Source organism: Rhodovulum strictum, assembly GCF_009649175.1.
GTDB classification, from domain to species: Bacteria; Pseudomonadota; Alphaproteobacteria; order Rhodobacterales; family Rhodobacteraceae; genus Rhodovulum; species Rhodovulum strictum.
In genome coordinates, this window is the sequence record NZ_WJPO01000010.1 from 1 (window position 1) to 56,341 (window position 56,341).

At 66.5% G+C, this 56,341-nt stretch carries 53 protein-coding genes (1 of these 53 cut by a window edge); 20 read left to right on the forward strand and 33 right to left on the reverse strand.

Annotation, left to right across the window (positions count from 1 at the left end; translation table 11 throughout):
• Window positions 1–184: 184 nt before the first annotated feature.
• The 3 genes from GH815_RS08155 to GH815_RS08165 form a co-directional block, all read right to left on the reverse strand.
• Complete coding sequence (locus GH815_RS08155) at window positions 185–463, reverse strand: hypothetical protein (RefSeq protein ID WP_153748276.1); 279 nt, start codon at window positions 461–463, stop codon at window positions 185–187.
• Window positions 460–1,791 (reverse strand): tyrosine-type recombinase/integrase, encoded by a 1,332-nt coding sequence (locus GH815_RS08160; RefSeq protein ID WP_170290320.1) that lies wholly within the window; start codon window positions 1,789–1,791, stop codon window positions 460–462. The genes GH815_RS08155 and GH815_RS08160 overlap by 4 nt, the downstream gene beginning before the upstream one ends.
• Window positions 1,792–2,585: 794 nt before the next feature.
• Window positions 2,586–3,074 carry a peroxiredoxin gene (locus tag GH815_RS08165; RefSeq protein WP_153748278.1) on the reverse strand — a complete coding sequence of 163 codons (489 nt, stop codon included), beginning with the start codon at window positions 3,072–3,074 and terminating at the stop codon, window positions 2,586–2,588.
• Window positions 3,075–3,154: 80 nt separating this feature from the next.
• Between GH815_RS08165 and GH815_RS08170 the strand changes: the two genes are divergently transcribed.
• The 4 genes from GH815_RS08170 (at window position 3,155) to GH815_RS08185 (ending at window position 7,396) form a co-directional block, all read left to right on the forward strand.
• The gene (locus tag GH815_RS08170) at window positions 3,155–4,363 is read left to right on the forward strand and encodes an NAD(P)/FAD-dependent oxidoreductase (RefSeq protein WP_153748279.1); all 1,209 of its coding nucleotides are present in this window, start codon (window positions 3,155–3,157) and stop codon (window positions 4,361–4,363) included.
• Complete coding sequence (rsmD, locus tag GH815_RS08175; protein WP_343030725.1) at window positions 4,360–4,920, forward strand: 16S rRNA (guanine(966)-N(2))-methyltransferase RsmD; 561 nt, start codon at window positions 4,360–4,362, stop codon at window positions 4,918–4,920. The genes GH815_RS08170 and rsmD overlap by 4 nt, the downstream gene beginning before the upstream one ends.
• A 98-nt stretch (window positions 4,921–5,018) precedes the next feature.
• Window positions 5,019–6,257, forward strand: a complete 1,239-nt coding sequence (locus tag GH815_RS08180) for a PAS domain-containing protein (RefSeq protein WP_153748280.1) — start codon at window positions 5,019–5,021, stop codon at window positions 6,255–6,257.
• 134 nt (window positions 6,258–6,391) lie between these two features.
• Complete coding sequence (locus tag GH815_RS08185) at window positions 6,392–7,396, forward strand: DUF6635 family protein (RefSeq protein WP_246176363.1); 1,005 nt, start codon at window positions 6,392–6,394, stop codon at window positions 7,394–7,396.
• A gap of 30 nt (window positions 7,397–7,426) precedes the next feature.
• Here the strand turns inward: GH815_RS08185 and GH815_RS08190 are convergent, their stop codons facing one another.
• Window positions 7,427–8,980, reverse strand: coding sequence for a dienelactone hydrolase family protein (locus tag GH815_RS08190; protein ID WP_153748281.1), 1,554 nt, complete (start codon window positions 8,978–8,980; stop codon window positions 7,427–7,429).
• A gap of 72 nt (window positions 8,981–9,052) precedes the next feature.
• Complete coding sequence (gene map, locus GH815_RS08195; protein WP_153748282.1) at window positions 9,053–9,925, reverse strand: type I methionyl aminopeptidase; 873 nt, start codon at window positions 9,923–9,925, stop codon at window positions 9,053–9,055.
• A gap of 170 nt (window positions 9,926–10,095) precedes the next feature.
• Here map and GH815_RS08200 point away from each other — a divergent pair, with 170 nt between their 5' ends.
• Genes GH815_RS08200 through GH815_RS08215 form a run of 4 tightly spaced genes read left to right on the forward strand, consistent with a single transcriptional unit; the run spans window position 10,096 to window position 13,050 of the window.
• A complete protein-coding gene (locus tag GH815_RS08200; RefSeq protein ID WP_153748283.1) occupies window positions 10,096–10,827 on the forward strand; it encodes a competence/damage-inducible protein A in 732 nt (243 codons plus the stop codon).
• Window positions 10,824–11,555, forward strand: a complete 732-nt coding sequence (locus tag GH815_RS08205; RefSeq protein WP_343030727.1) for a GNAT family N-acetyltransferase — start codon at window positions 10,824–10,826, stop codon at window positions 11,553–11,555. Before GH815_RS08200 ends, GH815_RS08205 begins: the two co-directional genes overlap by 4 nt.
• Window positions 11,552–12,127 (forward strand): peroxidase-related enzyme, encoded by a 576-nt coding sequence (locus GH815_RS08210; protein ID WP_343030728.1) that lies wholly within the window; start codon window positions 11,552–11,554, stop codon window positions 12,125–12,127. Before GH815_RS08205 ends, GH815_RS08210 begins: the two co-directional genes overlap by 4 nt.
• Window positions 12,124–13,050, forward strand: a complete 927-nt coding sequence (locus GH815_RS08215; protein ID WP_153748284.1) for an OmpA family protein — start codon at window positions 12,124–12,126, stop codon at window positions 13,048–13,050. The genes GH815_RS08210 and GH815_RS08215 overlap by 4 nt, the downstream gene beginning before the upstream one ends.
• Window positions 13,051–13,068: 18 nt before the next feature.
• Here GH815_RS08215 and GH815_RS08220 read toward each other — a convergent pair whose 3' ends face one another.
• The 5 genes from GH815_RS08220 to ilvD all read right to left on the reverse strand — a co-directional run bounded on the left by GH815_RS08220 (window position 13,069) and on the right by ilvD (window position 19,284).
• Window positions 13,069–13,971, reverse strand: coding sequence for a LysR family transcriptional regulator (locus GH815_RS08220; RefSeq protein WP_153748285.1), 903 nt, complete (start codon window positions 13,969–13,971; stop codon window positions 13,069–13,071).
• Between the two features lie 157 nt (window positions 13,972–14,128).
• Window positions 14,129–16,144 carry an FAD-dependent oxidoreductase gene (locus GH815_RS08225; RefSeq protein WP_153748286.1) on the reverse strand — a complete coding sequence of 672 codons (2,016 nt, stop codon included), beginning with the start codon at window positions 16,142–16,144 and terminating at the stop codon, window positions 14,129–14,131.
• A gap of 59 nt (window positions 16,145–16,203) precedes the next feature.
• Window positions 16,204–16,608: a thioredoxin domain-containing protein gene (locus GH815_RS08230; protein WP_153748287.1), complete on the reverse strand. Its 405-nt coding sequence runs from the start codon at window positions 16,606–16,608 to the stop codon at window positions 16,204–16,206.
• Window positions 16,605–17,378 carry a DUF6478 family protein gene (locus tag GH815_RS08235; RefSeq protein ID WP_153748288.1) on the reverse strand — a complete coding sequence of 258 codons (774 nt, stop codon included), beginning with the start codon at window positions 17,376–17,378 and terminating at the stop codon, window positions 16,605–16,607. The genes GH815_RS08230 and GH815_RS08235 overlap by 4 nt, the downstream gene beginning before the upstream one ends.
• Window positions 17,379–17,556: 178 nt before the next feature.
• Window positions 17,557–19,284, reverse strand: a complete 1,728-nt coding sequence (gene ilvD, locus GH815_RS08240) for a dihydroxy-acid dehydratase (protein WP_153748289.1) — start codon at window positions 19,282–19,284, stop codon at window positions 17,557–17,559.
• 116 nt (window positions 19,285–19,400) lie between these two features.
• Between ilvD and GH815_RS08245 the strand changes: the two genes are divergently transcribed.
• The 4 genes from GH815_RS08245 (at window position 19,401) to GH815_RS08260 (ending at window position 23,567) form a co-directional block, all read left to right on the forward strand.
• Window positions 19,401–20,285 (forward strand): CPBP family intramembrane glutamic endopeptidase, encoded by an 885-nt coding sequence (locus GH815_RS08245; RefSeq protein ID WP_153748290.1) that lies wholly within the window; start codon window positions 19,401–19,403, stop codon window positions 20,283–20,285.
• Between the two features lie 64 nt (window positions 20,286–20,349).
• On the forward strand, window positions 20,350–21,225 hold the full coding sequence (locus GH815_RS08250) for a CPBP family intramembrane glutamic endopeptidase (RefSeq protein WP_153748291.1): 876 nt from the start codon (window positions 20,350–20,352) through the stop codon (window positions 21,223–21,225).
• Between the two features lie 75 nt (window positions 21,226–21,300).
• On the forward strand, window positions 21,301–22,296 hold the full coding sequence (gene accD / locus GH815_RS08255) for an acetyl-CoA carboxylase, carboxyltransferase subunit beta (RefSeq protein ID WP_153748292.1): 996 nt from the start codon (window positions 21,301–21,303) through the stop codon (window positions 22,294–22,296).
• Between the two features lie 32 nt (window positions 22,297–22,328).
• Window positions 22,329–23,567: a bifunctional folylpolyglutamate synthase/dihydrofolate synthase gene (locus tag GH815_RS08260; protein ID WP_153748365.1), complete on the forward strand. Its 1,239-nt coding sequence runs from the start codon at window positions 22,329–22,331 to the stop codon at window positions 23,565–23,567.
• Here GH815_RS08260 and zapE read toward each other — a convergent pair.
• Window positions 23,531–24,649, reverse strand: coding sequence for a cell division protein ZapE (gene zapE, locus GH815_RS08265; RefSeq protein ID WP_153748293.1), 1,119 nt, complete (start codon window positions 24,647–24,649; stop codon window positions 23,531–23,533). The genes GH815_RS08260 and zapE overlap by 37 nt on opposite strands.
• 171 nt (window positions 24,650–24,820) lie before the next feature.
• Between zapE and GH815_RS08270 the strand changes: the two genes are divergently transcribed.
• Window positions 24,821–26,242 carry a leucine-rich repeat domain-containing protein gene (locus tag GH815_RS08270; RefSeq protein ID WP_170290321.1) on the forward strand — a complete coding sequence of 474 codons (1,422 nt, stop codon included), beginning with the start codon at window positions 24,821–24,823 and terminating at the stop codon, window positions 26,240–26,242.
• 86 nt (window positions 26,243–26,328) lie between these two features.
• Here the strand turns inward: GH815_RS08270 and GH815_RS08275 are convergent, their stop codons facing one another.
• The 4 genes from GH815_RS08275 to GH815_RS08290 are packed head-to-tail and all read right to left on the reverse strand — an operon-like array spanning window position 26,329 to window position 29,565.
• Window positions 26,329–27,249, reverse strand: coding sequence for an ornithine cyclodeaminase family protein (locus GH815_RS08275; protein ID WP_153748295.1), 921 nt, complete (start codon window positions 27,247–27,249; stop codon window positions 26,329–26,331).
• A gap of 15 nt (window positions 27,250–27,264) precedes the next feature.
• Window positions 27,265–27,750, reverse strand: a complete 486-nt coding sequence (locus GH815_RS08280; protein ID WP_343030731.1) for a YaiI/YqxD family protein — start codon at window positions 27,748–27,750, stop codon at window positions 27,265–27,267.
• Window positions 27,747–28,577, reverse strand: coding sequence for an S-formylglutathione hydrolase (fghA, locus tag GH815_RS08285; RefSeq protein WP_153748296.1), 831 nt, complete (start codon window positions 28,575–28,577; stop codon window positions 27,747–27,749). Before fghA ends, GH815_RS08280 begins: the two co-directional genes overlap by 4 nt.
• A gap of 58 nt (window positions 28,578–28,635) precedes the next feature.
• Window positions 28,636–29,565 (reverse strand): AEC family transporter, encoded by a 930-nt coding sequence (locus GH815_RS08290; protein WP_153748297.1) that lies wholly within the window; start codon window positions 29,563–29,565, stop codon window positions 28,636–28,638.
• Window positions 29,566–29,721: 156 nt separating this feature from the next.
• Here GH815_RS08290 and GH815_RS08295 point away from each other — a divergent pair, with 156 nt between their 5' ends.
• A complete protein-coding gene (locus tag GH815_RS08295) occupies window positions 29,722–30,345 on the forward strand; it encodes a TetR/AcrR family transcriptional regulator (RefSeq protein ID WP_153748298.1) in 624 nt (207 codons plus the stop codon).
• Here GH815_RS08295 and GH815_RS08300 read toward each other — a convergent pair.
• The 14 genes from GH815_RS08300 to bchF all read right to left on the reverse strand — a co-directional run bounded on the left by GH815_RS08300 (window position 30,342) and on the right by bchF (window position 45,357).
• Complete coding sequence (locus GH815_RS08300; RefSeq protein WP_343030732.1) at window positions 30,342–31,061, reverse strand: NYN domain-containing protein; 720 nt, start codon at window positions 31,059–31,061, stop codon at window positions 30,342–30,344. The two genes, GH815_RS08295 and GH815_RS08300, sit on opposite strands and share 4 nt — an antisense overlap.
• Before the next feature lie 143 nt (window positions 31,062–31,204).
• Window positions 31,205–32,026: a putative photosynthetic complex assembly protein PuhE gene (puhE, locus tag GH815_RS08305; protein WP_246176364.1), complete on the reverse strand. Its 822-nt coding sequence runs from the start codon at window positions 32,024–32,026 to the stop codon at window positions 31,205–31,207.
• A complete protein-coding gene (gene acsF / locus GH815_RS08310) occupies window positions 32,023–33,138 on the reverse strand; it encodes a magnesium-protoporphyrin IX monomethyl ester (oxidative) cyclase (RefSeq protein ID WP_343030733.1) in 1,116 nt (371 codons plus the stop codon). Before acsF ends, puhE begins: the two co-directional genes overlap by 4 nt.
• Window positions 33,135–33,431, reverse strand: coding sequence for a hypothetical protein (locus GH815_RS08315; protein ID WP_153748301.1), 297 nt, complete (start codon window positions 33,429–33,431; stop codon window positions 33,135–33,137). The genes acsF and GH815_RS08315 overlap by 4 nt, the downstream gene beginning before the upstream one ends.
• A gap of 51 nt (window positions 33,432–33,482) precedes the next feature.
• Window positions 33,483–33,953 carry a photosynthetic complex assembly protein PuhC gene (gene puhC, locus GH815_RS08320; protein WP_153748302.1) on the reverse strand — a complete coding sequence of 157 codons (471 nt, stop codon included), beginning with the start codon at window positions 33,951–33,953 and terminating at the stop codon, window positions 33,483–33,485.
• 3 nt (window positions 33,954–33,956) lie between these two features.
• Complete coding sequence (puhB, locus tag GH815_RS08325) at window positions 33,957–34,589, reverse strand: photosynthetic complex putative assembly protein PuhB (protein ID WP_153748303.1); 633 nt, start codon at window positions 34,587–34,589, stop codon at window positions 33,957–33,959.
• Between the two features lie 21 nt (window positions 34,590–34,610).
• The gene (puhA, locus tag GH815_RS08330) at window positions 34,611–35,390 is read right to left on the reverse strand and encodes a photosynthetic reaction center subunit H (RefSeq protein WP_153748304.1); all 780 of its coding nucleotides are present in this window, start codon (window positions 35,388–35,390) and stop codon (window positions 34,611–34,613) included.
• 17 nt (window positions 35,391–35,407) lie between these two features.
• A complete protein-coding gene (locus GH815_RS08335) occupies window positions 35,408–36,853 on the reverse strand; it encodes a PucC family protein (protein WP_153748305.1) in 1,446 nt (481 codons plus the stop codon).
• Window positions 36,853–37,539 (reverse strand): magnesium protoporphyrin IX methyltransferase, encoded by a 687-nt coding sequence (bchM, locus tag GH815_RS08340; protein ID WP_153748306.1) that lies wholly within the window; start codon window positions 37,537–37,539, stop codon window positions 36,853–36,855. The genes GH815_RS08335 and bchM overlap by 1 nt, the downstream gene beginning before the upstream one ends.
• Window positions 37,539–38,435, reverse strand: a complete 897-nt coding sequence (bchL, locus tag GH815_RS08345) for a ferredoxin:protochlorophyllide reductase (ATP-dependent) iron-sulfur ATP-binding protein (protein WP_153748307.1) — start codon at window positions 38,433–38,435, stop codon at window positions 37,539–37,541. Before bchL ends, bchM begins: the two co-directional genes overlap by 1 nt.
• 20 nt (window positions 38,436–38,455) lie before the next feature.
• The gene (locus tag GH815_RS08350; protein WP_153748308.1) at window positions 38,456–42,028 is read right to left on the reverse strand and encodes a magnesium chelatase subunit H; all 3,573 of its coding nucleotides are present in this window, start codon (window positions 42,026–42,028) and stop codon (window positions 38,456–38,458) included.
• Window positions 42,018–43,571 (reverse strand): ferredoxin:protochlorophyllide reductase (ATP-dependent) subunit B, encoded by a 1,554-nt coding sequence (gene bchB, locus GH815_RS08355; RefSeq protein ID WP_153748309.1) that lies wholly within the window; start codon window positions 43,569–43,571, stop codon window positions 42,018–42,020. The genes GH815_RS08350 and bchB overlap by 11 nt, the downstream gene beginning before the upstream one ends.
• A complete protein-coding gene (locus GH815_RS08360; RefSeq protein ID WP_153748310.1) occupies window positions 43,568–44,857 on the reverse strand; it encodes a ferredoxin:protochlorophyllide reductase (ATP-dependent) subunit N in 1,290 nt (429 codons plus the stop codon). Before GH815_RS08360 ends, bchB begins: the two co-directional genes overlap by 4 nt.
• Window positions 44,854–45,357, reverse strand: a complete 504-nt coding sequence (bchF, locus tag GH815_RS08365) for a 2-vinyl bacteriochlorophyllide hydratase (RefSeq protein ID WP_153748311.1) — start codon at window positions 45,355–45,357, stop codon at window positions 44,854–44,856. Before bchF ends, GH815_RS08360 begins: the two co-directional genes overlap by 4 nt.
• 297 nt (window positions 45,358–45,654) lie before the next feature.
• Here bchF and GH815_RS08370 point away from each other — a divergent pair, with 297 nt between their 5' ends.
• Genes GH815_RS08370 through idi form a run of 6 tightly spaced genes read left to right on the forward strand, consistent with a single transcriptional unit; the run spans window position 45,655 to window position 51,881 of the window.
• Window positions 45,655–46,455, forward strand: coding sequence for a cobalamin B12-binding domain-containing protein (locus GH815_RS08370; RefSeq protein WP_153748312.1), 801 nt, complete (start codon window positions 45,655–45,657; stop codon window positions 46,453–46,455).
• A 37-nt stretch (window positions 46,456–46,492) separates the two neighbouring features.
• Window positions 46,493–47,917, forward strand: a complete 1,425-nt coding sequence (ppsR, locus tag GH815_RS08375) for a transcriptional regulator PpsR (protein ID WP_153748313.1) — start codon at window positions 46,493–46,495, stop codon at window positions 47,915–47,917.
• A gap of 55 nt (window positions 47,918–47,972) precedes the next feature.
• Entirely contained in the window at window positions 47,973–48,881 is a 909-nt protein-coding gene (chlG, locus tag GH815_RS08380) for a chlorophyll synthase ChlG (protein ID WP_153748314.1), read from the forward strand.
• Window positions 48,878–50,167, forward strand: coding sequence for a BCD family MFS transporter (locus GH815_RS08385; RefSeq protein WP_153748315.1), 1,290 nt, complete (start codon window positions 48,878–48,880; stop codon window positions 50,165–50,167). The genes chlG and GH815_RS08385 overlap by 4 nt, the downstream gene beginning before the upstream one ends.
• Before the next feature lie 5 nt (window positions 50,168–50,172).
• A complete protein-coding gene (locus tag GH815_RS08390) occupies window positions 50,173–51,354 on the forward strand; it encodes a geranylgeranyl diphosphate reductase (protein ID WP_153748316.1) in 1,182 nt (393 codons plus the stop codon).
• On the forward strand, window positions 51,351–51,881 hold the full coding sequence (gene idi / locus GH815_RS08395) for an isopentenyl-diphosphate Delta-isomerase (RefSeq protein ID WP_153748317.1): 531 nt from the start codon (window positions 51,351–51,353) through the stop codon (window positions 51,879–51,881). Before GH815_RS08390 ends, idi begins: the two co-directional genes overlap by 4 nt.
• Before the next feature lie 51 nt (window positions 51,882–51,932).
• Here idi and GH815_RS08400 read toward each other — a convergent pair whose 3' ends face one another.
• The 4 genes from GH815_RS08400 to gyrB form a co-directional block, all read right to left on the reverse strand.
• Window positions 51,933–52,412, reverse strand: coding sequence for an NUDIX hydrolase (locus tag GH815_RS08400; protein WP_246176365.1), 480 nt, complete (start codon window positions 52,410–52,412; stop codon window positions 51,933–51,935).
• 130 nt (window positions 52,413–52,542) lie between these two features.
• Window positions 52,543–53,505 (reverse strand): DUF808 domain-containing protein, encoded by a 963-nt coding sequence (locus GH815_RS08405; RefSeq protein WP_153748318.1) that lies wholly within the window; start codon window positions 53,503–53,505, stop codon window positions 52,543–52,545.
• 64 nt (window positions 53,506–53,569) lie between these two features.
• Complete coding sequence (locus GH815_RS08410; RefSeq protein WP_211365058.1) at window positions 53,570–53,848, reverse strand: hypothetical protein; 279 nt, start codon at window positions 53,846–53,848, stop codon at window positions 53,570–53,572.
• Window positions 53,849–53,996: 148 nt separating this feature from the next.
• Window positions 53,997–56,341, reverse strand: the 3' portion of a protein-coding gene (gyrB, locus tag GH815_RS08415) for a DNA topoisomerase (ATP-hydrolyzing) subunit B (protein ID WP_153748319.1). 73 nt of this gene lie beyond the right edge of the window; only the last 2,345 of its 2,418 coding nucleotides appear in the window; its start codon lies off the right edge, out of view; the stop codon is at window positions 53,997–53,999.

The following is a 56,341-nucleotide window of genomic DNA, read 5'->3' on the forward strand; positions in this document are numbered from 1 at the left end:
GGGCCCTCAGGACGCCCTCGACCCGCCCGAAAGCAGCACCTTGGCTCCAATGTCAGCCGGCCGGTGAATATCGCGGGTTCATAGGGGCTACTCCACTTGTTCTGGCATGTCTGCCTGTCATGTGAGCAACCTAGCCCGGCGCATGGCGAACTATGAGCGCGAAGAATGAAGCTTCGATAGCGCCTTAAAGGAATGTTTCTATTCGATTTTTGAAGTGTCTTCGTTGGTCTTTGGTCAGTTTTCCGGGCGTTCCTAGATATTCTTCTTCGAAGTGATCTATCGCCAGTTCGACGGTTTCGAAGGAATTCGCCTTCACGGCTTCGGCGGCTTTTTGTGCGACAGCGCCCTTCTTGGTTTGGCGCATTCCCGTATGGCCCGGCGTTCCCCGCTTTCGACCGGGGCGACGACGATTAATCAGTTCGATTATTTCATCCGAAAACTTGGCGGTCTTGAAACCCGTCATTGTGCGGCCCCCGACCGCAGCGGAACAACCTTCGACGCTTCGGCCACTTCACCCCGACAGAATGCGGCCCATGCCCCCATCATTGCGCGGCGTTGTTCGACAAGATCGGTGCGACGATACCGCTGTTCGACTTCGTTGCCCACGCGATGCGCAAGGGCTATCTCCGAAAGCAGGTTATCCCATTGATTTACAGTGCAATAGTCCTTGAACGTGCTGCGCAGGCCATGCGGCACGGCGGGGCGCGGCTGCGGTTCTTCTGCGGGGTCTTCGGGCGTCGTCAATACGTTCGGGTCTATCCAGCCGCGATTGTCCTTCTTTGCCTTCGCTTCGTGCATTCTTTTGAAAACCGCTGATAGGGTCATATCCGACATGACGCCGCCGCGCGGCGCGGGGAAAACTAGCGCCTTCGGGTCATTGTGATCGGCTTCAAAGTGCGGAAGTGCCTTCAATACGGCAATCGCGGCGTCGGACAACGGCACAGAATGCGGCTTTTTCATTTTCATACGGGCTGCGGGGATGGTCCAGACTTTCGCCGCGAAATCAACTTCGCCAAAGGTCATGCCGCGAACTTCACCCGACCGCGACGCGCAAAGGGTCACAAATTCTAGCGCCCGCGCCGCCATGCCGTCCCGTTGACGAAGATCGGCGAACCATGCAGGCAAGTCGCCTTGTTGAATTGCGGGGTGGTTTTGCGCTTCGGCCTTTTTCTGATTGCCAATCCAAACTTCAAGCGCCTTCACCGAAGCCGGGTTGTCGTGCTGGCGGCAACCTTCGTCAATAGCCCAAGCAAACACGCTTTCCATGCGACCGCGAACGCGGCGGGCCGTGTCGGTCTTCGTCGCCCATATCGGTTTCAACACGTCCTTCACGTCGTCAATCGTGATGGTGCCCACGTCCTTCGCCCCGATTTTCGGGACGGCGTGAAGATCAAGGCTTGCGCGCCATTGCTTGCGGTGCTTGTCGCTGCGGAAGTCTTCAATCCTGCCCGACTTCATGTATTCGTCCAGTGCATCGGCAAAAGTGACGATCTTCGGCGCGTCCGGGTCAACCTTCGACGCGCGCCGTTCTTCGATAGGGTCACGGCCTTCGCGGACGATCACGCGCAAACGTTCCACTTCGTTCCGGGCTGCGGCTAACGACAGGTCTTCGACCGAACCAAGCCCCATGCCCCGAACCTTGCCGCGAACGGTGTAGCGGAAGACCCACGACTTCGTGCCCCAAATCGACACTTGCAGATACAGCCCTTTGCCGTCCCGGTAGTGGCCCGGTTCGGTCAACGGCTTGCCGTCCAGATAGAAGACCGGCTCTTTCGTGCCCTTGGTCTTCATTGCCGTGAGAAGGTCGGAACCCCGCGCCATGATGCATCCCCTACTACATTCCTACTACAGAAATTTCGCAGAAACAGGCGATCAAGTCCAGACATGGGCAGACGATACAATGCAGCAAGAAATTGGAAACAATGATTATTTCAGACGGCCCTAGACGGTGGCAGACATACTACTGGAAGCCCTACGGGCTGCCACTTAGCCAATAAATCTATATAGAAATCAGTTGGCTGCCTGTTGTTGACTTTTGCATCCCGCCTAACTTCCGACCAAACCGGCGACCTCTTGTCAGATCAAGTCGCAGTTCTGTGGGGCGTTCTGCACGTCCGCTAGCGCGCCAGTTATGTTCGGCAACGATGCGCTCTGGATAAATCGGGTAGCTTTGAGTCATAGATTGCCTGGCCGCTGCCCGGTGCCTCTGGGCTACCTCAGCCCCATGGAGCTCGAGGCCCGCGCCATGCTAGCTTGACTCGCTATCCACGAAACCGGCAGCAGCTCAAGCCCTGCTGGCCATCGCGGCGGTCGCCAAGGGGCGCCCTCATGCGGCGCGAGGCAAGCGGTTATCTTGCCAAGCCGGATCAGAAATCACCCGTGCCTTGTCAGTGCCTGATTGTCGCCGAACCAGTTCGCCATGCGCCAGCGGGCTTGCGCATCCACCCCGCCTAACCACATGTATTCCCGGCATGACTCCTTCTAAGAGGGTGCGGAAACCACACCGGCCCCGCGACGACAGCTTACCCCGGTCCGCCCGCCCGACACCCCATGGCGCATCGGGCGGGCGGCGGCCTTGACCCGGATCAGAGGGCTTCGAGCAGGGCTTCACCGGCAGAGATGCCGCATTCGCCGGGGGTTTCCTCGAGGTTGAGGACGCTCACAACGCCGTCATCGGCGATCAGGGCATAGCGGCGCGAGCGGGATACGAGGCCGACGGGCAGTGCGCTGAAGTCGAGGCCGACTGCCTTGGTGAAGTCGCCATGCGGATCGGACAGCATGGTGATGCCCGCGGCGGTGGCGCCGGTGGCCTCGCCCCAGGCCTTCATCACGAAGGGATCGTTGACGGCAAGGCAGATCACCTCGTCCACGCCCTTGGCCTTGAGCTGGTCCATCACCCGCACGAAGCTGGGCACATGGGCCGAATGGCAGGTGGGGGTAAAGGCGCCGGGGACGGCGAAGATCACCACCTTGCGGCCGGCAAGCGTCTCGGAGAGCTTCACCTCTTCGGGCCCGGCCTCGCCCAGTCGGACAAAGGTGGCCTCGGGCAGGCGGTCGCCGGTGGAAATCGTCATTTCTGTCCCTCCTGATGGATTGCAAACGGTTTCGGCCGTCAGATAGTGTCTGCCCCGGATCGTGCCAGAGCGGAAGTGCAATGTCCCGTATCGTCATCATCGGCGCCGGTCAGGCGGGGGCGGCGCTGGCCGCGAAACTGCGCGGGCTGGGGCATCAGGGGCCGATCACGCTGACCGGCGAGGAAGCCGCGCCGCCCTATCAGCGCCCGCCCCTGTCCAAGAAATACCTGCTGGGCGAGATCGGGGCCGAGCGGCTCTATCTGCGCCCGGCGGAATTCTATGCCGAGCACAGGATCGAGCTGCGGCTTGGCCTGCGCGGGGCGCGGATCGACCGGGCGGCCCGCGTGGTCGAGGCGGACGGCACCGCCATCGGCTATGACATGCTGGCGCTGACCACGGGCGCGGTGCCGCGGCGGCTGCCTGCGGCGATGGGGGGCGATCTGGGCGGCGTGCATGTGGTGCGCACGCTCGCCGATGTGGACGCGATGGCGCCCGCCTTTCGCGACGGCGCGCGGGTGCTGATCGTGGGCGGCGGCTATATCGGGCTGGAGGCGGCGGCGGTCGCGGCGGCGCGAGGGCTGAAGGTGACGCTGATCGAGGCGGCGGACCGGATCTTGCAGCGCGTGGCCTGTGCCGAGACCTCGGACTGGTTCCGGGCGCTGCATCGCGGCCATGGCGTCGATCTGCGCGAGGGCACGGGGCTGGTGCGGCTGAGTGGCGATGGTCATGTGCGCGCTGCGGAGTTGAGCGACGGCACGCGGCTTTCGGTGGATTTCGTGATCGCGGGCATCGGGGTCACACCCGCGACCGATCTGGCCGAGGCGGCGGGACTGACGATCGCGGACGGGATTGCGGTGGATACGCTGGGGCAGACCTCGGACCCGGCGATCTGGGCGGCGGGCGATTGCGCGAGCTTTCCCTGGCGCGGCGGGCGGTTGCGGCTGGAAAGCGTGCAGAACGCCATCGACCAGGCCGAGACGGTGGCGGCGAACATGCTGGGGGCCGGGCTGTCCTATGATCCGAAGCCGTGGTTCTGGTCGGACCAGTATGACGTCAAGTTGCAGATCGCGGGGCTGAACACGGGCTTTGATCGCGTCGTTGTGCGGCCGGGCGAGAAGGCAGGGATCAGCCACTGGTATTATCGCGGGGCGGACTTGCTGGCGGTGGACGCGATGAACGAACCGCGCGCCTACATGACCGCCAAGCGGCTGATCGAGGCCGGGCGCTCGCCCGATCCGGCGCTGGTCGCGGATCCGGCGGTCGATCTCAAGACGCTGATGGCGGCGTGAGGATCATCGCGGGGCAATACCGGGGATTGCGGCTGGCCGCGCTCGGCAAGGGCGATCCGGGCGCGCATCTGCGCCCCACCGCCGACCGGGTGCGCGAAAGCCTGTTCAACATCCTGACCCATGGCGGCCATGGCGATCCGGTGACGGGGACACGGGTGCTGGACCTGTTCGCAGGCACCGGCGCGCTGGGGCTGGAGGCGCTGTCGCGCGGCGCGGTGCAGGTGACATTCGTCGAGACCGGCGCGAAGGGTGCGGCGCTCATTCGCGAGAATGTCGAAAAATGCCGGGCCGAGGGGCAAACCGCACTGATCCGGCGCGATGCGACGCGGCTGGGGGCCTGTCCGGGGGCGCCCTTCGATCTGGTCTTTCTCGACCCGCCCTATGGCAAGGGGCTGGGCGAACGGGCGCTGGCCTCGGCGCTGGCGGGGGGCTGGATCGCGCCCGGCGCGCTGATCGTCTGGGAGGAAGGCGCAGCCGTCGCGCCGCCCGACGGGACCGAGGTTCTGGACAGCCGCCGCCATGGCGAGACGATGGTAACGATCCTGCGCCGGGGCTGAGTCCGGGGGCAGATCGCAACCCTTTGGAAAGAAACGCGCCATAAGGATGGGGCATTGCGAAGGGGCCGCGAGTCGCGGTCGGCACAAAGGGATTCCGCATGCGTCAGACCGGAGGTCGCGAACCGATACCCGATCAGGGTGAAGTCGCGTTCGGAATCGACGAGATTTTCTATTCGCGCACCGATGGCCGGGGCGTGATCCGGGCAGGCAATTCGGTCTTCCGGCGCATTTCAGGCCATGACTGGCCCGACCTGATCGGCGCCCCGCACAAGATCATCCGCCATCCCGACGTACCCCGGGCGGTTTTCTGGCTTTTGTGGCAGACGATCCAGGGCGGCGCGCCGGTCGCGGCCTATGTCAAGAACAAGGCGCGCGACGGGCGGCATTACTGGGTCTTTGCCGTGGTCCTGCCGATCGAGGGCGGGTTCCTGTCGGTCCGGATCAAACCCTCTGGTCCCTTGTTCGCGGCGGTCCAGAACGAATACGAGGCGCTCTGTACCCGCGAGCGCGCAGAAAAACTGCATCCCGAGGCCAGCGCGGCGATCCTGCTGGCGCGCCTGGCCGAACTGGGCTTTGCAAGCTATGGCGATTTCATGGCGCAGGCGCTGAGCAACGAACTGGCGATCCGCGATACCGCATCGGGCGGGGTGCGCTGCGAAAGGCTGCGCACGATGGAAGCTGTAAGCGAAAGCCTGACCGACGCCTCGCGCGAACAACGCGGCCTGACACAAACCTTCGGTGCCCTGAAGACGGTCCCGACCAATATCCGCATCCTCGCGAACCGGCTGGAACCCGTTGGTGGACCGATCACCGCGATCTCCGAGAACTACAAGATCGCCTCGACGGAAATCGTCTCGCGGCTGGGCGCCTTTGCCGGGGCGGACGGCAACCTGTGCGACCGCATGGCGCGCGTGGTGAGAGATGGCGTGTTCCTCATGGGCTGCGCCGAGGTCCAGTCCGAACTGGTGCGCCAGTTCCGGGCCGATAACGGCGCCTGCGGCCCCAACGATTCCGGGCTCGAGATGGCGATGCTGACCGACCTGGAAGCGCGCTGCGCCGAGCGCGCCCGCGAGGGTCTGGCCGAAGCGATCCGCATGGCACGCATGCTGTCGCGGACCAGTCAGGATCTGCGCCGCATGGTGCTGGGACTTGATTCGATCCGCGTCATGGGCCGGGTGGAATGCGGCCGCCTGACGGCCGGGGCCGAAAGCCTGGGCGGCCTGATCGAACAGCTCGAAACATATCACACCGCCATCAAGGACCGGCTCGAGTCGATCATCCAGTTGTCGGACCGCATCCGGTCCGGGGCGGAACGCTACGCCGCGGGAACGGCCTGAACGCACGCCCTGCGGCTGATGCGAGACGCGAAGATGAGCTTCTGAGCGGGATTCCGCAGATCCTGCATCACGCCGCCCCTGCCATCGCGAAATCCCCTCTGGCGGCGGGGCAGACGGCGTCCCATCTTGCGCGCATGACCACGCCCGATCCGGACAACTCTAGCATCGACAACACCCGCACCAGCGCGGAAACCGGCCCCGACACGGGTCACGGGGCCGCCGATGCCGCGCTGGTCGCCGCCGCCCGCGCCTATTTCGACGAGCGCCGGGCGCGGGTGCCGGACTTCGTGCGCAGGCGCTTCGGACTGCGCGGAACGCTCGAGTTGCACGCAAATGCGCTGGGCTGGGACATCCTGCGCGCGCCTGCCAACATGCTGCTCTCGCCGGTGCTGGTGCTGGCACGGCTGGGCGGCGGGGTAGCGCGACGGCTGGATGCGCCCCGCACCGCGGACTGGCTGATGTCGCGGCGCGTGCTGTTGCCGACCGCGGTGGCGCAGGCGACCGAGCGGGCCATCGTCGTCGAGCTTTTCGAACTGCCCTGGACCGGTCCGGGCGGGGCCAGCACCGGCGATGCGCTGGCCCGCGCGATCCTTGCGGACCCGACGCTGGCCGGACTGGTTGCGGCCCGCGCGCAGGCCGGGGCGCAAAGCGCCCGGGCGCTGTCGGATTATGGCGGCACGCGCGCGGCGATGGCCGAGGTGACCACCGCGCTGGGCGCGCTGGGGGCCGGGGCTTTCGCCTTTCATTCGCTGACGCCGGGCATGATCTCGCTGGCGCCGGGGCTGGCGGCAGTGCTGGCGCAACAGGCAGCCATTGCCGCCTTTCCGCTGGGCGGGCTGATGGGTTCGGCCTGGTACGGGCTGTTTCCGGCAGAGGTCTCGTCCGGGCTGATGGCGGGCGTGGGCCTTGGGCTGATGGCGACAGGCGCAATTACCGTCGCCTTTGCCGGGGTGATCGCCGACCCCGTTCAGGCCGCATTCGGGCTGCACCAGCGCCGCCTGAACCGGCTGATCGACGCGATGGAGGATGCCTTTGCCGGCGAGGGCGCCCGCGGGTTCACAGCGCGCGAACATTACCTTGCCCGCCTGCTCGACCTGTCCGATTCGGGCCTTGCCGCGATCCGGGGCCTGTCGGGCTGACGCCCCCGGGCGCCAGGTGCAGACGCGTGCTCAGACCGCCTGGAACATCGGAAAGGTCACGCCCAGCGCCCAGGCCAGGAACAGCCCCAGCCCCAGCCCCGCGCCCGCGGGCCGGGCAGTGGCACGGCCGATCCATCCGCCCATCATCCCGAACAGCAGGAAGAAGACCAGCACCACCGGCAGGATGATCAGCAGGAAGAACAGCCGGTCGAAATCGAGCGCGGTGGCGATCCCCAGCGAAACCAGAAAGGCCCCGCGCGCGGTCAGGCTGCGCCAGAGCGGCGCGCGCCCGCCCTCGACCATAAGCGCGTCCGACAGCATGTAGGGCAGCGTGCCCAGCGCCATCGCGGCGATGACCGCAAGCCGGATCGGGATCGGATAGAAACTGGTGACATAGCGATCCATCGCCAGCCCGAAGACGCAGATGCCGTAAAAGGCGACCAGCCCGGCCAGCATCAGGATGCGGCCAGCCTCGGCCCGGCCGGGCCAGCGCAATTCGCCCCACCACCACAGAAGCGCCAGCGCCAGCGCGCCATAGGCGGCGAAATGCAGCGCAAGATATTCGGCGACAAGCACGGGCAGAACCTGCGTCTCGACCGGCGACAGGGCCAGCGGCACGACGATGGCGGGCAGCAGCGCCACGACGAGGAAGCGGTTGCGCGACAGCGGTTCGGGGCGCGGATCGTGGGTCTTTTCGCGCAGCCGGGCCAGCGGCCAGGCAAGGGCCACGATGCCGGTCAGCAACAGCGCGATCCAGCCGCCCATGCGCGCCACCGGCGCAGCACTTTGCCGCCCGAAGGTGGCGTCCAGCCAGGCGCGGGTTTCCTCGATCATGGCGGGCGACCAGATCACGCCGACATGTTCGACATTGGGCGCCAGCACGGCCCGCCGCGCGGTGCCGAGCGCGGGCTCGCCCACGGTTTCGCCGAAAGCCGCATCGGGGTCGGTCAGGTCGAGCGCGGCGCGCGCCTCGGGGATCAGCCGCCCTTCCCACGCACCCTGGATCATCAACAGGTTCGCAGGCTCGGTCGCGGTGATCGAATCGTTCGACATCGAAACCGCGACGGTGGCCGCCAGACGGTCATCGACCACGGCCTGCCGGATCGCGATATAGCTGCCCATGGAATGACCCATGATCGCCACCTGCCCGTCGGCCCAGGGCTGGGCAAGCACGGCGTCGATCACGCGCCCGGTCTCGGCCATAAGCAGGATCGCGGTGCCTTCGGGGCTGTCCAGATCGCCCGACATCGGCACCGGGTTGCGGCCATGCCCCTCATAATCAAAGGCGACGGCAGCATAGCCTGCGCGGGCCAGGCTGAGCGAGGTCGCCTGCATCAGCGGGCGGGATCCGGCGAAGCCATGCGAGACGATGACCACGGGCGCAGGCCCCGCACCAGGCAGCCGGTAGACCGTGGCAGGCGTGCTGCCGGTGCCGGGCACGGGTTCGATCAGGATGCCCGCGCGTTCGGCTTCGAGGTGCCAGACCGAAATCAGGATCGCGGCGATGGACAGGATCGCCACCACCCAGCGCGCAGGCGTCAGCCGCCAGGCGAAGCGGTGATGGATCACGTCTGCTTGCGTCATCGGCGGCTGTCTCCTGGGGCCAGGCGTGTCGGATTTCGATCTAGCGCGGGATCGGCGCGGGACAGGGGGGCCTCAGCGATAGGTTGGATGAAACAGGCCCGCAGGCGACAGGGTGAAGATCTCGACCCCCGTGGCGGTGACGCCCACGGAATGTTCGAACTGCGCCGACAGCGACTTGTCGCGGGTCACGGCCGTCCAGTCGTCGGCCAGCACGGCCGTTTCGGGGCGGCCGAGATTGACCATCGGCTCGATGGTGAAGAACATCCCCTCTTCCAGCCTAGGCCCCATGCCGGGCTGGCCGTAATGCAGCACATTGGGCGGCGCATGGAACACCCGGCCCAGCCCATGGCCGCAGAAATCGCGCACGACGCTCATCCGGTGCGACTCGACATGGGTTTGAATCGCATGGCCGATATCGCCGAAGGTGGCGCCGGGGCGGACCGCCTCGATCCCCTTCATCAGCGCGTCATGGGTGACCTGGATCAGCCGCTCGGCCTTGCGGCCGAGCTTGCCCGCGACATACATCCGCGAGGTGTCACCATACCAGCCATCCACGATCACGGTGACATCGACATTCAGGATGTCACCATCCAGCAGGACATCGTCGGCACGGCGCTTTTCCAGATCCTTCGAGATCGTCTCGGTGCCGCTTTTCGGAACCGGCGCACCGGGGATGCCGTGGCAGACGACATGGTTCACGGAAATGCAGCTTGCGTGCTGATAGCCCTTGTAGCCGATGGTGGCCGAGGTTGCGCCCTTGCGTTCGACCAGATCGGCAATAACGCGGTCGATCTCGCCCGTGGTCTGGCCAGGCTGGATCAGCGGCACGATCTCGTCGAGGATTTCGGCGGCGACACGGCCGGCCGCGCGCATGGATGCGAAATCCGCCGGGTGATACAGGCGGATATTGTCCCTGGTGCGGCGGTCGCGCGTTCTGTCGTCCAATGGCGGCTCCTTGGCTTATCCGCGGCAAGATAAGCCGCTGCGGCAGCAAAGGCCAGAGCGCGCTATGTTCGGAAGTTGTCGCGGCGGATCGGCCCGCCTGCCACGAGGGGGCTTTGAAACCGCAAGGCAGGCTCCTATACCGAGGCTGTGGCCGGACAAGGAGGGCGGGCATGGGCAATCCCACGGCGGCGATGCTGGTGATCGGCGACGAGATCCTGTCGGGGCGGACGCGCGATGCCAACATGCATTTCCTGGCGAGCGAACTGGTCAAGCACGGGATACGGCTGTCCGAAGTGCGGATCGTCCCCGATATCGAGCCGCGCATCGTCGAGGCGCTGAACGCGCTTCGGGCGGCCTATGACACGGTGTTCACCTCGGGCGGCATCGGGCCCACGCATGACGACATCACCGCCGACGCGGTGGCCAAGGCGTTCGGCGTCGGCATCGATGTGCGCGAAGACGCCCGCGCCCTGATGCAGGACTATTGCGACCGGATGGGCCGCGATCTGAACGAGGCGCGGCTCAGGATGGCGCGGATCCCCGATGGCGCCAGCCTGATCGAGAACCCGATTTCCGCCGCGCCGGGTTTTCGCATCGGCAATGTCTGCGTGATGGCGGGCGTGCCCTCGATCTTTCAGGCGATGGTGGCGGGCGTACTGCCGACGCTGACCGGCGGCGATGCGCTCTTGTCGCAGAACCTGACTGTGCAGCGCGCCGAGGGCGATATCGCGGCCGCGCTGCGCGGGCTGGCCGAGGATTTCGGCGATCTGTCCATCGGATCCTATCCGTTCATCCGGGATGGCGTCTATGGCACGAATGTCGTGATCCGGGGCACCGACGGGGTGCGGATCGATGCCGCAATGGGCCGGTTGTCCGCCCTGTTCCCCGAGGCCGTGGCGTGACGCCCGAGCGCCTGTTCGCGGCGCAGGAGGCGACCTGGCCGACCTTTGCGGTCACGCAGGTCGGCCCGTTCCGCATCCGCGAGGGAAGGGGCGGCGGCAATCGGGTGTCGGCGGCGACGGCCGAGGGGCCGGTCAGCGAGGCCGATCTGGCCGCGGCCGAGGCGGCGATTGCGGCGCTGGGGCAGGTGCCGCTGGTGATGGTGCGGCCGGGGCAGGATGCGCTGGATGCGTTGCTGGCGGCGCAGGGTTATGCGCTGGTCGATCCGGTGGTGATGCTGGCCGCGCCGGTGGCCGAACTGGCCGCAGAACCGCCCGCGCCTGTGACCGCCTTCACGATCTGGGAACCGCTGGCGATCATGGACGAGCTGTGGGAGGAACTGGGCATCGGCGCAGGGCGGCGCGCGGTGATGGCGCGTGTTGCCGGGCCGAAGACGGCCGTGCTGGGCCGCCAGAACGACCGCGCGGCGGGCGCAGGCTTTGCCGCGATCCATGACGGGTTGTGCTTCGTTCATGCGGTCGCCGTGGCGCCGGACCATCGACGGCAAGGCGCGGCCCGCAACATGATGCGGGCGGCGGCGCAATGGGCACAAGATGAGGGCGCGGAACAGATCGTCGTGCTGGTGACCGAGGCCAATGCAGCGGCGCGCGCGCTCTATGCTTCCTTGGGGATGCGGAATGTGGGACAGTATCACTACCGGATGAAAACGACCCCCAGGCCCCAGCCGTGACCCAGGATCGCGAACTTCCCACCGCCCTTGACCTGCCGCAGGTCGACCCGCTGCCGCCTGAGACGCGGAAATATTTCGACATCTGCGCCGAAAAGTTGGGCCTCGTGCCGAATGTGCTGCGCGCCTATGCCTTCGACATCGCCAAGCTGAACGCCTTTACCGCGATGTATAACGACCTGATGCTGGGGCAGAGCGGGCTGAGCAAGCTGGAACGCGAGATGATCGCGGTCGTGGTCTCGTCGATCAACCGTTGCTGGTATTGTCAGGTCGCCCATGGCGCCGCGGTGCGCGAGCTGTCGGGCGATCCGGCGCTGGGCGAGGCGATGGTGATGAACTATCGCGCCGCGAAGCTGGATGCCCGCCGGCGCGCGATGCTGGATTTCGCAGCGAAGCTGACCGAGGAAAGCCACAAGGTCGAGGACGCCGACCGTCAGGCGCTGCGCAATCTGGGCTTCAGCGACCGGGATATCTGGGACATCGCGGCGGTCGCGGGCTTCTTCAACATGTCGAACCGGATCGCCTCGGCCAGCGGGATGGAGCCGAACCCGGCCTATCACGGCGCGCATAGATGAGATTTCGGGGTCTGGCCGTGATCCTGGCGGCGATGCTCGCCCCGGGTGCGCTGGCGGCGTTAAGCCCGCCCGAGAGCGCCGGCGTGACCGCCGACGAGCGGGAAGCGCTGGGCAGTGTCGCGATTCCAGTGGGCGGTTTCGATGGCGCGCAGGTGCCCGTGATCGAGGCCGAGGGCGCGATCACCCGGCGGGCCTGGCACGAACCGCTGGAGGGACGGACCACGATGCAGATCCTCGCGCCGCTGCGCGCACGGCTGCTGGAGGAGGGGTTCCTGCCGATCCACGATTGCGCGGCGGATGGCTGCGGCGGGTTCGATTTCCGCTTTGCCACCGACACGCTGCCGGAACCGCTGATGCATGTCGATCTGGGCGATTTCCGGTTTCTGTCCACCCGGCGGTTGACCGGCGCCGGCCCGGAATACGCGACGCTGATGGTCAGCCGGTCCGGCACGCGGGGTTTCGTACAGGTGACGCGGGTCAGCCCGGCCGCTGCACCGTCCGTCGCCGACACGCTGTCGAGCAAGGGGGAAGACGCCGTGCCCGAGGGTGCGCTGGCCGAGCGGCTGGACCGCGAGGGCCGGGCGGTGCTAGCCGATCTGGACTTTGCCACCGGCGCGGCGGCGCTGAGCGAGGGCGAGTTCGCCTCGCTTGCCGCGCTGGCGCAATATCTGGCGGAGAATCCGGGGCTGTCGGTCATGCTGATCGGCCATACCGATGCGGTCGGCGCGCTGGAGGGCAATATCGCCCTGTCGCGGCGCAGGGCCGAGGCCGTGCGCAGCCATCTGATCGAGCGGCTGGGCGTGTCCGCGACGCGGGTGACCGCGGCGGGCGCAGGCTTTCTGGCGCCGCTTGCCAGCAACCGCACCGAAGAAGGCCGGATGCAGAACCGCCGGGTCGAGGTGATCGTCACCGCACTGGACTGAGACGGCGGAAGGCCGCGGTCAGATGACCGCGTCCTCCACCGAGAACTGCTCAACCAGAAAGTCGATGAAGGCGCGGACCTTGGGCTGGGTGAAGCGGCCGGGCGGGTAGACGGCATAGATGCCGAGCTTTTCCAGCGGCAGGCCGGGGATCGCCTCTTCGACAAGGCCCTTTTCCATCGCGTCCTTGAACAGGAAGCTCGGCAGATAGGCGATGCCAAGGCCCGAGATCGCCGCGTTCAGCAGCGACTGGCCGTCATTCACGGTCAGCCAGCCCGCGGTTCGGACCTGGCGTTTCTCGCCCGAGGGGGCGGTGATCTTCCAGACATTGCCGCTGGCCTGATTGGAATAGTGCAACAGCTTGTGTTCGTTGAGATCGTCGATCTTCTGCGGGCGGCCAAACTTCTGGAAATAGGAGGGCGCGCCGATCATGCGCTTGGTGGTCTCGGCCAGCCTGCGGGCGCGCAAGGTGCTGTCTTCCAGTTCGCCGACGCGAATCGCCATGTCGAACCCTTCGGAGATCAGTTCGACATAGCGGTTGTTGAGCACCATGTTGACGGTAATATCCGGATATTGCTGCAAGAAATCGCCCAGCAGCGGCGAGAGGTGGTTCACCCCGAAATCGGTGGCAACCGAGATGCGCAACAGCCCCGAAGGTGCCGATTGCATCGAGGTGACCAGCGCATCTGCCTCGCCCGCATCGTTCAGCACCTTGCGGGCGCGGTCGTAATAGGCCAGCCCGATCTCGGTCGGGCTGACGCGGCGGGTGGTGCGGTTCAACAGGCGCGCGCCCAGCCGGGCCTCGAGCGAGGAGACATGCTTGGACACGGCGGATTTGGAGATGCCCATCTTCTTGGCGGCATCGGTGAAGCCGCCCTGATCCACCACCGTGGCAAAGGCCTCCATCTCGGTCAGTCGGTCCATCGGAACATCCTTGATCACACCCCCGTGCTGCCGGTCACCGTGCCGCCGAATTCGGGCAGGATTTTGAAAGCCGCTCGACAATAGTTGGGTGATGGCGCCATCGTCACGCTGCGGGAAACCCGGACCGCCTGCCGAGCGGGCGCGCAAGCCGTTGATGTCAAAGGCGGGCAGCAAGGCGGGCGCCCTGGTCGATGGCGCGTTTGGCGTCCAGTTCGGCCGCAACATCCGCGCCGCCGATGACGTGATGGGCCACGCCTGCGGCGGTCAGGTCGGCGGACAGGCGGCGATCGGGTTCCTGCCCGGTGCACAGCACGACGGTATCGGCGGCGATCAGGCGGGCACTGTCGCCTTCGGCGATCTCGATGCCGTCGGGGGTGATGCGGCGATAGGCGACGCCGCCCAGCATGCGCACGCCCTTCATCCGCAACGCGGCGCGGTGGATCCAGCCGGTGGTCTTGCCCAGTCCCTTGCCGGGCGTGCCGGGCTTGCGCTGCATCAGCGTCACCTGCCGGAGCGGCGGCGCGGGGCGGGGACCGTCAGGCGCCAGCCCGCCGCGATGCTGCGCGGGATCGGCCACGCCCCATTCGGCGCGCCAATGTTCGGGGTGCAGGGTGGGGCTGTCGCCGGTCACGAGAAACTCGGCCACATCAAAGCCGATGCCACCTGCGCCCAGAATGGCCACCCGGGCACCGACCGGGGCATCCGCGGCCAGAACGTCCCGATAGCCCAGCACATGGGGCAGATCCTGGCCGGGGATGGCGGGATCGCGCGGGGTGACGCCGGTGGCAAGGATGGTCTCGTCGAACCCGGCCAGCATTGCGGCATCCGGGGCGGTCGAGAGGCGCAGATCGACCCGGTGCAGGGCGAGCATCCGGCGGTAATACGTCAGAAGCCCCTGGAACTCCTCCTTGCCGGGGATGCGGGCGGCAAGGTTCAACTGCCCGCCGATCCGGTCGGATTTCTCGTAAAGCGTGACATGATGCCCGCGCTCGACCGCGACCAGCGCGGCCGACAGCCCGGCAGGCCCGGCACCGACCACGGCGATGCGTTTCGGAATGGCGGCGGGGGCATAGCGCAGCTCGGTCTCGAAACAGGCACGGGGATTGACAAGGCAGGTCGAGACCTTGCCCGAGAAGGTGTGATCCAGACAGGCCTGGTTGCAGGCGATGCAGGGGGCGATCTGGTCGGCCCGTCCCGTGGCGGCCTTGGCGACGAAATCGGGATCGGCCAGGAACGGCCGCGCCATCGAGACCATGTCGGCAGCCCCTTCGGCGAGCAGGGTTTCCGCGATGTCGGGCGCGTTGATCCGGTTCGAGGTGATCACCGGGATCCCGACCCTGCCCATCAGCTTGCGCGTAACCCAGGCGAATCCCGCGCGCGGGACCGAGGTGGCGATGGTCGGCACGCGCGCCTCGTGCCAGCCGATGCCGGTGTTCAGGATCGTGGCGCCCGCCTGTTCGATGCGCTGCGCGAGGGTCACGACCTCGTCGAAACTGGACCCTTCTGGGACAAGGTCGATCATCGACAGCCGGTAGATCAGGATGAAATCGGGGCCGACCGCCGCGCGCACCCGGGCCACCACATCCAGCGGCAGGCGCATGCGGTTTTCGTAAGGCCCGCCCCAGCGGTCGCTGCGCCGGTTGGTGTGGGTCACCAGGAACTGGTTGAGGAAATAGCCCTCCGAGCCCATCACCTCGACCCCGTCATAACCGGCCTCGCAGGCGCGGGCGGCGGCAAGGGCGATATCGGCGATCTGTTTCTCGATCCCCGCCTCGTCCAGTTCGCGGGGGGCGAAGGGCGAGATCGGCGACTTGACCGGGCTGGGGGCGACGCAATCGGGGCCATAGGCGTAGCGGCCCGCATGCAGGATCTGCATCGCGATCAGGCCGCCCTCGGCATGGACACGGGCCGTCACGCGGCGGTGATTGGCAATGTCCTCGGGCGTATACAGCCCCGCGGCGCCGGGGAAGACCGCGCCTTCGGGATTGGGGGCCATGCCGCCGGTCACGATCAGCCCGGCCCCGCCACGGGCACGCAGCGCATAGAACTCGGCCACCCTGTCCCAGTCGCCGCGTTCCTCGATCCCGGTATGCATCGAGCCCATGAGCACGCGGTTTTTCAGCGTCACGAAGCCCAGATCGAGCGGGGCCAGAAGATGCGGATAGTCGGTCATGCGGTCCTCCCGGTGCGAGAGTGGCGCCGCTTGGGGCGGCTGTCACGGGGGACGCGGCGTCACGCGGGGGCCGGGGCGGTCTCGACGCAATGGGCGCGGAAGGCGCGTTTCAGAAGGTCGAGTTCCGCGCGCAGCAGGTCGATCTCGGCGCGCAGGTCATGGTCCAGCGGGCTGCCCGCAAGGATCGTGAAACTGGCCAGCGTCGCGCCGCTGGTCCGGTCGCGGATCACGCAGGTCTGCACGCCGTCGGACAGGATCTCGGCCGGGATCGGCAGGGCAAGGGCAAAGCGGCCGGGCCGGTCGGGATCGGGGGTCAGGCGCAGGCCGGGCACCGGACGGCCCAGATGCAGCGCCTCGATCCCGGGCGGATCGGTACCGGGGGCATCCAGCACCCCCTCCCACACCCCGGCATGCAGGCGGGTGGCGGTCAGGCGGGGCGGAACGGGCGGGCGCAGATGAATCATGGCTCGGCCCTCGGGCGGCGGCTGAGCAGCAGATCGTGCAGCGTGATGCAGTTCATCTGCGGCGCCTCGAAGATCAGGTCGAGCCACATCTTGCCGACCCGATCCTCGTCAAGCCCGATGACGGCAAGATCGAATTCCAGCTCGATTTCGGGCGTATCGGGGGGGATGGCGCGGACAAGCTGGGCGGTATTGGGGCCGTGGCGGATGTTCAGTCGGGCAAAGATCCCAAGCGGCCGCTCGGTCTCGATGGCGGCATCCAGCCGGATCAGGTGGCGGCGGCGCAGCCCGGTCATTGCGGCAGCGGGCAGGTCGATGGCCAGCGACAGGAAACTGCCCTCGAAGCGGAACACCTCAAGCCTTAGCGCATGGGGCGGGCGGTCGCCCGGGCCGGATCTGGCGATCTGACGCAAGACCAGCTCGGGACGGATGCAATCGTGGAAAAGCCGCATCCCGGCGCCGAAGGCGGTGCCGCTTTCGGGGGCCACCACGCCGGGTGGGGACAGCGGGCCGCACCACATTTCAGGCCGCCAGAGCCAGTCGCACCCCAGCGGAAGGCCCCGGCCCCCGGCCCCGGCGGGCGGTCGGGCAAGCCGCCCGTCCACCGCATGGATCACCCGGTCCAGCCGGTGGCGCAGGGCGAGTGCGCGCGCCCGCAACGGCCGCAAGCGTGCCGGATCGCTGTTTTCGGCACGCTCTGCCGCCCGGTCCCATGCGCTCAACGCATGGCGGAACAGCAGGCTGTCAACCAGGGAAACGGGTGCATGGGCCATCGGCGGGGCGGATCGTTCTGCGTTGCGACGCCGCCAGAGGACACCGGGACCGGTTTCATCCGGGTAAATTCCAGCAGGAAAAAGCGGTGAAAACCGGATCAATCCGCCGACCAACCCCACCGGCGCTGTCCGCACAGGCGCGGGACCGGCCGCAAGGGGCCGGTCCCGGCAGGCCGGATCAGAGATCCATGTAGACGTGCTTTTCCGCCGCGGCGCCGGGATGGGTGACGGCCCCCAGGCGGGTCGGCCCCACCTGCTGGGCGTATTTCCAAAGCGCGCCCGAGGCATAGATCGTCGCGCGCGGGCCTTTCCAGTCCGCCTTGCGCTGTGCGAGTTCCTCGTCCGACAGCGCAACCGACAATTCGCCCTTGATGGCGTCGATGGTGATCATGTCGCCATCCTTCAACAGCGCGATGGGACCGCCATGCGCCGCCTCGGGGCCGACATGGCCGACGCAGAAGCCGCGCGTGGCGCCCGAGAAGCGGCCATCGGTGATCAGCGCGACCTTCTTGCCCATGCCCTGACCGGACAGCGCGGCGGTGGTGGCCAGCATCTCGCGCATGCCGGGGCCGCCCGCGGGGCCCTCGTTGCGGATGACCAGTACCTCGCCTTCCTTGTATTCGCGGGCCTTGACGGCGGCAAAGGCGTCTTCCTCGCATTCGAAGACGCGGGCCGGGCCGGTGAAGACCTGTTGTTCCTTGTCCATGCCCGCGACCTTGACGATGGCGCCATCGGGGGCAATGTTGCCCTTGAGGCCGACGACGCCGCCCGTCGGCGTGATCGGGGCGGACACCGGATAGATCACCCGGCCATCGGCCTCGCGCGTGACCATGTCGATTTCCTCGCCGATGCTGCGGCCCGTCACGGTCATGCAGTCTTCGTGGATCAGGCCAGCCTTGCGCAGTTCCTTCATCACGACCGGCACGCCGCCTGCTTCGTAAAGATCCTTGGCGACATAGGTGCCGCCGGGTTTCAGGTCGACGAAATAGGGCGTGTCGCGGAAGATGTCGCAGACATCGAACAGGTCGAATTCGATCCCCGCTTCATGCGCGATGGCGGGCAGGTGCAGCCCGGCATTGGTCGACCCGCCGGTGCAGGCCACCACGCGCGCGGCGTTTTCCAGCGCCTTGCGGGTGACGATGTCGCGGGCGCGGAGGTTCCGCTCGATCAGGTTCATCACCGCGCGGCCCGACGCCTCGGCATATTGATCGCGGGATTCGTAGGGCGCAGGCGCCCCCGACGAGTTCGGCAGCGCCAGCCCGATCGCCTCGGACACGCAGGCCATGGTGTTGGCGGTGAACTGGCCGCCACAGGCCCCGGCCGAGGGACAGGCGACCTTTTCCAGCGCGATCAGCGCGGCCTCGGACATGTTGCCCGCCTGGTTCTGGCCCACCGCCTCGAACACGTCCTGAACGGTGACATCGCGGCCTTCATGCCGACCGGGCAGGATCGAGCCGCCATAGATGAAGACGCTGGGCACGTTCAGCCGCACCATGGCCATCATCATCCCCGGCAGCGACTTGTCGCAGCCCGCAAGGCCCACAAGCGCGTCGTAGCAATGGCCGCGCATGGTCAGTTCCACGCTGTCGGCAATGGCCTCGCGGCTGGCTAGGCTGGAGCGCATCCCCTCGTGGCCCATGGCGATGCCGTCGGTCACGGTGATGGTGGTGAACTCGCGCGGCGTGCCCTTGGCCTCCTTGACGCCCATCTTGACCGCCTGGGCCTGCCGGTTCAGCGCGATGTTGCAGGGCGCGGCCTCGTTCCAGCAGGTCGCGACGCCGACAAAGGGCTGGTGGATCTCGGCTTCGGACATGCCCATCGCGTAGTAATAGGACCGGTGCGGCGCGCGGGCCGGGCCTTCGGTGACGTGGCGGCTGGGCAGGCGGGACTTGTCGATGGGGGGCATGCTGGCTTCCTCCGGCTCGTGTTGCCCTTGGCAATAGACGCCGCGGGAAAGGGAGACAAGCGATTGATGGGCGCGCGCCCGCGGTCTAGTGTCGGCGGGTATTGGACCGGGGCCCCATGAATTACCGACCCCACGAGCATTTCATCCACGCGGCCCGCGCCCGGCCCGAGATCTGGCGTCTGCTTGCGGGCGCGGTGGCGATCCTTGCGATCAATATCGGGCTGATCTACGCGGCCTATGGGCTGGTCGCAGTGCTGCGCGGCACGGCGATTGCGCAATCGGCCTTTGCGGCCGTGTTCGGCACCACGCTGACGGCGGCGGATGCGCTGTGGCTGCTGGCCTCGTTCCTGTTCATGCTGGTCGCCACGCTGGTTGCGGCAAGCACCTTTCACGGCCGCGGCCTGCTCTCGCTGACCGGTCCGGCGGGGCGTGCGGTGGCGCAGTTCCTGCGCGTTCTGGGGGCGCTGGTGCTGCTTTACGGGGCGCTGGCGCTGATCCTGCCCGCAGGCGCCGATCTGCGGCCGAACCTCGATCCCGCGCGCTGGCTGATGCTGTTGCCACTCGCGCTGCCGCTGGTGTTGCTCCAGGTGACGGCCGAGGAAGTGCTGTTCCGCGGCTATCTGCAACAGCAGCTTGCCGCGCGGTTTCAAAGCCCCCTGATCTGGATCGGCCTGCCCGCGGCGCTGTTCGCGCTGGGCCATTACCAGCCCGGGATCGCAGGCGGCAATGCCGTGATGGTCACGCTCTGGGCGGGGCTGTTCGGGATCGCGGCGGCGGATCTGACCGCGCGCAGCGGCACGCTGGGGCCGGCCATCGCGCTGCATTTCGTCAACAACGCGGTGGCGATCCTGGTGGTGGCGCTGGACGGGCCGATTTCGGGGCTGGCGCTTTACACCTATCCCTTTGCCGCGGACGATCCGGCGCTTGTTCCGCTGTTCCTGGTCGATCTGGGCGTGCTTGGGGTGTCCTGGCTGGCCGCGCGGGTGGCCTTGCGCGTCTGAGTTGAAGCCCGGGCGCCTGCGCGCTAGCTTGCCCGCGACGCGCCGCCCCAACCCCAGAGAGCCCATGCGATCCCCCCTATTCGAGGCCTATGTCGAGCCCGCACGGCTTTACCCCGAACTCTGGCGGGTCATCATAGCGCTGGGCGTGATCGGGCTGATCTATGCGGGCTGTTTCGCGCTGTTGCTGGTCGGCGCCTATCCGGTGCTGGGGCCGCTGGCCTATTTCGGCTGGATGCAGGGCATCATGGCCCCCGCGACGCCCGGCCAGACGCTGTTCGTGCTGGCCAGCTTCATCGGCATGGGGCTGGGCGTGCTGATCGCCACGCCCGCGCTGCATTATCGCGAACCGGGCAGCCTGTTCGGACCGATGCGCGACTGGGTGCGCGGCTTTGGCGTCGCGGTGGCGGTGCTGGTGCCGGTCTATGCGGGGCTGTTCCTGATCGGCCGGGCGGCCCTGCCGCTGGAGGCGGGCCTGCCGATTGACCAATGGCTGCGGTTCCTGCCCCTTGCGCTGGTGCTGGTGCTGATCCAGACCGGGTCCGAGGAAGTGCTGTTCCGCGGCTATCTGCAACAGCAACTGGCCGCGCGCTTTGCCGCGCGGGTGGTCTGGATGGGGCTGCCCGCGCTGGTCTTCACGGTGCTGCACATCAACCCGGCGGCCGGGATCAATGCCTGGGGGATCCTGGTCGCGGTCTTTGCCTTCTCGCTGGCGGCGGCCGATCTGACCGAACGGACGGGCAGCCTGGGCGTCGCGATGGGTTGGCATTTCGTGAACAATTGCAGCGCGCTGCTGATCGTGTCGGTCAAGGGCACGATCACCGGGCTGTCGCTGTTCGTGACCCCGTTCGAGATGTCGGACAAGGTGATGGTTCCGCTGACGCTGGGGATCGACATTCTGGTGATCTTTGCGATGTGGCGTCTGTTGCGCGCGCTGATCTGACCGGCCGGGGCCGATTGCATTTCCCGGCCCCGCGGCTTATCTGAGCGGCCAGACCGTTCCGAGGGTGGCGCGCGCATGAACTGGATCAACAACTACGTCCGGCCCAAGATCAACTCGCTGTTCTCGCGCCGCGAGATCCCCGAGAACCTGTGGACGAAATGCGACGCCTGCGGAACGATGCTGTTCCACCGGGAACTGAGCGACAACCTGAACGTCTGCACCGCCTGCGGCCACCACATGGGGATCAGGCCGCGCGACCGCTTCGTGACGCTGTTTGACGGCGGCATCTTCACCGAGGTTGCGGTGCCGACGCCGCTGGCCGACCCCTTGGCCTTCCGCGACCAGAAGAAATATCCCGACCGGATGAAGGCGGCGCAGAAATCCACCGCCGAGAAAGAGGCGATGCTGGTTGCCGAGGGCGAGATCGGGCGCACGCCGGTCGTCTGCGCGGCGCAGGATTTCAGCTTCATGGGCGGCTCCATGGGCATGTATGTCGGCAATGCCATCATCGCCGCCGCCCAGCGCGCGGTCGAGCTGCGCCGCCCGCTGATCCTGTTCTCGGCCGCGGGCGGCGCGCGGATGCAGGAAGGCATCCTGAGCCTGATGCAGATGCCGCGCTCGACGGTTGCGGTGCAGATGCTGAAAGAGGCCGGGCTGCCCTATATCGTGGTGCTGACCCATCCCACCACCGGCGGCGTGACGGCATCCTATGCGATGTTGGGCGATGTGCAGATCGCCGAACCCGGCGCGCTGATCTGCTTTGCCGGGCCGCGCGTGATCGAGCAGACGATCCGCGAAAAGCTGCCCGAGGGGTTCCAGCGCGCCGAATACCTGCTGGAACACGGGATGCTGGACCGGGTGGTGCCGCGCACGAAGCTGCGCGAGGAACTGGTGACCATCGTGCGGATGCTGATGGGCCTGCCGCCTGCCGTGATCGCCGATCTGCCGCCACCCGCCAGCTTCAGCCACGGCCCTGCCGAGGCGGGGCTTGAGGATACCGAGAATCCCGAACCGCCGCGCCGCGTCGCGCCCCCCGATGCCGAGCCCCCCGAGCCGGGCAGCAAGGGGTGAGTGCGGGCCGCAGCGACGCCCTTCTGGCGCGGATGATGGCGTTGCACCCCAAGATCATCGACCTGACGTTGGACCGGGTTTTGCGGCTGCTGGCCGCGCTTGACCATCCCGAACGGCAGCTTGCCCCGTTGATCCATGTTGCGGGCACAAACGGCAAGGGCTCGACCCTCGCGATGATCCGGGCGGGGCTGACCGGCGCGGGGGGCCGGGTGCAGGCGTATACCTCGCCTCATCTTGCGCGGTTCCACGAACGCATCCGGCTGGCCGACGGGCTGATCGCCGAGGACGCGCTGGCCGCGGTGCTGGACGAATGCGAGCGCGCCAATGGCGGCCAGCCCATCACCTATTTCGAGATCACGACCTGCGCCGCGCTGCTGGCCTTTGCACGCGATCCGGCCGACTGGTGCCTGCTGGAAGTGGGGCTTGGCGGGCGGCTGGATGCAACCAATGTGATCGAGCGGCCGGCGCTTACGGTGATCGCGCCGGTCTCGCTCGACCATCAGCAATATCTGGGCGAAACCTTGCCCGAGATCGCCGCCGAAAAGGCCGGGATCCTGAAACGCGGCGTGCCCTGTGTGGTCGGCCCGCAGGAGGATGCCGCGATGGAGGTGATCGAGGCGCGGGCCGCCCGGCTGGGGGCGCCGCTGATCGCCCATGGCCAGCACTGGCATGTCTGGGAGGAACGCGGGCGGCTGGTGTTCCAGGACGAGCGCGGGCTTCTGGACCTGCCCCTGCCCCGCCTGATCGGCGCGCATCAGGTGCAGAATGCGGGCATGGCCATCGCCGCGCTGCGTGCGCTGGGACAGGGCGAACAGGCCTGCGAGGCGGCTCTGACACAGGCCGACTGGCCCGCCCGGCTGCAACGCCTGCGCCACGGCCCGCTGGTCGCGGCGGCGGGGCGGGCGGAATTGTGGCTCGATGGCGGGCACAACCCCGCCGCGGGCGTCGCGCTGGCCGAGGCCGTGACGCGGCTGCCGCCGCGGCCGTTGCACCTGATCTGCGGGATGCTGAACACCAAGGATGTGACGGGCTTCATGCGGCCGCTGGCGGGCGTGGCCGACAGCCTGACCGCCGTCTCGATCCCCGGCGAGGCCGCGACGCTGCCCGCCGAAACCACCGCCGCGGCCGCCGCTGCGGCGGGTCTGCCCGCCACGACCGCCGGGGATGTGGCCGAGGCCGTGGCGCGGATCGCCGGGGCGCAGCCGAACGCGCGGATCCTGATCTGCGGCTCGCTCTACCTTGCCGGGCGGGTGCTGGCGGAGAATTCCTGAGCGGCGCCCAGCCCCCATTCGGCGCCCTGCATCTCGCGCAAACGGCTCGCCGTGCGCTCGAACTCGAACGCCCCCGCCCCTTCGAGATACAGCATCTCGGGCTGGGCCGCCGCCGACGCGATCAGCCGCACCCGGCCTTCGTAAAGCGCGTCCACCAGCGTCACGAAGCGGCGCGCCTCGTTGTAGTTTTCCGAACTCAGCCGCGGGATGTCCTCGAGGATCAGCACGCGCAATGTCTCGGCCAGGGCAAGGTAATCGGCCGGACCAAGCGGGCGGGCGCAGAGATCCCAGAAACTCGCCCGCGCGACCCCGTTGTGGAACAGCGGCAGGTCCAGTTCGCGGCCCTGCACCCGCAGCGTCAGCGGCGCCCCCGCCCCGTCGGTCAGATCCTGCCAGATCGCCGTCAGCGCCTGCCGCGCCAGACGGTCGGCGGGGGTGAAATAGACATCCGCACCGGTCAGCCGGTTCTGCCGGTAATCGGTGGGCGAGGCGAGGTGCATCACCTCCAGCCTGTCCTCGATCATCCGGATGAAGGGCACGAACCGCTCGCGCTGCAAGCCGTCCTTGTAGAGATCGCCCGGCACCCGGTTCGAGGTCGTCACCACCGTGACGCCCTGGGCGAACAGCAGGTCGAACAGCCGCCCCACGATCATCGCATCGGCAATGTCGGTGATCTGCATCTCGTCGAGGCACAGAAGCCGCAGCCCGCGGAACTGCTCGGCCACGACGGGGCGCAGCGCATCCTCGGCCCCGGCCTTGCGCGCGGCGTGCAACCCCTTGTGCACCTGCTGCATGAAGGCATGGAAATGCACCCGCCGCTTGCCCTCGATGGCGACACCGGCATGGAACAGGTCCATCAGCATCGACTTGCCGCGCCCGACGCCGCCCCACAGATAGAGCCCGCGCACCGGCTCGGGCGGCGGGGGCTTGCGGAACAGACCGCCCCGCACCGGGGGCGGCGGGCTTTCCAGCGCGGCGCGGATCCGGTCGAGCGGGGACAGCGCCGCGATCTGCGCCGGATCGGCATGCAATTCGCCCGCGCCGACCCTTGTCTCGTAGTGATGTCGCAAGCTCTGTCCCATGGCGCGGTTCTAGGCCGGGCACGCGGCAGCGGAAAGGGGCAGCACGGCAGAATGCTGCGGGCCGGAGCGTCGCAGAGGGGTGCCGACGGGGGATCGCCCGCGCGGCGGCGGCCCCGGCTTGCCCCGCGCCGATACCCTTGCCATGCTGGCGCAGATCGGTGGAGGCAGGGCATGAGTGCAGCGGAAGACGCCTATCGCGCGGCGGAGCGGGCGATTGCGGTGGCGAAGGAGGAGGGGGCGAACGAGCTCTCCTTTGATTTCGAGAAATTCCGCGCGCTGGAGGAATTGCCCGCTGAAATCGCCGACCTCTCGGGGTTGCAGGTACTTTGGCTCGACAACACAGCAATCAATGACGAAGGCCTCGGCGCTATCGAAGGTTTGAAGGGGTTGGAAAATCTCTCACTCTTCAGGACCGCAGTTACCGATGCAGGTCTGAGACACCTGACAGGCCTGACCCAACTGCAATCGCTCACCCTCTCCAAGACCGCAATCACCGACGCGGGCGTTCGTTTCCTTTCGCGCCTTGTCGGGTTACAGGGCATCTTTCTTTCGAACACGGCAATTACAGACTTGGGCCTCCGGCAACTGACGGGTCTGTCGGGATTGCAGTGGATTTCCCTTGATGGAACCGGGATCACCGACGAAGGGCTTTCAACCCTCGGGGGTCTGACCACGTTGGAGGTGCTTTTCCTTGCCGATACCGCGATTACCGACGCGGGCCTGAGCAGCCTTGCGGGCCTGACGAGTTTGCGGCAGCTCTTCGTCGATAACACCCCGATCACCGAAGAGGGGCTCGCCGGGATCGCGGGGCTGTCGGAGTTGCAGGATCTCTCTATCGACAACACAGGTGTGCGCGATCTGCGGCCGCTGCTTGCCTTTGATCGACTGAACATCGGTCGTCTCCGGTTCCACGGCATCCCGGCGCTCGACCGCGACCCGCGGCTGAAAGAGCTTTCCGAGATCGCGCATGAAAAGGACTGCGCCCGCCAGACACTCGCCTATCTGCGCGAGGTGGGCGATGGCTGGCCGCCGGGGGATCGCCGCGGGACCATGCGCGACGCTGATCCGCCGATCACGGCAAGGGTGCCGAGCGATGCGGTGCGGGCGCATCTCGGCTTTCTGCTGCGCACCGCCCCGGCCAGTCGGGTGGCGGCCGACACTCTTGCATCGCAGATCGAGGCTGCGATCACGGCATGGCTGAACGAGACCGGCACCAACCATTTGCCGGACGAGCTTGCGGTGTTCGAGGACATCGCCCGGACATTGCGCGGGTTTTCCAGTGCGCTGCCCGCCGCCCCGGCCGAGGACCTGCCGGACAGACGCGCCCTCGAAACCCGCCTTGCCGAGCTGGAGGAACAGGTGGCCCGGCTGGCCGACGAACTGGACGCAGCCCATGCCCGCGCGGCGGCGGCCGAGAGCAAACTGGCCGGGCGCATCATCTGGCCGAAATACAAGGAACGTCTCGCCGAAGATTCCGCGACCCTGACGGCATGGACCGTGAAAGTGGGGGTGGTTTCCGGCGCGGTCCACCTGCTCGGCGTGAATTCGGCCACCGTTACCGAATTTCTGAAGGTACTTCAGAAAGTCCTGTAACCCTATCGCCACCTCTCATTCAGAAGCGCCCGAAAGGCATTCGGATCACGCAGGCCGGGCATGGCATGCTGGCCGAAAATGGCCGCTCAGCCCCGCCCGCGCCAGGCGTCGAGGATATGGGCGCAGGTCATCAGGTCCAGATGCGCGCCGCCGCCATTCTTGAACAGCGTGATCTCGTCCGCCGAGCGCCGCGCGAATTGCCCGCCCGGCAGGTCGTAGAAATCCGCCACGATATCGGTTTCGGCGATGGCGCCCGAGGCCAGCGGGATCTTCAACTCGCCGATATGGCCCAGCGTGGTCTCGCGGCTGTCGACGAAGATGCGCGCCCGTTGCAGGGCGGCATCGTCGGCCTCGCGCATGTCGGGGCGGAAGGCGCCGATCAGGTCGAGATGCTGGCCCGGGCGCAGCCATGCGCCGCGGATCAGCGGCTGGGTCGCCATGGTGGCCGAGGTCACGATATCGGCCGCGCGCACCGCGCTTTCCAGATCGCGCGCAACCGCGATGCGCGGGAAGCTCATGGCAAGCCGCTCTGCCCCCACGGCCGAACGGTTCCAGACGGTGAAGCGCGCCTGCGGAAAGGCGCTGGCATAGGCTTCGTAAAGCGCGTGCGCCACCGTGCCCGCGCCGACGATCAGGATCTCGCGGCTGTCGGGACGGGCAAGGCGGGTGGCGGCCAGCAGGCTGTCGCCCGCTGTCTTCCACTTGGTGACGAGGTGGAAATCGACGATGGCCTCCAGCGTGCCGTCGCGGTCGGAATAAAGGCAGACGCCGCCATTGACCGCGGACTTGTCGCGCGCGGGATTGGCCGGAAAGATCGTCGCGGATTTCACCGCCAGCCCCAGCCCGTCGATCCAGGCGGCGCGGTTCAACAGCGTGTCGGGACCGCGATAGAGGAAACTGTCGGCAATCTCCGCGCGCGGCAGGCTGTGGCCACGCTCCAGCGCGGCACAAAGCTCCGCCCAGTTCAGGCAGGCTTCGCCTTCGGCAAACCCGATGATCTCTGGCATGGTCCCCCTCCCCGGTCAGCCCTTAGAATCCCGGCCATGCGACGCGCCCGCAGCGGGACGGGCAGCGCGCAAGGCGCGTTCCAGCGCGTCGAGAAAGCGCGTGCGATCAGCCTTGGCAAAGCCCCGGCCGCTGCCCTGGCGGAACGGGTCGGCGGCGCGCAGATCGGCCATCAGGTCGCGGGTGGCCAGACGTTCGCCGATATTGGCCGGGGTGAACGCCTCGCCATTATGGTTCAGGACCGCCGCCCCGGCGGCCACGCATTTCGCGGCAAGCGGCAGGTCCGCCGTCACCACCACATCGCCCGGCCCCGCCTGATCCGCGATCCACTTGTCGGCCTCGTCAGGGCCCTGGGCCACATAGACCATGCGCGCGAGCGGGTGATCGACGGGCCTGAGCCCGCCATTCGCCACATAAAGGACCGGGGCGCCGTGGCGTTCGACGACGCGCAGCGCCTCGGCCTTGACCGGGCAGGCATCGGCGTCGACGAGGACGCGGCTCACCGGTACAGCGCCTCGGCGTGAAAGGCGACGTGATCCTCCATGAAGGTGGAGACGAAGAAATAGCTGTGATCGTACCCGCCCTGCATCCGGAAGATCGCGGGATGGCGGGTTTCGGTGATCGCCGCGGCCAGCGCCTCGGGCATCAGCGAATCGATGAACTGATCGCCGGTGCCCTGGTCGATCAGCATCGGCCCCGCAAAGCCGTTGGCGCGCAGCGACAGGCAGGCATCGTGGCGGGTCCAGTCCACATTGCCCTCGCCCAGATAGGCGTGGATCGGCTTCTTGGCCCAATCCGACTGGCTGGGGTGGGTGATCGGCGCAAAGGCCGAGACCGAGGCGAAGCGGCCGGGATAGGCCATCGCGATGGTCAGCGCCCCATGCCCGCCCATGGAATGGCCGGTGATCGCCTGGCGTTCCTCGTCCAGCGCGAAGCCGTTGAACAGCACCCGCGGCAATTCCTCGGCGATGTAGTCCCACATGCGGAAATTGGCGGACCAGGGGGCCTGGGTGGCGTTGACATAGAAGCCCGCGCCCTGGCCCAGATTGTACATCTCGTGATCGGCCACATCCGCGCCCCTCGGCGAGGTGTCGGGAAAGACCAGCGCGATGCCATGCTCGGCGGCCCATTGCTGGGCACCGGCCTTGACCATGGCGTTCTCATGCGTGCAGGTCAGGCCCGAGAGATACCACAGCAGCGGCACGGGGCCGTCCTCGGCCTCGGCGGGCAGGAACAGGCCGAAGGTCATGTCGCATTTGCAGGCGTCCGAGGCGTGGCGATAGACGCCCTGCCGGCCGCCGAAGCATCTGTTCTCGGATAGGGTGTCCATGGCGCTCTCCCTCGCTGACCCGGCTATGGGGTAGCGCGCCCGCGCCCTCCGGGCAAGCTCAGAGCGTGGCGATCAGCGCGATCACGGCGGGAATGGTCAGGATCGAGGCCGCGGTCGAGATCAGGATTGAGGCCGAAACCCGCTGCGGCGCAACACCGTAATGCTGGGCCAGCATGTAGACATTGCCCGCCACCGGCAATGCGGCGGCCGCGATCATCACGCCAGCGGCATAGGGCCGGACATCGAACAGCACCAGCGCGGCAAAGGCCACCGCGGCAGGGTGCAGGATCAGCTTGGCAATGGACAGCCAGCCCGCCACCGCCAGCCGCTCCGCCGACCGGCTGGCAAGCGAGGCGCCGATGGCAAACAGCGCGCCGGGCGTGGCGGCGGCGCCCAGAAGCACCAGGAACATCGCCGCCGGTTCGGGCAGCGGCAATTGCAGGACCGACCAGGCAAGCCCCAGCACGATCGACACGATCATCGGGTTCTTGACCAGCCCCAGCGCGACATTGCCCAGGATCGCGGGGGAAACGCGGCCCTCGCGCGAGGCGGTCACCAGAATGACGATCAGGCTGGAGAACACGATCAGATCGACCGCCAGCACCATCATCACCGGCCCCACCGATGCCTCGCCCAGCAACAGCGCCAGCATCGGCAGGCCCAGGAACCCCGTGTTGCCGATGGCAGCGCATTGCGCCTCGACCGCGGCCTCGGCAACGCCGCGGCGGCGGATCAGGGCGATGGCGGTGGCCAGCAGATAGACCGCCATGGTGCCGGTCAGATAGGCGGCGATGAAGGCGGGATCGAAGAGCTCGGTTGCGGGCAGGTTGGCGGCGAAACGGAAGATCATCGCCGACAGCGCGAAATAGAAGACGAATTTCGTCAGCCAGGCGGTCGCCTCGGGCGTGAAGAACCCGGTCCGCCCGGCCCCGTAGCCAAGGCCGATCAGCGCGAAGAAGGGCAGGGTCTGAAGAAAGATCGCCAGCATCAGGCGCGGTTAGCACGCGGCGGCGGGATTGGGAATGGTCCCGGGGGTGCGGCGCGGGCGGGCCGGTGCGGTCCTGTCGCATTTGCCGCCAGGGTCCGGGTTGCCCGGGGTGAACCGTTCGGTTTAGACTACCCCATCGGTAGAACGGAACGCCGGATGACCGCCAATCCCGCGACGATCAGGAAGGGACGCAAGTTCGACCAGGTGCTGGAAGGCGCCCGGGACATCTTTCTGCGCGACGGCTTCGAGGGCGCAAGCGTGGACGACATCGCCCGCGCGGCAGGCGTGTCCAAGGCCACGCTTTACAGCTATTTCCCGGACAAGCGGCTGCTGTTCATCGAGGTTTTCCAGCAGGAATGCGACCGTCAGACCCTGGCCGCGCTGGACCAGATCGACATGGACGCGCCGGTGGCCGAGGTACTGAGACAGGCCGCGGGGCATATGGTCGCCTCGTTCCTGTGCGAGTTCAATCAGGCGGTGTTCCGGGTTTGCGTGGCCGAATCCGACCGCTTTCCGGAACTGGGCGCGGCGTTCTACCGGTCGGGTCCGCGGCGGCTGCATGACGAACTGGCGGCCTTTCTTGCGCGGGCCGATGGGCAGGGCGAGGTGTCGATCCCCGATGCCGCCCTGGCCGCCGACCAGTTCACCGAATTGTGCAAGGCCGATCTTTACCTGCGCCATCTCTTGCGGATCGACGACAACTTTGCCCCCGAGGAAATCGCCCGGGTGATCGAGGGGGCGGTGGCGACCTTCATGGCGCGCTACGGGATCGGCAGCTAATCCACGCGGCGCACCTGCATCTGGTTGCCGACCTTGCGCGTCTCGAACCGCTTCAACTCGTGCACGAGGTCGGACAGCTTGCGCTTGCCATAGGTCCGGGTGTCGAAATCGGGATTGTCGGCGGTGATGTACTGGCCAAGCTGGCCCAGCGTGTACCACTCGTCCTCCTGCTCGATCTTGTCCATCGCCCGGATGATCAGGTCGATCGCCTCTTTCGGCGGCCGCTTGCCGACAGGCTCGGCCGGGGTCTTGCCCTTCTGGGCGGGGACGGGCTCTTCGATGATGTTCTCGATCAGCACGAAGCGGTTGCAGACATTGCGCAGGCTGACCGGCGCCTTGGCCTCGCCAATGCCGATGACGTCAAGCCCCTGTTCGCGGATCCGGCTGGCCAGCCGCGTGAAATCGCTATCGGACGAAACCAGCACGAATCCGTCAAAGCGGCCCGAATGCAGGATGTCCATCGCGTCGATCACCAGCCCGATGTCGCTGGCGTTCTTGCCCTTGGTATTCGCGGTTTCCTGATGCGCCAGCAACCCCAGCGCCAGCACCTTTTCGGCCCAGGGTTTCAGCCGATCAGACGACCAGTCGCCATAGACCCGGCGCAGGGCCGGTTCGCCGAACGAGGTGATTTCCTTGAGGATCGGCTCGGCATAGCGGGCGGGGATGTTGTCGGCGTCGATCAGCACGGCAAGAAGCGGGGGCTTGGGATCGGGCACGAAACGGCTCTCCTTTCGGTGTGTCGGGGGCCGGGGCGCAAGGGCCGGCCCGCTGCCTCTGTCGCAGGCAGCAACCCAGGCTAGCATGGCGCAGGGCGGAAACTCCATGGGGAGAGTGCGCGCGGCCTTGAAAGGCGGCGGCGTCAGATGCCGCGCAGATCCTTGTGCTGGATCTCGGCTTTCTCGGGCGTGTCCTTGCGGGCGGGCAGCATCCAGCGCCAGAGCTTTTCGTCGGGCAGGGGCAGCACCATCAGCCAGTGTTCGAGCAAGGCCAGCGCCGTGATGGCGGACAACAGCGCGAAGCCGACGATTTCATGCGGGGCGGAAACCGACATCAACCGTTCGATCCAGCAATAGACCGCAAAGGTCAGGAACGAGACCGAGAAGGGAAACAGCCAGTTCAGCCGCGAGATCCGGAAATGGCTGGGCAGATGCGCCAGCGGCGAGGGCAGGAATTCGACATTGATCTTGGGCACGCCCAGAAAGAGGTTCAGCTTGGCCGAGATGCGCGCAAAGAACAGCACGATAAAGGTCCACAGACCGACCGCATTCGGCGAATCGTGGCTGGTAACAAGCATCACGAACAGGATCACGACCAGCAGCGTCTCGTGATAGGCGATGGTGCCATAGGCCCGCATGAAGCGTTCCCAGCCACGCGCGGCATCATGGCAATGCGTGGTGTTCGGCCCGGTGATGACCCCGGTCAGAAAGGCAAGCTCGACCCAGCCCCAGATCGCCAGCGCGGCAAGGAATGCCACATAGGACGCCGCCACACTTTCCATGTGCCGCGTCAGTTCGTAAAGCCAGACCCCGCCCCCCAGAAGGGGCAGGGCCATGATCGTGGCGCGCAGATGCGCAAGGCGGCCGCGATGCTCGGCACGGCGCACGACAACAAGGATCGCCCCGGTGGAGAACCACCAGATGAAAAGCGCCGCGAGCGCCGCGAACCACGCCGATGCGATCAATAGACAGGCTCCAGTCTGGTGCTGGCGGGCACCTGATGGCGTTTGGCCGGGATCGTGAACAGCATCGCAAAGGCCCAGGCCGCTTTCGCGCTGCCCGCCCATTGCGTCAGCCTGCCGCCCAGCCCCCCTGCCCGCTTGCCGCGGTCGATCTGCGCAGAGGCCGACTGAAGCGCCCTGAGCCCGGGCATCCAGCGCGGGTGGTCTATGTCCAGCGTGATCGGGAAGATCTGCTTGCTGAGTTCCGAGGTCTTGCGGAACACCTCATGCCCGTACCAGTCGGTATCGACGTCCAGCGCCTTGTGAAAGGCCGGGCGCTGGTGGTCGCGCACATGCATCGTGGCATAGACGGCGGTCAGGAAGAACTTGATCCACCACACATTGACGCCCGAGGTCAGTTTCGGGTCGGTCTTCATCAGCAGCGCGAAGGCTTCGCCATGGCGGAACTCGTCATTGCACCATTCGCGGAACCACTTGAAGATCGGGTGGAACCGCTTGTCGGGATGCGCCTCGAGATGGCGATAGATCGTGATGTAGCGGGCGTAGCCGATCTTTTCCGACAGGTAGGTGGCGTAATAGATGAATTTCGGCCGGAAATAGGTGTATTTCTTCATCTGGGTCAGGAAACCCAGATTGACCGCGATATTGGCCTCGCGCAGCGCATCGTTGATGAAACCCGCATGCCGCGCTTCGTCCCGCGCCATCAATTGGAACAGTTCCGTGATGTCGGGGTTGTTGCCGCGCCGCTTCATCTCCTTGTAGAGCACGCAGCCCGAGAATTCGGCGGTGCAGGAACTTATCAGGAAGTCGATGAATTCCTTGCGCAATTCCGGATCCATGCCGTCCCAGTCGACATGATCCCAGTTCTCGTCCTTGCGGAAATGGCCCTTGTTCGGGTCGGCCTTCATCTCGGCGATGAGCTGGTCCCAATCCTTGCGGACGGGGGTGACGTCGATCGCATCAAGCTCGTCGAAATCGGTGGTGTAGAAGCGGGGCGTCAGCAGGGTGTCCTGCATCGCGACCGCGGTTGCGCTTTCGCTGTCGAGAACGGCCTGGGCCTCCTGAATCGCCAGGCCCTCTTCGACGGTGGTGGCATCGGCGGTATGGACGTTCACAGCGTGGCCTCCTCGGAAAAGGAGAACTCGCAGAGTTCCATGACTTCCAGATCGCCGGTCAGCCGCGTCCAGAACCGTTCGACGCTCGAGGCGCGGGTGATGGTGGCGATGCGATCCTCGGTCACGACCTCGCCATAGGGGGCCATGATCTCGGGGCCATGCACCAGTACCTCGTCGCCCGGGTGGACGACGGCCCCGTTGTTGAAGCGCACATGCGCGTGAAGGCTTTCGAACTTGTGCGAGACCTCAACCGTGCAGGGCGCGGTCTCCTTTTCTCGGGTGAAGATTCCCATTTTGCGGTTCCCTGTTTTTTGTGGGAGGACACATGTTCCCAATCCTCCCGGTCAGTCCAGCAGCCGCGCGAAAGCTGCCGCGTTATCGGCACCAAAGCCGATCAGTTCCGCACGCCAACCCGTCAGGTCGTCGTACAGAGACAGACGCCCGCTTTCATAGCGGACGAGCCGGACAGGGGCATCAACCGGCGCGTCGATCTTGCCGCGCTCATGTCTCAGCACCCGCCAGATACCCGAGATGAACCCCCCCTCCAGGGGACCGAACTCGCGTATGATGTTTCCCTCGGTGTCATAGACGGTGGCCCGACCCGAGTTGCTGCCTTCGATCACGATCTGACGCTCGATGGCAATCGGCGCGTTGTGATCGGGCAAGGCCGAAAGCGGCTTGTCCGTCACCCGGGCCCAGGTCACCAGCGCCAGCGCCAGCAGGACCATGCCGAACATGGCCTTGATCATGATCGTAGGGATCTTTTCCATCCCGTCGGTCTTGCGGGGGCGCTTCTGGGGGTCGGTGGTGGCCATTTCTTACTCCGCTGCCAGCGCGTCGTCATCGGGAACGCGCGCGAGCCTGGGTTCGGAAACCCGCGTTTCCGCCGCGTCGGCGATGATCCGGGCGACCTTCGCCGCGTCAGGGATGCAGCGGAACGCGGGCTCCGTGCGGGCCATCCGCCAGGGGCGGACATGGGGCCAGCACAAGAGATAGGAGAATCTGGTCGTTCCCATCAGTTCGAAGGCGATGGTGCCGTTGCCCGATTTCCTGAGATCCAGATTGGCATTGCCGATCCAGGTATAGGGCAGGTTCAGCGTCATCGTGAGCGCAGCGCCGATCCGCAGCGCGACACGACGGTTCGTCACGGTATAGACCGTCGCCTTGGCCTGGACGAAGGCCGTGATCATGAGCAGGGCACAGACCACGGCCCCGAGGACCAGGAAGAACGATGATGCGACCGCCGCCTGGGCCAGAGACATCGTCTCGGTGGCGACGATCACACGCCAGAGGAACAGCACGACGAAATACCCGCCGACCCAGTAAAGCGCGAGGCTTTCGCGGGCCAGAACCCACCAGTCGGGTGACCCCTGCCAGAGGATGTGTTCACCCTCCGGCGGAAGCTCGGGCAGGCCCTTGATGGGCTCGACGTCGAAATCGTCGTGGGACATGCGTCCGGTCGCTCCTCGGGATTAGAGTTGCGGTTCCTGCCGCGCCGGGTCGGCATAGAGCGTGCCGCCGGCATAGTAGCCGCAGATCTTTTCTTCCTCGAGCTTGGTCACCTTTTTGGGCGACTTGATCGTCGGCACGCCGGCGAAGTGCTTGCCATAGATCAGGCGCACGCCCACTTCGGGCTTGAACCAGCTGATATTGGCAACCTGCATCGGGATCAGCCGGCGCCCGCCACCATGGGCAGCGTCCAGTTCGACCTCGAGATAGCGCACAAGCTGCTCGGGCTCGTCGATCCACATGTCGACGACCTTGCCGACCGCCTCGCCGTCACCGGCCACGACGGTCATGCCGCGCGGATCGCGACCGCCCGACACCTTGAAGCCGCCAAGCGCCGCCATCGGCTGGATCTTGGGATGGCCGCGGCCGTCCAGTTCCGGCTCGTCCTTGCGGGCACACCACGAGGCCGGGCCGACGCCGTCCACCATGGGATCGCCGGTCGGTTCCAGCGGATAACCGTTGTTCTTGGTCATCTTCTTCAGCGGCAGATCCTTGTTGCGCGGATCGGTCAGCAGGTTGGGCACGGTCATTTCGCCCTGGCCATGCGGCAGCTTGAAGGTCTTCTTCTCGGGCACCCAGAACATGCCCTGGTTCGGCGCGGGCTTGCCCATCTCGTCCTCGAGCGGATAGCCCTCGTGCATGTTCGCGCGCTGGAGGTAGAACACCAGCCCCGCGAAGAACAGCCAGAATGACCAGATGGACAGACTGGCAAGATCGAAGTTTCCGAAAAATGCGTTGACCATGGGTTCGGTCCTCCGGGTCAGGTTGGGAAGTCGGCCAGCCCGATCTTGGCCGAGGAATCCCTGTTGGGATGGTTGCTGTCCTGTGGCCGCACGAGCGGCCCCAGAACCATGAGTGTCACGAACAGCAGGACGATCTCAATGTGGTAGACCGCCGCGTATCCGGTGGCCGGGGTTTCGAGTCCCGCGCCGAACGCGCCCGAAAGCGCAAAGTGATTCATGACGTCGCGCGTCGTGCCGCCGATGGCGACTGCAAGCCCCGCCGCCGTCGCCTGCGCCGCGCCCCAGGCGCCCAGCGCAAGCCCGCGCCCGGCCTTGCCTTCGGCAGGCAGCGACATCGCGGCCGTCAGCGTCGCCACCGCGAAAAGCCCGCCGCCGAAACCGATCAGACCGGCGCCCAGGAAGAACAGCGCCGCCGAGCCGAGCGGTCCGGACAGGATCACCAGCGAGAAGGCGCCGATCCCCGACAGGATGCCCGTCGCGCCCATGCGGTAGAGGTTCATGCCCTGGCTAAGCCAGCGCGCGGCCAGCCCGAAGCCCACCAGAGCCCCAGCCGCCCAGGTGCCGGTCAGAAGCGTGGTGGTGCCGACCGCCAGCCCCAGAACCTCGCCGCCATAGGGTTCGAGCAGCACGTCCTGCATGTTGAAGGCCAGCGTCCCCAGCGCCACCACGGCCAGCAGGCGTCCAGCCTGCCCGCCGCGGGCGAAATCCGCCCAGGCATCCGAAAAGCTGGGCGGGCGGGTCGACCGCTCGGCCTTGCTCATCGGGTTCATCGGTTCCTGCTTCCACAGCGCGATGAGGTTCAGGACCACGGTCGCGACCGCAGCGCCCTGAACCACCCGGATCAGGGTCAACTGGCTGAAATCGCGCAGAAGCCAGCCGATCACCAGGGCCGAAACGCCCATGCCCACAAGGAACATGACGTAAAGCAGCGCCACGACGCGGGGTCGTGTCTCGTCCGTCGCTCGGTCCGAGGCCAGCGCAAGACCCACGGTCTGGGTCATGTGGATGCCAAGCCCCGTCATCAGGAAGGCAATGCCCGCCAGCACCTCGCCCGCCCAGGACGGCCCAAGGGTCTGGTCGCCCGAGAGCACGATCAGCGCGAACGGCATGATCGCCAGCCCGCCCATCTGCCAGAGCGTGCCGAACCACATGTAGGGGATGCGTTTCCAGCCGATGGCCGAGCGGTAATTGTCCGACTTGAACCCCAGAAGCGCGCGGAACGGCGCGGTCATGACCGGCAGCGCGATCATGATGGCCACCATCATCGCCGGGATCGCCAGTTCCACGATCATCACCCGGTTCAGCGTGCCCAGCAGCATGACGGTCGCCATGCCGACAGAGACCTGGAACAGCGACAGGCGCAGAACCTGCCGGATCGGGAAATCGGGCGAAGCGGCGTCGGCGAAGGGAAGGTACTTCACCGAAAGACGGGTCAGCGGATGGGGCTTGCGGGCGGCGCTCATCAGGGCTCAAGCTCCATCGCCTGGCTGATATAGAAGCCGCGCGCCACCCGGTGCACCGGCCGCAGATGCCCGCGCACCCCGGCCTTGCGCAGGGCATTCGCGATGCGCGCCTCGGAATGGGGGATGATCCGCGGCGAGCGGTCGGAACGCGGGAACAGCTTGCCCAGCACATGCATCACGGACAGAAGCGGCGTCTTGGGCGCGACCGTGAAGACGATCTTGCCGCGGGTGCGCGCGGCCAGCTTGCCCAGCGCCGCGGCGATGTCCCTGGCCTTGTAGTGGATCAGGCTGTCCATCGACATCACATAGTCGAAATGGCCCAGCCGGTCCGACAGCATGTCGCCCGCAACAAAGGTGATCTGGCGGTGATACTTCTCGGGGATGCGGCTTTTCGCCACATCCAGAAGGCTTTGCGAGATGTCGCAGGCGACGACCTCGGCCCCCCGCTGCACCAGTTCCAGCGTCATCGGCCCGGCACCGCAGCCCGCGTCAAGGACGCGCTTGCCGGTCAGATCCTCGGGCAACCGCGCGAGCATGGCCGCGCGCATCTGGTCGCGGCCTTCGCGCACCGTCTGGCGGATGCGCGAAACCGGCGCGTCAGAGGTCAGCCGTTCCCACGTCTTCGACGCCGTGCGGTCGAAATAGTGTTCCAGACGTTCCCGTGTCTTGGCGTAACTGCTGCTCATCAATCAAACCCGAGCAATTCGAAAATCTCACGGTCTTCCAGCGGCGCGGGCGCCAGCGGGTCGGTGCCGTTCCAGAGCGTCTCGGCCAGCCGGATGTATTCGGCGCGGCACATGATGATGTCCTCGTCGTCGGGCATCTCGAACAGCGTCTTCTTCATCAGCCGCGACCGGCGGATCGCATCGACCAGCGGCATGTGCGCGATCCGCTTGAAGCCGACCCGGTTGCAATACTTGTCGACCTGGTCGGTATCCTCGGAGCGGTTGGCGATGCAGCCCGCAAGCCGCACGTTATAGTTCTTGGACTTGGCCTGAACCGCGGCGATGATCCGGTTCATCGCATAGATCGAGTCGAAATCGTTCGCGGTCACGATCACCGCGCGGTCGGCATGCTGCAAGGGCGCGGCAAAGCCGCCGCAGACCACGTCGCCCAGCACGTCGAAGATCACGACATCGGTATCTTCCAGCATGTGATGCTGTTTCAGCAACTTGACGGTCTGGCCCACGACATAGCCGCCGCAGCCCGTGCCCGCAGGCGGGCCGCCCGCCTCGACGCACATCACGCCGTTGAAGCCCTCGGTCACGAAATCCTCGGGGCGCAGTTCCTCGGGGTGGAAATCCACCGATTTCAGAACGTCGATCACCGTGGGTTGCAGGTGGCCGGTCAGGGTAAAGGTCGAATCATGCTTGGGGTCGCAGCCGATCTGAAGCACGCGCTTGCCCAGCATCGAAAAGGCCGCCGACAGGTTGGACGAGGTCGTGGACTTGCCGATCCCACCCTTGCCATAGACCGAGAAGACCTTGGCCCCCTCGATCTTCATGGACGGATCCTGATGGACCTGGACGGAGCCTTCGCCGTCCTCGCCTATCAGCACCGGAATTTCGTCTCTCGGGCTCATGGTTCCCTCCGTTCGCGGCTCTACTCGGCCGCAACTATGCCTTCGAGCCGGTCTTCCAGCTCGTCTGCGGCCGCTTGCAGCGCGGCCAGGGTCTCGGCGTCGGGTTGCCAGTAATTGCGGTCATGCGCCTCAAGCAGGCGGTTGGCCAGTTTGGCCGACGCCGCCGGGTTGAGGCTGGCAAGCCGCTTGCGCATTTCCTCGTCAAGAACAAAGGTTTCCGACAGCCGCTGATACACCCAGGGCTCCACCTGGCCGGTTGTCGCCGACCATCCCAAGGTGTTCGTCACCTGCGCCTCGATCTGGCGCACGCCTTCATGCCCGTGTTTCAGCATGCCCTCGAACCATTTCGGGTTCAGGCTGCGGGACCGGGTTTCAAGGGCGACCTGTTCCTTCAGCGTGCGCACCTTGCCTTCGCCGCGGGTCTGGTCGCCGATATAGACGGCGGCCTCGCTGCCCTTGGCCCGTTTCACCGCGCGGGAGATCCCGCCCAGCGTATCGAAATAATGGTCGACCGTGGTCACGCCCAGTTCGACGCTTTCCAGGTTCTGATAGGCGATGTCCACATCCTTGAGCGTCTGCTGCAACAGCGCCGCATTCGCCGTCGACTTGCCGTCCCGGCCATAGGCAAAGCTCTTGCGCGCCTCATAGGCGTCGGCCAGCTCGTCCTCCTCGCCCCAAGCGCCGCTGTCGATCAACCCGTTGACGTTCGAGCCATAGGCGCCCTCGGCATTCGAGAAGACGCGCAGCGCAGCGGTCTCCATGTCGACGCCCATCTTCTGGGCATGCGCCAGCGAATGCGCCCGGATGTAGTTCATCTCCAGCGCCTCGTCCTCGGCCATCGCGGCCTTCCAGGCGGCTTCGGCCAGCATCCGGGTCTGAAGCGGCAGAAGGTCGCGGAAGATGCCGGAAAGCGTCATCACCACGTCGATGCGCGGTCGGCCCAGTTCGGCCAGCGGCACCAGATCGGCGCCGCAGAGCCGCCCATAGCTGTCAAAGCGCGGCTTCGCCCCCATCAGCGCCATCGCCTGCGCGATCGGGCCGCCATCCGACTTGATGTTGTCGGACCCCCACAGCACCATCGCCACGGATCGCGGCAGGGTCGGATGCGCCTCAAGCAGTTTCTGCGCCTGTTTCGCGCCCTCCTGCATGGCGAACATCGTCGGCATGCGGAACGGATCGAAGGCGTGGATGTTGCGCCCCGTCGGCAGCACCTCGGCCGAACGGATCAGGTCGCCGCCGGGCACCGGCTTGATGTAGCGCCCGCCCAGCGCACGCAGGATCGCGGGGATCTCGGTGTCCTGTTGCAGCCAGTGATCCACCCGCTCGCGGGTCTCGTCATCGACATCGCACATCACGCGCAGATGCTCGGCGCGTTCCGCATCGGTGACCGGGCGGCCCAGCACATGCAGCCCGTCGGGAATCAGTGCATCCTCGGTTTCCAGCAGCTTCAGCCAAAGCTGTTCGGGCGGGGTGCCGGCCATGTCGACGGCTTCGGCCTGGATCCGGATCAGTTCCTCCAGATCGGCCATTTCGGGCGAGCCCGGCTCGGTCTGGCGCCAGCGGGTCAGGCTGTCCTTGAGTTCCTGCAAACCCTTGTAAAGCCCCGAAGCCGCCAGCGGGGGCGTCAGGTGGGTGATCGTCACCGCGTTCGAGCGGCGCTTGGCCAGCGTCGCCTCGGAGGGGTTGTTCGAGGCATAGAGATAGACGTTCGGCATGTCGCCGATCAGCCGGTCGGGCCAGTCGCGCGCGCCCATGCCCGCCTGCTTGCCCGGCATGAATTCCAGCGCGCCATGCATCCCGAAATGCAACAGCACATCCGCCCGGAAGCTGTTCTTGAGCCACAGGTAGAAGGCGCTGAAGGCATGGGTCGGAGCAAAGCCGCGTTCGAACAGCAGGCGCATCGGGTCGCCCTCGTAGCCGAAGGTCGGCTGCACGCCCACGAAGACATTGCCGAACTCGCGGCCCAGCACGAAGACGCCGCGCCCGTCGGACCGGATCTTGCCGGGCGCAGGGCCCCAGACCGCCTCGATCTCGGACAGCCAGGGCGTGCCGCGCACCAGATCGTCGGCGGGCACATGGGCGCAGACATTGGCCTCCTGGCCGTATTGCTTGGCGTTGCCCTCAAGGATCGCCTGCCGCAACTCGTCCACGCTGGCGGGCAATTCGCCGACCTGATAGCCCTCGGCCTTCATGCGGTGGAGCGTGTTGAACAGGCTTTCGAAGACCGACAGATAGGCCGCCGTCCCGACCGCACCCGCATTGGGCGGGAAGCCGAACAGGATCACGCCCACCTTGCGTTCGGCAACCCTTGACCGGCGCAGCCGCGCCAGCCGCTCGACCCGCGCGGCCAGCGTCGTCACCCGTTCGGAACAGGCGGCCATGGCCTTGCTTTCGGTCATGCAGGCGCAGCTTTTCTGGCAGCCCTGACAGCCCTCGGGGCCGTGGCGGCCGCCAAAGACGGTGGGCGAGATCGCTCCGTCAAGCTCGGGCAGCGCGATCAGCATCGTGGTCTCGACCGGCCCCAGCCCGCCCGACGAGGCGCTCCACTGGCCAAGGGTCTGGAATTCCAGCGGATGCGCGGCGACGTAAGGCACATCGAGACCGCTGAGAACCTCGACAGCGGCATCGCTGTCGTTGTAGGCAGGCCCGCCGATCAGGCTGAACCCGGTCAGCGAGACCAGCGTATCGACATGGACCCCGGTTTCGCCCCTGAAATAGGCGTCGATGGCCGGGCGCGCGTCCAGACCGCCCGCAAAGGCCGCGATCACCCGGATGCCGCGCTCTTCCAGCGCCCGGATCACCGCATCGTAATGCGCCGTGTCCGAGGCCAGGATATAGGACCGCATCAACAGGATGCCGACCGTTGCCACGGGCTGCGCCGGGCGCGGCAGGTGGGCGAGGTCGGTGGTGATGCCATGCGGCAGGTCGGGGTGGTAAAGACCGACTTCGGGGTATTCGACCGGCGCTTCGGAATGGGCACCACGCCACGCCTTTTCATGGGCGTAGCGCGAGACGAGGAAGCGGACCATCTGCTCCACATTGTCGTCCGAGCCGCCCAGCCAGTATTGCATGGTCATGAACCAGGCGCGCAGATCCTGCGCCTTGCCGGGCAGGTATTTCAGCATCTTGGGCAGACGCCGCAGCATCGCCATCTGCTTTTCGCCACCAGTCCTGGGCGCCTCTCCCTCCTTGGAGCCGCGCAACTTCTTGAGAAGCTTCATCGGACCCGAGGCGGGTTTCGACATGTCGAGATCGCCCATCCTGGTCAGGGTCACGATCTGCTTGTCAGCGATGATCCCGATCATTGCGTCGCATTGATCGCGCCGCGCCTGAAGATCAGGCAGGATCGCGGTGATATGTTCCTCGATGAACAGCAGGTTGGCGATGATGATGTCGCCATGGCGAACGTCTTCGCGGGCGCGGGCCAGCGCCTCGGGATTCTCGGCCCAGGTGGCGGCGGCGTGGACCGAGACGGTCAGCCCCGGGAAATCGTCGCGCAGCCGCTCGGTGACGCGAGCCGCGGGCCCGGCCGAATGGGAATCCAGCGTGACGATGACGACTCGGTAGCCGGGGGCGTGGCGATCATCGCGCATAATGGGCCTTGGCCTCGTACAGGGTTTCGACGCTGATCTGGGTCACGCCCTTTTCGAGCGCGAATTTCTCGGTGTTCCGCTTGGCCTTGCCGCGCACGAAGAAGGGTATCTTCTTCAGTTCCTTCTCGGCATCCGACAGCCAGACGACATTGCCTTCGGCAGGCATAGCGGCGGCCGCGGCCATCTCCGGTTCGGGCTCGTCCGTGGGCGACTCGTCCAGCGCGCGCAACCGGGCCGCGCCGCCGTGATGCGAGGCGCCAGCCTCGTCGTGGAATTCGAAATCCTCGCGGAACATGTGCAGCAGATGCTCTTCGAGGCCCATGACCAGCGGGTGAACCAGCGTGTCGAAGATGACATTCGCGCCCTCCCAGCCCATGACGGGGGAGTAGCGGGCGGGGAAGTCCTGAACGTGGACGGGCGCCGAGATCACCGCGCAGGGGATGCCCAGACGCTTGCCGATATGACGTTCCATCTGGGTGCCCAAGATCATCTCGGGCGCCAGCGCCTCGATGGTCTGTTCGACCTCCAGATAATCCTCGGTCACCAGCGCCTCGACGCCGTATTCCTTGGCGAGCGCACGGATATCGCGGGCATATTCGCGGTTGTAACAGCCCAGCCCCACGACCTCGAAGCCCATCTCGTCGCGCGCAACCCGCGCCATGGCCTTCACATGCGTCGCGTCCCCGAACAGGAACACCCGCTTGCCGGTCAGGTAGGTCGAATCGACCGAGCGTGAATACCATGGCAGGCGCAGGCGGCTGTCATCGGCTTTCGGCGCCACCCCGGCCAGTTTCGCCACCTCGGCGATGAAATCATGGGTTGCGCCGACGCCGATGGGCACGACCCTGGTATAGGGCTGGCCCAGGTTGCGCTCGGCCCAGCGGGCGGCGGCCTCGGCATGTTCGGGATACATCAGCACGTTGAAATGCGCGGCCCCCATCCGGGCGATATCGGCCGGCGTGGCCCCCATCGGGGCGACCACGTTCACGGCGATGCCCATTTCCTCCAGCAGCGCCGTCACCTCGGTGATGTCGTCGCGGTGGCGGAAGCCAAGGCCGGTGGGGCCGATCAGGTTGGCCGAGACATGCGCGCTGCGCCCCATCGGCCGGGCCAGCGCCTTGACGATCTGGAAGAAGGTCTCGTCGGTGCCGAAATTCTCCTTGCGCTGATAGCTCGGCAATTCCAGCGGGATCACCGGCACCGGCAGGCCCATCGTGGCCGACATGCCCTCGGGATCGTCCTGGATCAGCTCTGCCGTGCAGGACGAGCCGACGATCAGCGCCTGCGGCTTGAACCGCTCATAGGCATCCTGAAGCGCGGTCTTGAACAGGTTCGCGGTGTCGCCGCCCAGATCGCGCGCCTGAAAGGTCGTGTAGCTGACCGGCGGGCGGTGGTTCCGCCGCTCGATCATGGTGAACAGAAGGTCGGCATAGGTGTCGCCCTGGGGGGCGTGCAGGACGTAATGCAGACCCTTCATTGCCGTCGCAACGCGCATGGCGCCGACATGCGGCGGGCCCTCATAGGTCCAGACCGTCAGTTTCATGCCGCGCCCTCCAGACCGCTCAGCAGCGCGCGGCGGCGCAGCGGGCGGGCGAACAGACCGGCAAGATCTCCGGCCTGTTCATAAAGATGAACCGGGGTGAAGACGAGCTCAATGGCCCATTTCGTCGCCATGCCCTCGGCCTCCAGCGGATTGGCCAGACCCAGCCCGCACACCGTCAGATCGGGCCGCGCGGCGCGGCAGCGGTCAAGCTGGCGGTCCACATCCTGCCCTTCCGAGATCACCGGCCCTTCGGCCAGCAGGTCCAGATCGGGCCCGACGATCTGCTTGTTGATGAAGGGCGCGCCCACCTCGACGGCCTTCATGCCGCATTCGCGGGTCAGGAACCGGGCCAGCGGGATTTCAAGCTGGCTGTCGGGAAAGAAGAAGATCGACTTGTCCCGCAGCGTCTCGGCCGCCGCGGCGATGGCCTTGCGGGCACGGGCGCGCGGGGCGTCGGTGACGCGGGCAAAGCTGTCGGGAGCGACGCCGAATTCCTGCGCGATGGTCCAGAGCCAGGCGGTCGTCCCCTCCTCGCCAAAGGGGAAGGGCGCCGACAGGATCCGCGCGCCGCGCCGTTCCAGGCAGGCGGCGGTCTCGTTCAGGAAGGGCTGGGTCAGCGCAACCAGCGTGTTCGCCCCCACGCCGGGCGTCTCGGCCGCGCGATGGGCAGGCAGGCAGCGCACCGGGGACACGCCCATGTCACGCAGCAGCGCCATCGCCTGATCCTCGACCACATCGGGCAGCGCGCCGACCAGCAGAAGCTGGCGCTCGGCGGTATCGGGCAGGGTCGGGACCATCGCGGCAAGGCAGGCATCCTCGCCCTCGGTAAAGGTCGTCTCGATGCCCGAGCCGGTATAATTCAGCACGCGAACATGCGGCGCATGACGCTCGGTCAGCCGCTCGGCCGCGCGATGCAGGTCAAGCTTGATGACCTCGGACGGGCAGGAGCCGACCAGGAACAACTGCCGGATATCGGGGCGGCGGGCCAGCAGGCGGTCCACCTCGCGATCCAGTTCCTCGTTCGCGCAGGCCAGACCCGCCAGATCCTTTTCCTCGAGGATCGCGGTGCCGAAGCGCGGCTCGGCAAAGATCATCACGCCGGCGGCCGATTGCAGCAGATGCGCACAGGTGCGCGAGCCCACGACCAGGAAGAACGCATCCTGCATCTTGCGGTGCAGCCAGATGATGCCGGTCAGCCCGCAGAACACCTCGCGCTGGCCGCGCTCTTTCAGGACGGGGGCGTTGCGGCAGCCCGCTTCGGGCGGCTGGGGCACGAAATCCTTCAAGCCATAGCCTCCGTCCGGTCAGACTGGCCTTGCAGCCGGGCCATGCGCAGCTTCCACAGGAATTGCGCGGCGTTGATGACATAGGCGGCATAGGCCGCCAGCGCGACATACATCTGCCCCTCGGGGCCGAAATTGCCGGTGAACAGCGCCCACAGATAAAGCGTGTGCAGGAAGATCACCAGCATCGAGAAGACGTCTTCCCAGAAGAAGGCCTTGGCGAACAGATACTTGCCAAAGACGACCTTTTCCCAGATCGCGCCGGTGATCATGATGGTATACAGCACCAGCGTCTTGATCACGATCGAGATCGTCGCTGCCTCGAAACCCGCCCCGGTCCACAGATAGCGGATCACCAGACCCAGCGAGACGAGGAACACAAGGAATTGCACCGGCGCCAGAACGCCCTGAACGATGGTCCAGACGGACTCGTCTCGTCTCCGGCGTTCTTCCGGGGTATAGAGTTGGAACGCCTTGGTGGCGGCTCCGCTTCCTTTCGACATCCTCCGACTCCCTGACAGACGGTGGCGGGTTCAAGTTAGACCTCGGCAGCGGAAAGTGTCAATTGTAATTTACACTCTTTCCGTCTACACTCCCCCTTCAAGGAGAGGTGTCCCCGGTCCAGGGGCAGCTGTTAAAGCCAATAAAAATCATAAGGCTAAGCTGCTTTTGCTTGATTCCTCTCCACAGGGCGGCGAGGAAGTGTCAATTGGCTTTGACAACACTGGACAGTGGCAGGACGGGGCCCGCGGCCGGGCCGTCACGAATCCGTTCCGCGGACCTTCGGGAGGGTGCGCAGGATGCATGACACGCGCAAGACACCGGCGCCCGAGCCGGGTCAGGGGCGGCATGGCGAGGTGGAATCGCTTGCAGCCCAGGTGCTGTCGGCACTGGCCCAGCGGTCGGGACAATCCGGGCATGCGCTGGACGAGGTCATGCTGGCGCGGTTTTGCAGCGATGTCCTGAAGGGCGGCAAGTCGATCCAGACGGATTCGATTGCCGATCTGCTGCGCCAGGGCGTCGGCGTGGCCGCGATCCTGGACGGTTATATCCCCGCAGCGGCGCGCGAACTCGGCGAGCGCTGGTGCCGCGACGAGTTGAGCTTTGCCGATGTCACCATCGGCGCGGCGCGGTTGCAGGCGATCCTGCGCGAACTCAGCGCGCCCTGGGTGACCGACGCGGTCACCCCGACCGACGCGCCGAACGTGATGCTGATCGTGCCGCTCGAGGAATTTCACACGCTGGGCGGCATGACCGCGACCAGCCAGTTGCGCCGCATGGGCATTTCGGTCTGCCTCTGCCTGGGTCAGACCGAGGACGAGATCCTTCAGAAGGTGGCCTCGCGGCGGTTCGACATGATCGCGATCTCGGTCTCCTGCCGCCAGAAGCTGGACGCGGCACGGCGGCTGGTCGGCGAGATACGCAATGCGGCGGGCGACGGGGTGCCGGTCGTGATCGGTGGGCGGGTGGTCGAGGCGGCCGACGATGTCTGCGCGCTGACCGGGGCCGATCACGCGACGGTCGACCCGCGCGAGGCGCTCAAGCTGTGTGGGGTCCGCGCGCCGGTTCCGGCGCCGAATGACCGTTTGTCGAGGATCTGAGTATGTGGGGGCGGCCGTTCCGGCCGAATGAATCGGGTTGACGTCACGGGGCACGAAATACTGGAACAGCGGCGCCGTGCCGTTGATCGCCCCCGAGATGCTGGGCGAAATCATCGCCACGGCCTCTGACCTTGCGATCGTCATCTCGCTTGAGGGACGTATCCTGTCGGTGCTGGTCAATGCCGGGCACCGCGCCCATGGCCAGCTTGACCACTGGGAAGGCTGCGACATCCGCGACGTGCTGACCGAGGACAGCCAGCCCAAGCTGGAAGCCAAGCTGCGCCTGTTCGCCGAAGGCGGCGACAGCGCCCGGCCGGTCGAACTGAACCACACCGATGGCAAGAGCTGGGATTTCCCGGTGCGCTACTCGTTCCACCGCATCGGCCCGAATGGCGGCGTGCTGCTGATGATGGGCCGCGACCTGCGCCCCATCGCCGAGATGCAGATGCAACTGATCGAGGCGCAGATGGCGCTGGAGCGGGACTACGAAACCCAGCGCGAATACGACACCCGCTATCGCGTGCTCAGCGAGGCGACGCGCGATGCATTTGTCTTCGTGGGCACGCGCTCGGGCCGGGTGATCGACGCCAATCCGGCCGCCTGCACGCTGCTGGGCGTGGCGCGCGCCGATCTGATCGGCAGCGCCTTTTCTCAGGAATTCGACGGCCGGCGGCGGGCCGAGTTCGTCGAGACGCTGAACCTGCGCGCGATGGACAACGCCGCCGAGCCGATCGAGGCCGAGGCGCGGCGCAGCCGGACGCCGGTGCGGATCGTCGCCACGGCCTTTCGTGCGGCGGGCGAGCCGCTGATCCTGTGCAGGTTGGACGCGGCCGAGACCCAGGGCGCGGGCACCGGCGAGATGGCCGAGACCCTGCGCGCCTTTTTCGAGGAAGGCGTGGATGCCATCGTCTTCACCGAGCCCGATGGCACGATCCTGACCGCGAACGAAAGCTTTCTGGGCCTTGCCGACGCGCCGCAGGTCGCCTCGGTCAAGGGCCGTTCGCTGGGCGATTATCTGGTGCGCGGCAGCGTCGATCTGCGCGTGCTGGTCGAGAACGCGACGCGGTCCGGCCAGATGCGGATGTTCGCGACCAAGCTGGCGGGGGAATATGGCGCGCAGATCTCGGTCGAGATCTCGGCCACCTACCTGTCGGACCGGGTCCATCCCTGTATCGTCTTCGTGATCCGCGACGCGAGCCGGCTGGAAGGCGTGCGCAAGCCCGGCGTCGCCGTGTCGGACGACGCGATGCGCAGCGTGATGGAACTGGTCGGCTCGGCCACGCTGAAGGATATCGTCGCCGAGACGACCGATGTGGTCGAGAAGATGTGCATCGAGACCGCGGTGGAACTGACCCGCAACAACCGGGTGGCCGCCGCCGAAATGCTGGGTCTGTCGCGACAGAGCCTTTATGTGAAGCTCCGCAAATACGGGCTTCTCAGCCGAGACGGGGGCCACGACTGAGCCCCGCCATGAGGATTGTCAGCCCCGTGCGGGTTAAGGAGAGCATGCGCAAGACATGACCGATATTTCCAACGCCCAGCCCCGGCGCCTGCCGGAGCCCGCCGCCATGGTGACGCTGATCAAGCCGATCACATGGTTCCCGCCGATGTGGGCCTATCTCTGCGGCACCGTCTCGTCCGGCGTGTCGCCGTTCTCCAGCATCGGACTGGTGCTTCTGGGCATGTTCCTTGCCGGCCCCGTGGTCTGCGGCATGAGCCAGGCGGCGAATGACTGGTGCGACCGGCATGTGGACGCAATCAACGAACCCTATCGCCCGATCCCCTCGGGCCGCATCCCGGGCCGCTGGGGGCTTTACATCGCGCTGGCGATGTCGGCGCTGTCCCTGCTGATCGGCTGGCAGCTTGGCCCCTGGGGCTTTGGCGCCACCGTGCTGGGCGTGGCCGCAGCCTGGGCCTATTCGGCCGAGCCGGTGCGGCTGAAGAAATCGGGCTGGTGGGGGCCGGGGCTGGTGGGCCTTTCATACGAGACGCTGCCCTGGTTCACCGGGGCCGCGGTGCTCGCGGCGGGGGCGCCGTCGATCTATGTCGTCGTGATCGCGTTGCTTTACGGGATCGGCGCGCATGGCATCATGACACTGAACGATTTCAAGGCGCTGGAAGGCGACCGCAAGATGGGCGTCAATTCGCTGCCCGTCACGCTGGGCCCCGAAAAGGCGGCCTGGGTCGCCAGCATCGTGATGGCGGTGCCGCAGGTCGTGGTGATCGCGCTGCTCTGGCTCTGGGACCGGCCGTTCCATGCCGCGGGCGTGGCCGCCGTTCTGCTGGCGCAGTTCTGGGCCATGTCGGTGATGATGAAGGACCCCAAGGGCAAGGCACCCTGGTATAACGGCGTCGGCGTCGTGCTTTATGTCTCGGGCATGATGATCTCGGCCTTCGCGATCCGCACGCTTGGGGCCGGTGCATGACGCTTTCCTGGCTCCAGATCGTCCGGCTGGGCCTGGTGCAGATGTGCATCGGGGCGGTCGTGGTGCTGACCACCACGACCTTCAACCGGCTGATGGTGGTCGAGCTGGCGCTGCCGGCGATGCTGCCGGGCTTTCTGGTGGGCCTGCATTACGCGATCCAGATCACGCGACCGAACTGGGGCTTCCTGTCCGACACCAAGGGCCAGCGCACCCGGTTCATCATCGGCGGCATGGCGGTTCTGGCGCTGGGCGGGTTCGGGGCGGCGGCGGGCGTCGTCGTTCTGGAACAGGACCATTTCTGGGGCCTTGTGGTGTCGCTCCTGGCCTATGTGCTGATCGGCATTGGCGTCGCGGCATCGGGCACCTGCCTGCTGGCGCTTCTGGCCACCGCCACCGCGCCAGAGCGTCGGGCGGCGGCGGCGACGATCACCTGGCTGATGATGATCGGCGGCATCGCGATGACGGCGGGCGTTGTCGGCCAGTTCCTCGACCCCTACAGCCCCGAGCGGCTGCTGCGCGTGGTCGGCACCGTGGTCATTGCCGCGATGGTGGTGACCACGCTGGCGATCTGGGGCATCGAACGGGGCGTCATCACCCGGCGCGAGCCCGAATCCACCCCCTTCCTGCAAGGCTTCCGCGAGATCTGGGCGGAGCGGCGCGCGCGCATCTTCACCTTCTTCGTGTTCCTGTCGATGACCGCCTTCTTCATGCAGGAACTCATCATCGAGCCCTATGCCGGTCTGGTCTTCGGCTATACGCCGGGGCAATCCACCTCGCTTTCGGGGCTGCAACATGCGGGTGCCTTTGTCGGCATGGTGGTCGTGGGCATCGCCTGTTCGGCGCTTCGGATCGGTCCGCTGCGCAACTGGGTGGTGCTGGGCTGCATCGGCTCGGCGCTGGGGCTGTCCTCGGTCGCGGCGCTGGGCAATTACGCGCCGCATCTGCCGCTGGCGCCTGCGGTGATCGCCACGGGCTTTTTCAACGGCGTCTTCACCGTGGCCGCGATCAGCGCGATGATGGCCATGGCAGGCGAGGGCCGCAATGCGCGCGAGGGCACCCGCATGGGCATGTGGGGCGCAGCGCAGGCGATCGCCGCCGGTTTCGGCGGCTTTCTGGGCACCGCCGCGGCGGACCTGATGCGGACCTTCATGGATGACGCACCGGCCTTCGGCACGGTGTTCATGGCCCAGGCGGTGCTGTTCCTGCTCGCCGCCTGGATGGCAGCGAGAATCATCGAATCCAACCGACCCACAACTGAAAACGCGGGCCTTGTCCCGGGGGAGTGATGCACATGATCTTTGACGTCGTCGTTGTCGGAGGCGGCCCCGCCGGGGCCACGGCCGCCGAGGATCTTGCCCGGTCGGGCAAGAAGGTCGCGCTGATCGACCGCGAGGGGCGGATCAAGCCCTGCGGCGGCGCGATCCCGCCCCGCCTGATGAAGGATTTCGACATCCGTGACGAGCAGCTCGTGGCCAAGATCGACACCGCGCGAATGGTCTCGCCCTCGGGCCGCTTTGTCGACATCCCGATCGAGAACGGTTTCGTCGGCATGGTCGACCGCAAGGATTTCGACCCCTTCCTGCGCGCCCGCGCCGAACGCGCCGGGGCCACGCGGTTCACGGGCACCTTCCTGCGCATCGAGCGCGAGGAGGAAAAGACCTTCCTCGTCTTCCGCGACAAGGAAAGCCGCGAGGAAATGCGGCTTCAGACGAAATACGTCATCGGCGCCGACGGGGCGCGGTCGGACGTGGCCCGCGCCGAGGTGCCGGGCGGCGACAAGATCCCCTATGTCATCGCCTATCACGAGATCATCGACGCGCCGATGGCGGTGGGCAACTACCAGCCCAATCGCTGCGATGTGATCTATGACGGCCGGATCAGCCCCGATTTCTACGGCTGGGTCTTCCCGCACGGGCATACCTGCTCGGTCGGGATGGGCACCGGCGTCGACGGGTTCGACCTCAAGCAGGCAACGGCCGATCTGCGCAAGATGGCGGGGCTCGATCAGTGCGAGACGCTGCGCAAGGAGGGCGCACCGATCCCGCTGCGCCCGATGGATCGCTGGGACAATGGCCGCGACGTGGTCGTGGTAGGCGATGCCGCGGGCACCGTGGCGCCCAGCTCGGGCGAGGGCATCTATTACGCGATGTATGGCGGACGGATCGGCGCGATGGCGGTCTCGGCCGCGCTGGCCTCGGGCCGGGCATCGGACCTGAAACTGGCACGCCAGATGTTCATGAAGGACCACAAGAACACCTTCCGCGCGTTGCAGGCGATGCAGGATGCCTACTACCACACCGACGAGCGGCGCGAGCGGTTCGTCTCGCTCTGCCATGACGTGGACGTGCAGACGCTGACCTTCGAAAGCTACATGAACAAGAAGCTGACGAAGAAGCGCCCGCTGGCCCATATCAAGATCGGCATCAAGAATGTCGCCCACCTGACCGGCCTCGTCTCGCCGCAATTCACATGAGCGAGATGATCCCGGCCTGGGTGAATGGCGAACTGACCCCCGTCGAGAAGCTGGAGGCCCACAGACAGGGCCTCCGCCACAAGGCGATCTCGGTCTTCGTGATGGATGGCGAAAAGGTGCTGTTGCAGCGCCGGGCGCTGGGCAAGTACCACACGCCCGGCTTCTGGACGAATACCTGCTGCACCCATCCCCGCTGGGACGAAAGCGCCGAGGATTGCGCCCGGCGGCGGCTGAAGGAAGAGCTGGGGATCACCGGCCTGCCGCTGGATTTCCGCCAGCAGGTCGAATACCGCGCCGATGTCGGCAATGGCCTGATTGAGCACGAACTGGTCGATATCTTCGTCGCGCCGGCGGGGCCGGATCTGCTGATCGAGATGAACCCCGACGAGGTCATGGACGTGAAGTGGATCGACCTGCACGACCTCGACCGCGCGGTGAAGGCCGAGCCCGATGCCTATACGCCCTGGCTGCGCATCTATCTCGACCAGCACCGCGAACGCATCTTCGGCACGCTGTCGCCTGCATAGGGCGGCCTAGCCCGCCGGTCTGCCGGGTTCGCCCGGCGGCTGGCGGGGCTTTCAGTCGAACCAGGACAGAAACCAGGCCCGTGCGGTGCGCTTCGGCGGCTTCACGGACAATGTGCGCAGCAGCGCGGCCAGTTCAGGCTCATTGACCTGACTGGCCGCCGCCGAAACCTCGAACCAGCGGCGTTTGCGCGTGCGGCGGTTCTTCCAGTCGCTGCGCAGCCGTTCGACCACCATCGGGAACACCTCGACATCGCAGGTCATCACCGCGCCATCGGGCATGATCCGGTCATAGCTGTAGCGGCCGATCGGGTTGATGCCGACATGGCCGACAACGCCGGCGCGGTCCAACGCCTGGGTTTCGGCGGTCTTCCAGGGGGTGCCGCCATCGAAGCGCCAACCCTTGGGCATCACCCAGCGCCCCGACCCGCGCGCAGTGACCATCAGCACATGAAGCGTGCCGTTCGAACTCCAGCGCATCGGCAGGGCAGCGATCTCGTTTCCGGTTCTTGATCTGTCGCGATGGGCCATCATGTCCTGAAGCACCTTTCGCCGGGTTCGACACTCACACCTGCTGCGCAAGGACCGAGGAGCGCGCAACAAAGCGACTCGCGGAAACTAGCGGGCAAAGGCGAACGCGGTGTTGCCGGGGCGTGCGCTGGGTTCAGGCCTTGCGCCGGAACAGCCCCGCAACGGGCAGGATCGCGAACCTGACGAGCGGGATCATCAGCGCCCCCAGCGCAAGCCCGACCATCCCGTCCAGCCCCGCGGTCACGACCCATTCGGCGGCGGCCCGGGCCGCTTCCGGCACGGCTTGGGCGGCGGTGGCCGCAATATGATGGATTGCGAGATAGGGCGCCTTGGCCCCCAGTTCGTAAAGCCCGTGCAGGATGATCGAGCCGCCGACCCAGATCATCGCCGCTGTCCCGACCACGACGAGAACACGCATGAAATGCGGCATCCCGCGCACGATCCCCAGCCCCAGCGCCCGGGTCGCCACCAGCCGCCCTTTCGCGGCCATGGCCAGCCCGGCATCATCGGCCTTCACGATCAGCCCGACCACCCCATAGACCGCCACCGTGATGATCAGCCCCGCAACCGCCAGCGCGCCGGCCACCTGCCACAGGGGCATCCATTCGGGCAACGCGGCCAGCGTGATCGTCATGATCTCGGCCGACAGGATGAAATCGGTCTTGATCGCGCCCTTGACCTTGTTCGCCTCCAGATGGGGATCGGCCAGCCTCTGGTGAACCAGGTCCTGCCCGTCATGGCCGGGATGCAGCGCATGCCAGATCTTCTCGGCGCCCTCGAAGCACAGATAGGCGCCCCCCAGCATCAGAAGCGGCGCGATTGCCCCGGGCGCAAAGGCCGACAGGACCAGCGCCAGCGGCAGCAGGATCACCAGCTTGTTGAAGGCCGAGCCTTTGGCGATGCCCCAGACGATGGGAAGTTCGCGGTCGGGGGAAAAGCCGTGCACATATTTCGGCGTCACGGCGGCATCGTCGATCACCGCACCCGCAGCCTGGGATGACGCCTTGACCGCCTGCCCCATGACATCGTCCACCGAGGCAGCGGCCACCTTGGCGATGGCCGCCACATCGTCGAGAAGCGCCAGAAGCCCGCTCATCCGCCCTGCCCCGCAGACCTGTCACGCGGGAGCATAAACGCCGCCGGTTCGCTGGCAAGCCGGTTCAGACGGGTTGCAATCCAGCGCGCGACGCGTTGCGCATCGCCGCAAGCACCGCCCAGACCACACATATCGGCAGGGTCAGCAGCACCCCGAAGCCCAGCGTCGGCAGCGCGACCAGAACGGTCAGCACGATCATCACGATGGCGCCGATCCTGGTGGAATAGAACATCCCGAAGGGGCCGAGCAGCAGCGCCGCAATGGCCGCGACCGCAACATTGTCGCCGTAACGGGAAAGGCTGTCACCATCCATGGAACTGGGGTCGCAATAGGTCCGGGCCATGTCATGTCCTCGCATGTTGGATCGAGGCCCGGCGCCGTGCTGCTCCGGGCGTCCATGCGCCGGTTCTACGTGCGGAATGGGGCCGAAATGGCGCGACCGCAGGGGAATTGCGTGACGCCTCCCCTCAATTCGAACGGCCCGGACCGGATCAGAAATCCAGGTTCGCCACGCTCAGCGCGTTCTGCTGGATGAACTCGCGCCTTGGTTCCACGACATCGCCCATCAGCTTGGTAAAGATGTCGTCCGCCTCGGCCAGATCCTCGATCCGCACCTGCAACAGCGTCCGCGCCTCGGGATCCAGCGTGGTTTCCCAAAGCTGGTCTGGGTTCATCTCGCCAAGCCCCTTGTAGCGCTGAAGCGTCAGCCCCTTTTCGCCCTCGGCCAGGATCGCGTTCAGAAGGTCGGAGGGCGCGTTGATCGGCTGGTCCCGGTCCTTGCGCCCCAGGGCGGCGGGCGCGCCATAGATCTCCTGCAACTTTTCGGTGAAGCCGCCCAGCCGACGCGCCTCGGCCGAGCGCAGAACCTGACCGTCCAGCACGCGCGTTTCCTCGACCCCGCGGACCATCCGACTGAAGCGCAACCCGTGATCCTGCGTCGGCCGCCCCTGCCAGCCGCGTTCGTATTCGACCGCGATCAGGTCCAGCCGCCGAGCCACCCGGTCGGCCACGCCTTGCAGGTCGCTTTCGATCTGCCCGCCCAGAAAGGCCCCCGCAATCGCCGCCTGTTCCAGGATATGCGCGGGGTAATGGGTCGGAAATGCCTGAAGGATGCGCCGCACCTGCCGCGCTTCCTCGACCACGCGGGCAAGATCGGCGCCCACGATCTCCTCGCCCGTGCCCAGCCGCAGAACCGCCCCCTCGATGCCCATCGCGATCAGATAATCCTCAAGCGCAGCCTGATCCTTCAGATAGACCTCGGACTTGCCGCGGCTGACCTTGAACAGCGGCGGCTGCGCGATGTAGAGGAACCCGCCCTCGATGACCTTGGGCATCTGCCGAAAGAAGAAGGTCAGCAAGAGCGTGCGGATATGCGCGCCATCCACATCGGCGTCGGTCATGATGACGATCTTGTGGTAGCGCAGCTTGGAAATGTCGAACTCGTCGCGCCCGATGCCGGTGCCCAGCGCGGTGATCAGCGTGCCGATCTCCTGGCTCGATAGCATCCTGTCGAAGCGCGCGCGTTCCACGTTCAGGATCTTGCCCCGCAGCGGCAGCACCGCCTGATTGGCCCGCGAGCGCCCCTGTTTCGCCGACCCGCCCGCGCTGTCGCCCTCGACCAGAAAGATCTCGGACTTGGCCGGATCGCGTTCCTGGCAATCGGCCAGCTTGCCGGGCAGGCTGGCCACATCCATCGCCGTCTTGCGCCGGGTCAGTTCGCGGGCCTTGCGCGCCGCCTCGCGCGCCAGCGCCGCCTCGATGATCTTGCCGACGATCTGGCGGGCCTGCTGCGGGTTCTCCTCGAACCATTCGGCCAGCTTTTCGTTCACAAGGCTCTCGACCGCGGGCCGCACCTCGGAGGATACCAGCTTGTCCTTGGTCTGGCTGGAAAATTTCGGATCGGGCACCTTGACCGACAGCACGCAGGTCAGCCCCTCGCGGGCATCGTCGCCGGTGAAATTCACCTTCTCGCGCTTGGCGATCCCGCTCGACATCGCGTAATTGTTGATGGTCCGGGTCAGCGCCCCGCGAAAGCCTGCCAGATGGGTGCCGCCATCGCGCTGGGGGATGTTGTTGGTAAAGGGCAGCACCGTCTCGTGGTAGCTGTCATTCCACCACATCGCGATTTCCACGCCGATCCCGTCACGCTCGCCGGTCATGAAGATCGGCTCGGCCATTACCGGCGTCTTGTGGCGGTCAAGGTAGCGCACGAATTCGCGCACGCCGCCCTCGTAGAACAACTCGGTGCGCAGCGGCTCGGCCGGGCGTTCATCCTCCAGAACGATGCGCACACCCGAGTTCAGGAAGGCCAGTTCCCGCAGCCGGTTTTCCAGCGTCTTGAAGACATAGTCGAGGTTCGAGAACGTATCGAGCGAGGCGAGGAACCGCACCTCGGTCCCCTTTCGTCCGCCAGCCTCGCCCACCACGCGCAGATGCTCGACCGTATCGCCCCGCTCGAACCGGGCGAAATGCTCCTTGCCGTCACGCCAGATCCGCAGTTCCAGCCAGTCCGACAGCGCGTTCACGACCGACACGCCCACCCCGTGCAACCCGCCCGAGACCTTGTAGGAATTCTGGTCGAACTTTCCGCCCGCATGCAGTTGGGTCATGATGACCTCGGCCGCCGAGACGCCCTCTTCCTCGTGGATGCCCACCGGGATGCCGCGGCCGTTATCGCTGACCGAGACGCTGGAATCGGCGTGGATCCTGACGCTGACATGATCGGCATGGCCTGCCAACGCCTCGTCGATGCCGTTATCCACCACCTCATAGACCATGTGGTGCAGGCCCGACCCGTCATCGGTATCGCCGATATACATGCCGGGGCGCTTGCGCA

Excerpts from the sequence above, each read along its gene's own strand:
- puhB (WP_153748303.1), bottom strand. The coding sequence starts at position 34,589 with ATGTCCCACGACGATTTCGACGTCGAGCCCATCAAGGGCCTGCCCGAG.
- GH815_RS08225 (WP_153748286.1), bottom strand. The coding sequence starts at position 16,144 with ATGACCGACTATCCGCATCTTCTGGCCCCGCTCGATCTGGGCTTCGTG.
- GH815_RS08390 (WP_153748316.1), top strand. The coding sequence starts at position 50,173 with ATGATCTTTGACGTCGTCGTTGTCGGAGGCGGCCCCGCCGGGGCCACG.
- zapE (WP_153748293.1), bottom strand. The coding sequence starts at position 24,649 with ATGGGACAGAGCTTGCGACATCACTACGAGACAAGGGTCGGCGCGGGC.
- bchF (WP_153748311.1), bottom strand. The coding sequence starts at position 45,357 with ATGTCGAAAGGAAGCGGAGCCGCCACCAAGGCGTTCCAACTCTATACC.
- GH815_RS08410 (WP_211365058.1), bottom strand. The coding sequence starts at position 53,848 with ATGGCCCGGACCTATTGCGACCCCAGTTCCATGGATGGTGACAGCCTT.
- puhC (WP_153748302.1), bottom strand. The coding sequence starts at position 33,953 with ATGGCCACCACCGACCCCCAGAAGCGCCCCCGCAAGACCGACGGGATG.
- bchM (WP_153748306.1), bottom strand. The coding sequence starts at position 37,539 with ATGAGCAGCAGTTACGCCAAGACACGGGAACGTCTGGAACACTATTTC.
- GH815_RS08270 (WP_170290321.1), top strand. The coding sequence starts at position 24,821 with ATGAGTGCAGCGGAAGACGCCTATCGCGCGGCGGAGCGGGCGATTGCG.
- GH815_RS08215 (WP_153748284.1), top strand. The coding sequence starts at position 12,124 with ATGAGATTTCGGGGTCTGGCCGTGATCCTGGCGGCGATGCTCGCCCCG.
- GH815_RS08290 (WP_153748297.1), bottom strand. The coding sequence starts at position 29,565 with ATGCTGGCGATCTTTCTTCAGACCCTGCCCTTCTTCGCGCTGATCGGC.
- ilvD (WP_153748289.1), bottom strand. The coding sequence starts at position 19,284 with ATGCCCCCCATCGACAAGTCCCGCCTGCCCAGCCGCCACGTCACCGAA.
- GH815_RS08400 (WP_246176365.1), bottom strand. The coding sequence starts at position 52,412 with ATGATGGCCCATCGCGACAGATCAAGAACCGGAAACGAGATCGCTGCC.
- GH815_RS08180 (WP_153748280.1), top strand. The coding sequence starts at position 5,019 with ATGCGTCAGACCGGAGGTCGCGAACCGATACCCGATCAGGGTGAAGTC.
- GH815_RS08335 (WP_153748305.1), bottom strand. The coding sequence starts at position 36,853 with ATGAGCGCCGCCCGCAAGCCCCATCCGCTGACCCGTCTTTCGGTGAAG.
- idi (WP_153748317.1), top strand. The coding sequence starts at position 51,351 with ATGAGCGAGATGATCCCGGCCTGGGTGAATGGCGAACTGACCCCCGTC.
- GH815_RS08200 (WP_153748283.1), top strand. The coding sequence starts at position 10,096 with ATGGGCAATCCCACGGCGGCGATGCTGGTGATCGGCGACGAGATCCTG.
- GH815_RS08190 (WP_153748281.1), bottom strand. The coding sequence starts at position 8,980 with ATGACGCAAGCAGACGTGATCCATCACCGCTTCGCCTGGCGGCTGACG.
- GH815_RS08370 (WP_153748312.1), top strand. The coding sequence starts at position 45,655 with ATGCATGACACGCGCAAGACACCGGCGCCCGAGCCGGGTCAGGGGCGG.
- GH815_RS08315 (WP_153748301.1), bottom strand. The coding sequence starts at position 33,431 with ATGGGAATCTTCACCCGAGAAAAGGAGACCGCGCCCTGCACGGTTGAG.
- GH815_RS08155 (WP_153748276.1), bottom strand. The coding sequence starts at position 463 with ATGACGGGTTTCAAGACCGCCAAGTTTTCGGATGAAATAATCGAACTG.
- GH815_RS08260 (WP_153748365.1), top strand. The coding sequence starts at position 22,329 with ATGATGGCGTTGCACCCCAAGATCATCGACCTGACGTTGGACCGGGTT.
- GH815_RS08220 (WP_153748285.1), bottom strand. The coding sequence starts at position 13,971 with ATGGACCGACTGACCGAGATGGAGGCCTTTGCCACGGTGGTGGATCAG.
- GH815_RS08385 (WP_153748315.1), top strand. The coding sequence starts at position 48,878 with ATGACGCTTTCCTGGCTCCAGATCGTCCGGCTGGGCCTGGTGCAGATG.
- GH815_RS08350 (WP_153748308.1), bottom strand. The coding sequence starts at position 42,028 with ATGCGCGATGATCGCCACGCCCCCGGCTACCGAGTCGTCATCGTCACG.
- fghA (WP_153748296.1), bottom strand. The coding sequence starts at position 28,577 with ATGGACACCCTATCCGAGAACAGATGCTTCGGCGGCCGGCAGGGCGTC.
- GH815_RS08230 (WP_153748287.1), bottom strand. The coding sequence starts at position 16,608 with ATGATTCATCTGCGCCCGCCCGTTCCGCCCCGCCTGACCGCCACCCGC.
- GH815_RS08160 (WP_170290320.1), bottom strand. The coding sequence starts at position 1,791 with ATGAAGACCAAGGGCACGAAAGAGCCGGTCTTCTATCTGGACGGCAAG.
- chlG (WP_153748314.1), top strand. The coding sequence starts at position 47,973 with ATGACCGATATTTCCAACGCCCAGCCCCGGCGCCTGCCGGAGCCCGCC.
- GH815_RS08405 (WP_153748318.1), bottom strand. The coding sequence starts at position 53,505 with ATGAGCGGGCTTCTGGCGCTTCTCGACGATGTGGCGGCCATCGCCAAG.
- GH815_RS08165 (WP_153748278.1), bottom strand. The coding sequence starts at position 3,074 with ATGACGATTTCCACCGGCGACCGCCTGCCCGAGGCCACCTTTGTCCGA.
- GH815_RS08170 (WP_153748279.1), top strand. The coding sequence starts at position 3,155 with ATGTCCCGTATCGTCATCATCGGCGCCGGTCAGGCGGGGGCGGCGCTG.
- bchL (WP_153748307.1), bottom strand. The coding sequence starts at position 38,435 with ATGAGCCCGAGAGACGAAATTCCGGTGCTGATAGGCGAGGACGGCGAA.
- GH815_RS08235 (WP_153748288.1), bottom strand. The coding sequence starts at position 17,378 with ATGGCCCATGCACCCGTTTCCCTGGTTGACAGCCTGCTGTTCCGCCAT.
- puhA (WP_153748304.1), bottom strand. The coding sequence starts at position 35,390 with ATGGTCAACGCATTTTTCGGAAACTTCGATCTTGCCAGTCTGTCCATC.
- bchB (WP_153748309.1), bottom strand. The coding sequence starts at position 43,571 with ATGAAACTGACGGTCTGGACCTATGAGGGCCCGCCGCATGTCGGCGCC.
- accD (WP_153748292.1), top strand. The coding sequence starts at position 21,301 with ATGAACTGGATCAACAACTACGTCCGGCCCAAGATCAACTCGCTGTTC.
- GH815_RS08275 (WP_153748295.1), bottom strand. The coding sequence starts at position 27,249 with ATGCCAGAGATCATCGGGTTTGCCGAAGGCGAAGCCTGCCTGAACTGG.
- GH815_RS08185 (WP_246176363.1), top strand. The coding sequence starts at position 6,392 with ATGACCACGCCCGATCCGGACAACTCTAGCATCGACAACACCCGCACC.
- GH815_RS08245 (WP_153748290.1), top strand. The coding sequence starts at position 19,401 with ATGAATTACCGACCCCACGAGCATTTCATCCACGCGGCCCGCGCCCGG.
- GH815_RS08295 (WP_153748298.1), top strand. The coding sequence starts at position 29,722 with ATGACCGCCAATCCCGCGACGATCAGGAAGGGACGCAAGTTCGACCAG.
- GH815_RS08250 (WP_153748291.1), top strand. The coding sequence starts at position 20,350 with ATGCGATCCCCCCTATTCGAGGCCTATGTCGAGCCCGCACGGCTTTAC.